At 55.1% G+C, this 57671-nt stretch carries 48 protein-coding genes, 1 tRNA gene and 1 pseudogene (1 of these 50 only partly in view); 28 read left to right on the forward strand and 22 right to left on the reverse strand.

What is annotated here, in order from left to right:
* Positions 1-25: 25 nt before the first annotated feature.
* Both IM273_RS07415 and IM273_RS07420 read left to right on the forward strand, forming a co-directional pair.
* Positions 26-1030 (forward strand): alpha/beta fold hydrolase, encoded by a 1005-nt coding sequence (locus tag IM273_RS07415; protein ID WP_193050905.1) that lies wholly within the window; start codon positions 26-28, stop codon positions 1028-1030.
* A gap of 151 nt (positions 1031-1181) precedes the next feature.
* On the forward strand, positions 1182-1634 hold the full coding sequence (locus IM273_RS07420; protein WP_028014965.1) for a DUF1198 domain-containing protein: 453 nt from the start codon (positions 1182-1184) through the stop codon (positions 1632-1634).
* Here the strand turns inward: IM273_RS07420 and IM273_RS07425 are convergent.
* Entirely contained in the window at positions 1631-2551 is a 921-nt protein-coding gene (locus IM273_RS07425; RefSeq protein ID WP_059357169.1) for a LysR family transcriptional regulator, read from the reverse strand. The genes IM273_RS07420 and IM273_RS07425 overlap by 4 nt on opposite strands.
* 187 nt (positions 2552-2738) lie before the next feature.
* On the opposite strand from IM273_RS07425, the gene IM273_RS07430 reads away from it, so the two are divergent.
* Genes IM273_RS07430 through IM273_RS07465 form a run of 8 tightly spaced genes read left to right on the forward strand, consistent with a single transcriptional unit; the run spans position 2739 to position 8663 of the window.
* Complete coding sequence (locus IM273_RS07430) at positions 2739-3350, forward strand: hypothetical protein (RefSeq protein ID WP_192978536.1); 612 nt, start codon at positions 2739-2741, stop codon at positions 3348-3350.
* A gap of 10 nt (positions 3351-3360) precedes the next feature.
* Positions 3361-4137 (forward strand): AfsA-related hotdog domain-containing protein, encoded by a 777-nt coding sequence (locus tag IM273_RS07435; protein ID WP_028014968.1) that lies wholly within the window; start codon positions 3361-3363, stop codon positions 4135-4137.
* Positions 4130-4963, forward strand: a complete 834-nt coding sequence (locus IM273_RS07440) for a hypothetical protein (protein ID WP_028014969.1) — start codon at positions 4130-4132, stop codon at positions 4961-4963. Before IM273_RS07435 ends, IM273_RS07440 begins: the two co-directional genes overlap by 8 nt.
* Positions 4964-4970: 7 nt before the next feature.
* Positions 4971-5195 carry a tautomerase family protein gene (locus IM273_RS07445; protein ID WP_028014970.1) on the forward strand — a complete coding sequence of 75 codons (225 nt, stop codon included), beginning with the start codon at positions 4971-4973 and terminating at the stop codon, positions 5193-5195.
* A gap of 3 nt (positions 5196-5198) precedes the next feature.
* Positions 5199-5849: an HAD family phosphatase gene (locus tag IM273_RS07450; protein ID WP_028014971.1), complete on the forward strand. Its 651-nt coding sequence runs from the start codon at positions 5199-5201 to the stop codon at positions 5847-5849.
* A gap of 21 nt (positions 5850-5870) precedes the next feature.
* Positions 5871-7091: an MFS transporter gene (locus IM273_RS07455; protein WP_193050903.1), complete on the forward strand. Its 1221-nt coding sequence runs from the start codon at positions 5871-5873 to the stop codon at positions 7089-7091.
* A complete protein-coding gene (locus IM273_RS07460) occupies positions 7078-7491 on the forward strand; it encodes a carboxymuconolactone decarboxylase family protein (protein ID WP_047366713.1) in 414 nt (137 codons plus the stop codon). Before IM273_RS07455 ends, IM273_RS07460 begins: the two co-directional genes overlap by 14 nt.
* Positions 7488-8663, forward strand: a complete 1176-nt coding sequence (locus IM273_RS07465; protein ID WP_045260824.1) for an acetyl-CoA C-acetyltransferase — start codon at positions 7488-7490, stop codon at positions 8661-8663. The genes IM273_RS07460 and IM273_RS07465 overlap by 4 nt, the downstream gene beginning before the upstream one ends.
* Positions 8664-8725: 62 nt before the next feature.
* On the opposite strand, the gene IM273_RS07470 is transcribed toward IM273_RS07465, so the two are convergent.
* Positions 8726-9724 carry an aldo/keto reductase gene (locus tag IM273_RS07470; protein ID WP_047366712.1) on the reverse strand — a complete coding sequence of 333 codons (999 nt, stop codon included), beginning with the start codon at positions 9722-9724 and terminating at the stop codon, positions 8726-8728.
* A 207-nt stretch (positions 9725-9931) separates the two neighbouring features.
* Here IM273_RS07470 and nepI point away from each other — a divergent pair, with 207 nt between their 5' ends.
* Positions 9932-11122, forward strand: a complete 1191-nt coding sequence (nepI, locus tag IM273_RS07475) for a purine ribonucleoside efflux pump NepI (RefSeq protein ID WP_045260822.1) — start codon at positions 9932-9934, stop codon at positions 11120-11122.
* Positions 11123-11170: 48 nt separating this feature from the next.
* Here the strand turns inward: nepI and IM273_RS07480 are convergent, their stop codons facing one another.
* From IM273_RS07480 to IM273_RS07505, 6 genes are all read right to left on the reverse strand, one after another.
* The gene (locus IM273_RS07480; protein ID WP_028014977.1) at positions 11171-12076 is read right to left on the reverse strand and encodes an EamA family transporter; all 906 of its coding nucleotides are present in this window, start codon (positions 12074-12076) and stop codon (positions 11171-11173) included.
* A 147-nt stretch (positions 12077-12223) separates the two neighbouring features.
* Positions 12224-13603, reverse strand: a complete 1380-nt coding sequence (locus IM273_RS07485) for a carbohydrate porin (protein ID WP_041911699.1) — start codon at positions 13601-13603, stop codon at positions 12224-12226.
* Between the two features lie 138 nt (positions 13604-13741).
* Entirely contained in the window at positions 13742-14044 is a 303-nt protein-coding gene (locus tag IM273_RS07490; RefSeq protein ID WP_028014979.1) for a PTS lactose/cellobiose transporter subunit IIA, read from the reverse strand.
* A 5-nt stretch (positions 14045-14049) separates the two neighbouring features.
* Positions 14050-15426: a glycoside hydrolase family 1 protein gene (locus tag IM273_RS07495; protein ID WP_193050902.1), complete on the reverse strand. Its 1377-nt coding sequence runs from the start codon at positions 15424-15426 to the stop codon at positions 14050-14052.
* 17 nt (positions 15427-15443) lie between these two features.
* A complete protein-coding gene (locus IM273_RS07500) occupies positions 15444-16769 on the reverse strand; it encodes a PTS sugar transporter subunit IIC (protein ID WP_028014981.1) in 1326 nt (441 codons plus the stop codon).
* Between the two features lie 11 nt (positions 16770-16780).
* Positions 16781-17095 (reverse strand): PTS sugar transporter subunit IIB, encoded by a 315-nt coding sequence (locus tag IM273_RS07505; RefSeq protein ID WP_014830072.1) that lies wholly within the window; start codon positions 17093-17095, stop codon positions 16781-16783.
* 293 nt (positions 17096-17388) lie between these two features.
* Between IM273_RS07505 and IM273_RS07510 the strand changes: the two genes are divergently transcribed.
* Complete coding sequence (locus tag IM273_RS07510; protein ID WP_028014982.1) at positions 17389-18339, forward strand: LacI family DNA-binding transcriptional regulator; 951 nt, start codon at positions 17389-17391, stop codon at positions 18337-18339.
* A 44-nt stretch (positions 18340-18383) separates the two neighbouring features.
* On the opposite strand, the gene IM273_RS07515 is transcribed toward IM273_RS07510, so the two are convergent.
* From IM273_RS07515 to IM273_RS07535, 5 genes are all read right to left on the reverse strand, one after another.
* Positions 18384-18680: a YicS family protein gene (locus IM273_RS07515; RefSeq protein ID WP_028014983.1), complete on the reverse strand. Its 297-nt coding sequence runs from the start codon at positions 18678-18680 to the stop codon at positions 18384-18386.
* Positions 18681-18801: 121 nt separating this feature from the next.
* Positions 18802-20166, reverse strand: a complete 1365-nt coding sequence (locus tag IM273_RS07520) for an efflux transporter outer membrane subunit (protein ID WP_193050901.1) — start codon at positions 20164-20166, stop codon at positions 18802-18804.
* Positions 20166-23276 (reverse strand): efflux RND transporter permease subunit, encoded by a 3111-nt coding sequence (locus IM273_RS07525; protein WP_063155224.1) that lies wholly within the window; start codon positions 23274-23276, stop codon positions 20166-20168. Before IM273_RS07525 ends, IM273_RS07520 begins: the two co-directional genes overlap by 1 nt.
* Positions 23276-24397, reverse strand: a complete 1122-nt coding sequence (locus tag IM273_RS07530; RefSeq protein WP_193050900.1) for an efflux RND transporter periplasmic adaptor subunit — start codon at positions 24395-24397, stop codon at positions 23276-23278. The genes IM273_RS07525 and IM273_RS07530 overlap by 1 nt, the downstream gene beginning before the upstream one ends.
* 148 nt (positions 24398-24545) lie before the next feature.
* Positions 24546-25115, reverse strand: a complete 570-nt coding sequence (locus tag IM273_RS07535) for a TetR/AcrR family transcriptional regulator (RefSeq protein ID WP_028014987.1) — start codon at positions 25113-25115, stop codon at positions 24546-24548.
* A gap of 186 nt (positions 25116-25301) precedes the next feature.
* On the opposite strand from IM273_RS07535, the gene IM273_RS07540 reads away from it, so the two are divergent.
* From IM273_RS07540 to IM273_RS07570, 8 genes and pseudogenes are all read left to right on the forward strand, one after another.
* A complete protein-coding gene (locus tag IM273_RS07540; protein ID WP_193050899.1) occupies positions 25302-25721 on the forward strand; it encodes a GNAT family N-acetyltransferase in 420 nt (139 codons plus the stop codon).
* A 147-nt stretch (positions 25722-25868) separates the two neighbouring features.
* A complete protein-coding gene (gene nlpA / locus IM273_RS07545) occupies positions 25869-26669 on the forward strand; it encodes a lipoprotein NlpA (RefSeq protein ID WP_193050898.1) in 801 nt (266 codons plus the stop codon).
* A gap of 122 nt (positions 26670-26791) precedes the next feature.
* Positions 26792-27571 (forward strand): MBL fold metallo-hydrolase, encoded by a 780-nt coding sequence (locus IM273_RS07550; RefSeq protein ID WP_193050897.1) that lies wholly within the window; start codon positions 26792-26794, stop codon positions 27569-27571.
* A gap of 26 nt (positions 27572-27597) precedes the next feature.
* Positions 27598-28551: a GlxA family transcriptional regulator gene (locus IM273_RS07555; protein ID WP_193050895.1), complete on the forward strand. Its 954-nt coding sequence runs from the start codon at positions 27598-27600 to the stop codon at positions 28549-28551.
* 182 nt (positions 28552-28733) lie between these two features.
* Entirely contained in the window at positions 28734-30431 is a 1698-nt protein-coding gene (locus tag IM273_RS07560; protein ID WP_126327162.1) for a ShlB/FhaC/HecB family hemolysin secretion/activation protein, read from the forward strand.
* Between the two features lie 95 nt (positions 30432-30526).
* A pseudogene (locus IM273_RS22720) lies at positions 30527-31255 on the forward strand (filamentous hemagglutinin N-terminal domain-containing protein); the annotation flags it as partial.
* Between the two features lie 579 nt (positions 31256-31834).
* The gene (locus IM273_RS07565; RefSeq protein WP_370551839.1) at positions 31835-42322 is read left to right on the forward strand and encodes a hemagglutinin repeat-containing protein; all 10488 of its coding nucleotides are present in this window, start codon (positions 31835-31837) and stop codon (positions 42320-42322) included.
* Positions 42312-42587: a hypothetical protein gene (locus IM273_RS07570; RefSeq protein WP_193050893.1), complete on the forward strand. Its 276-nt coding sequence runs from the start codon at positions 42312-42314 to the stop codon at positions 42585-42587. Before IM273_RS07565 ends, IM273_RS07570 begins: the two co-directional genes overlap by 11 nt.
* A gap of 108 nt (positions 42588-42695) precedes the next feature.
* On the opposite strand, the gene IM273_RS07575 is transcribed toward IM273_RS07570, so the two are convergent.
* The 4 genes from IM273_RS07575 to IM273_RS07590 all read right to left on the reverse strand — a co-directional run bounded on the left by IM273_RS07575 (position 42696) and on the right by IM273_RS07590 (position 46226).
* Positions 42696-43784: an AAA family ATPase gene (locus tag IM273_RS07575; RefSeq protein WP_193050892.1), complete on the reverse strand. Its 1089-nt coding sequence runs from the start codon at positions 43782-43784 to the stop codon at positions 42696-42698.
* Positions 43785-43928: 144 nt separating this feature from the next.
* Positions 43929-44888, reverse strand: a complete 960-nt coding sequence (locus IM273_RS07580; protein WP_193050891.1) for a DUF523 and DUF1722 domain-containing protein — start codon at positions 44886-44888, stop codon at positions 43929-43931.
* Between the two features lie 102 nt (positions 44889-44990).
* The gene (gene uraH / locus IM273_RS07585; RefSeq protein WP_193050890.1) at positions 44991-45401 is read right to left on the reverse strand and encodes a hydroxyisourate hydrolase; all 411 of its coding nucleotides are present in this window, start codon (positions 45399-45401) and stop codon (positions 44991-44993) included.
* Between the two features lie 99 nt (positions 45402-45500).
* Positions 45501-46226, reverse strand: a complete 726-nt coding sequence (locus IM273_RS07590; protein WP_028014996.1) for a MerR family transcriptional regulator — start codon at positions 46224-46226, stop codon at positions 45501-45503.
* 117 nt (positions 46227-46343) lie between these two features.
* Here IM273_RS07590 and IM273_RS07595 point away from each other — a divergent pair, with 117 nt between their 5' ends.
* The 3 genes from IM273_RS07595 to IM273_RS07605 all read left to right on the forward strand — a co-directional run bounded on the left by IM273_RS07595 (position 46344) and on the right by IM273_RS07605 (position 48479).
* Positions 46344-46868, forward strand: a complete 525-nt coding sequence (locus IM273_RS07595) for a lipocalin family protein (protein WP_193050889.1) — start codon at positions 46344-46346, stop codon at positions 46866-46868.
* A gap of 78 nt (positions 46869-46946) precedes the next feature.
* The gene (locus tag IM273_RS07600; protein ID WP_193050887.1) at positions 46947-47945 is read left to right on the forward strand and encodes a class I SAM-dependent methyltransferase; all 999 of its coding nucleotides are present in this window, start codon (positions 46947-46949) and stop codon (positions 47943-47945) included.
* 90 nt (positions 47946-48035) lie between these two features.
* The gene (locus tag IM273_RS07605; protein WP_193050886.1) at positions 48036-48479 is read left to right on the forward strand and encodes an acetyltransferase; all 444 of its coding nucleotides are present in this window, start codon (positions 48036-48038) and stop codon (positions 48477-48479) included.
* Positions 48480-48512: 33 nt separating this feature from the next.
* Here IM273_RS07605 and IM273_RS07610 read toward each other — a convergent pair whose 3' ends face one another.
* The 4 genes from IM273_RS07610 to IM273_RS07625 form a co-directional block, all read right to left on the reverse strand.
* A complete protein-coding gene (locus IM273_RS07610; protein ID WP_226841129.1) occupies positions 48513-49100 on the reverse strand; it encodes a hypothetical protein in 588 nt (195 codons plus the stop codon).
* Positions 49097-49462: a tlde1 domain-containing protein gene (locus IM273_RS07615; protein ID WP_072051083.1), complete on the reverse strand. Its 366-nt coding sequence runs from the start codon at positions 49460-49462 to the stop codon at positions 49097-49099. Before IM273_RS07615 ends, IM273_RS07610 begins: the two co-directional genes overlap by 4 nt.
* Before the next feature lie 9 nt (positions 49463-49471).
* Positions 49472-49957: a type VI secretion system tube protein TssD gene (locus IM273_RS07620; protein ID WP_193050884.1), complete on the reverse strand. Its 486-nt coding sequence runs from the start codon at positions 49955-49957 to the stop codon at positions 49472-49474.
* Positions 49958-50303: 346 nt separating this feature from the next.
* On the reverse strand, positions 50304-50600 hold the full coding sequence (locus IM273_RS07625) for a SymE family type I addiction module toxin (protein WP_069733369.1): 297 nt from the start codon (positions 50598-50600) through the stop codon (positions 50304-50306).
* Between the two features lie 128 nt (positions 50601-50728).
* On the opposite strand from IM273_RS07625, the gene IM273_RS07630 reads away from it, so the two are divergent.
* From IM273_RS07630 to IM273_RS07640, 3 genes are all read left to right on the forward strand, one after another.
* Positions 50729-50890, forward strand: coding sequence for a YlcI/YnfO family protein (locus IM273_RS07630; RefSeq protein WP_065419814.1), 162 nt, complete (start codon positions 50729-50731; stop codon positions 50888-50890).
* 182 nt (positions 50891-51072) lie between these two features.
* A complete protein-coding gene (locus IM273_RS07635) occupies positions 51073-51813 on the forward strand; it encodes a hypothetical protein (RefSeq protein ID WP_069733368.1) in 741 nt (246 codons plus the stop codon).
* Positions 51810-54095, forward strand: a complete 2286-nt coding sequence (locus IM273_RS07640; RefSeq protein WP_193055540.1) for a DEAD/DEAH box helicase — start codon at positions 51810-51812, stop codon at positions 54093-54095. Before IM273_RS07635 ends, IM273_RS07640 begins: the two co-directional genes overlap by 4 nt.
* 63 nt (positions 54096-54158) lie before the next feature.
* Here IM273_RS07640 and IM273_RS07645 read toward each other — a convergent pair.
* A tRNA-Sec gene (locus IM273_RS07645) sits at positions 54159-54253 on the reverse strand.
* 289 nt (positions 54254-54542) lie between these two features.
* Here IM273_RS07645 and IM273_RS07650 point away from each other — a divergent pair.
* Both IM273_RS07650 and yicI read left to right on the forward strand, forming a co-directional pair.
* Entirely contained in the window at positions 54543-55934 is a 1392-nt protein-coding gene (locus IM273_RS07650) for a glycoside-pentoside-hexuronide family transporter (RefSeq protein ID WP_045260802.1), read from the forward strand.
* A gap of 12 nt (positions 55935-55946) precedes the next feature.
* A protein-coding gene (gene yicI / locus IM273_RS07655; protein ID WP_193051567.1) for an alpha-xylosidase crosses the window boundary here: on the forward strand, positions 55947-57671 show its 5' portion. It continues 594 nt past the right edge of the window; only the first 1725 of its 2319 coding nucleotides appear in the window; its start codon is at positions 55947-55949; its stop codon lies off the right edge, out of view.

Genomic DNA, 57671 nt, shown 5'->3' on the forward strand with positions numbered 1-57671 from the left:
CCCCTTTTGCTAACGGAGAGCTTGCATGTTAACCCGACAATTTTCCTGCCTGGCGCTGCTGATGACGCTGGCGTCCCCCGCAATGGCTGCGGATGCCCCCACCTACGGCGAGAAGCTGGAAGGTTTCGACTACGGCTGGCCGGTAAAACACTTTACCTTTACCTCGCAAAACCAGTCTCTGGATATGGCTTACCTGGACGTGAAGCTGGAAAAACCCAACGGACGTACCGTAGTGCTGATGCACGGCAAAAACTTCTGCGCCGGAACCTGGGACGGCACGATCCGCGCGCTGTCGGCTAGCGGGTATCGCGTGATCGCACCCGACCAGATTGGTTTCTGTAAATCCACCAAGCCGGCGCATTATCAGTACACCTTCCAGCAGCTGGCGGACAACACCCACGCGTTGCTCACATCGCTTGGCGTCGATCGCGCGACGGTTATCGGCCACTCGACCGGCGGCATGCTGGCGACCCGCTACGCGCTAATGTGGCCGCAGCAGGTAGAGCAGCTGGTGATGGTGAATCCGATAGGCCTGGAAGACTGGAAAGCCCGCGGCGTGCCGCATATCACGGTTGACCAGTGGTACCAGCGCGAGCTGAAGGTCAGCGCCGATGGCATTCGTCAGTACGAGAAAAACACCTACTACGCCGGGGAGTGGAAGCCGGAGTACGAACGCTGGGTCACGATGCTTGCCGGGCTGAACAACGGGCCGGGTAAGGCGCGCGTGGCGTGGAACTCGGCGCTGCTCTACGACATGATCTACACCCAGCCGGTCATCTATGAATTTAGCGACCTGAAGATGCCGGTATTATTGATGATCGGCACGAAGGACAACACCGCCATCGGGAAAGACCTCGCCCCGCCGGAGGTCCGCAAGACGCTCGGCAACTATGCGGTGCTGGGCAAAGAGACGGCGAAGCGCATCCCGCACGCGACGCTGGTGGAATTTAACGACATGGGCCACGCGCCGCAGATGCAGGATCCCGCCCGCTTTCACGAGGCGCTGTTGAAGGGGCTTCAGGCGCGCTGACGGGTCTCCAGCAACAGCCCGCGCAGCCACGCCTGCGCGGGATTGCTTTCATCGCATTTATCCAGCTTTTTTCGGTTCACTATTCTGGCCGTACCCGCTGTCGACACGCTGCGTTTCCCGCTATGATGAGCGGCTAGTCTAAGGAGAACGCATGGTCTGGATAATGCTGGCAACGCTTGCCGTGGTGTTTGTGGTGGGATTTCGCGTCCTGACCTCAGATTCCCGCCGCGCCATCAAACGTTTAAGCGAACGGCTGGGGATTACCCCGATGCCGATCGAGTCGATGATTGACCAGTTCGGTAAAACACCGGGCAATGAATTTATCCGCTACCTTGAGCGGCCTGACGAGGCGCATCTGCAAAACGCCGCGCAGGTGCTGCTCATCTGGCAGGTCTGTATTGTCGACGGTAGCGAAGAGAATCTGCATACCTGGCACCGTATGCTGCGTAAAGCCCGCCTTGCCGCACCCATTACCGATGCGCAAATTCGTCTGGCACTTGGCTTTATGCGCGAAATGGAGCCCGATCCGCAGGAGCTGAACGCCTTCCAGCTGCGCTATAACCAGCTATTTCTGCCGGAAGAAGGTGTGTTTTATCTGCATTAAGCCTTTTTGCCGCACAAGATATTCTGAGCGTTCAGGATCTCCTCTCTGTTTTCATTGAGGCGAGTTGCGGCATAGATATCAATATTTAATCTCTTTGCCTCATCGTCCGTTAGTTCGCGATAGCATAGCCCCTCCTGATTGAAGGTGCATTTTGACTGAGGCAGCAGCGCAAACCCTTTCCCTCTTGCGATACGGCTTAGCATCACGAGGGAATCATCCGGCTCTTTAATACGCTTCAGCGGCGTTTTCAGCGTGTCAAAGTAGCTTTCGCATTTGTCATAGAATGACGGATTAGCGCTTCTCGAAAACCAAAAAAGTGGAAGATCGCTAATGTCTTCCAGCGAGACTTTCTCTTTCAGACTGGCAGGATGTAAAGAAGGCATTGCGATGAGCAACGGTTCCTGGCAGACCCAGCGGTATTGAACAATGTCTTCATGACCCGTTCCTTTTTCCCCGGTCAGCACCAGATCCAGCATATTTTTAGACAAGCTTTGCAGCAGCTGTGCTGACGTCAGGTCGGGCGTTTCAACGTCATCTCCGGCGTTCATTTTTTGAAGCTGGGTATTTACAGGTTCAATATATTCAAAATTAAGCGTGCGCGTGAGACCGATGCGCAGACTCGTTTCTGAAGAGTGAGGATCTTCTTTTAAGCTGCTGATGTCTTTGAGTATTTTTTCTGCCTGAACGACCAGCGCTCGGCCTGCTTCAGTGAGGCTAACGTCATGCGTACTGCGACTGAACAACTGACGTTTCAACACCGCTTCAAGGCATTTTATCTGACGCGTCAGAGGCGGTTGAGTCATGCGCAGACGTTCGGCAGCCTTACGAAAGTTAAGTTCATGTGCAACAGCGAGAAAGCATTGTAATTGTTTGATACTGGGCAGGTTATTGCTGATTAAATGTTCTGCTGTAGCCATACGTGGGTCCTAAATGCGAAAAGGTATTTCGTCTTTTTTCCATTTCGATATTACACGCTAAATGCTGGCAGCAAAACCCGTTTTAACAGTAATACAAAAAATATATTACAAATTTAACAATTCCAATAGTTTCCTGTATTGATAAATTTCTATCCGAATCCTCACTTAATCAATACTCGGAGTAATTATGTCGTCTAAATATGTACTGGTATCACGCTTCCCATTAAAAAACACTTTTTCTGAAAAAGAATTTACTTCCTTAAAAAGCAATGAAAACGTTCGCTACTATACCTGTGAAGAAAACGGCGTTAATGAATTGCTGGAATTACGCGCATTCAACGATATTAAAGAAATTGCATGGGTTGAAAGTGAAATGGAATCCATGTTCCATCGTTTCTCTGAAATTCTTTCTGCCGATATCCGTCGCGAACTGCTTAAGTTTGTTGAATCCCCAATTGATAATAAAAATAGCTTGCCACAATCAAATTATATTCAACTCCGACACGTCGAAGTGCCTGCGCATAACTATCAGCAGTACCGTCAGTGGCGCGATGAAACCATTTTTAATGTTGTAAGAGATAACAAAGATAAGATTGAAAGTTTCGAAGCATTTCATTCACTGATCAGTGGCGTTCCGGGTGTAATGTTTATCTCCTCATTCAACGGCGATAAAGCAGCATATAAAGAAGCATTTACCAATGCGCGTTATCAGGAAATCATTCAACAGGCCGGCGATAACTTTATTACTGGCGGTAATGACGGCCTTTATACACGTATCTATCGTGCTTGCTGTTGTTGAGGGACAATGAATGAACTGTAAAAAGTTGGTAGTTGTTGGCGATAAATTTAATGAATTTGCCAATGGTAAAGATGTACTGACTATATCTCAGCTAGAATTATTGACTCAAATCCCTGCGAATATCATTGATAAAGAACATGAAATTATTGTTGGGCAGGGCGTGCGCAAGGATTTTGCCGGAAAGGTAATTTCAAACCAGGCAAGAAATGCGATTCATGGTAATAAGTTAAAAATGTGCTCTCTGGAAAAACTGGTTAGCGACAAAAAAAATGCTTATTGCCATAAAAGACTGGAACAGAATGTACTTATAGGACCTGCGGAACAAGCTGAGCATAACCACGATCTTTATGCGATGCCGCTGTTAATCGATGAGCGTTGCGAATTGATGGCGGATCATCAGACGGGGCAGCATATTCAGGGAATGCTCCTGGTTGAAGCCAGCCGACAGGCCTTTATCGGCGTCACCGAAGAATTTATTTACCAGCAGGAAAGTGGACGCTATTACGTCATTAATAGCATGGCAATCAATTTCGCCAGTTTCCTGTTCCCTTTACCGGCGCTGGTCCACTTTGAATTTCTTGAAAAAGATATTAACGACCGCCGGGGGCGTTTCAAGGCTCAGGTTCGCGTCACTCAGCACCAAACGCTTTGCGCGACAATGGATGTCTCGTTCACCGTCTATCCTTCCGCCCTGATTACAGAGAAAGAGAAATCTCTGGCTGAGGTTGCCATGCAGGCGACCATTGTTGAGCAGCAAGGGGTGACTCAGGGGGTAACGCATGCCTGAATTACGTAGCCAGAAATACCGTCTGGCTGCGACCACGCAGGGGCCGCTTTACCCCCCTGCGGAGGTCATGGACGGGAAGGGTAATTTTGTCGTGGTGGGCATGGTGCCAGGGGATAACGGACTGCAGTGGCGAAGCGTCATTGTCTCTCCGGACAGCCCGCTTCCGGCATTTGGGGAAGTCGCACCCTATAACATTCTGTGCGATCTGGACAAGATGCCTCAGGACGCGTTGAAGGACATCATTCTTCATACTCTTCCTTTACCCATTCCGATGAACAACTATCGGATGGTTTTCGCACCAGAACAGCGGCCGCAGGCCAATAATGAAATAAGGCCTGGCCTGCCACTTCATGAAGGCTATATCGCGGATTATCGCAGCAGCGATGGAAAGCGAGAGATCGAGCCAGTGACCCTCGCTGCCTGGCTCGAGGCAGAAGGCACCTTTGAGGTCACATTGTCCGAAGATAAGAAACGAGCCCGGTTCACGTTTTCGTTCCGGAGCCTTGTTCCGGATAGCGTTTACACCGTGATGAGTCTCAGGGAAAACGATCTAGCCTCGGAGGATCCGAGCAGGCCAGGTCCGCTGGGAATACCCAACGTATTTATAACCGATAGCGAAGGTAATGCCGAATATTGGGCAGAGTTAACCGATCCTTTCCCGGCTCCGGCGAGGAAAGGAAACAGAATTATTAACGTAGTCGTACTTTATATGAGCTCGCGTCAGAGCTACGGCGGGGCAATTGGCTTTTATGGTCTTGGAGGCGATATCCATGCCCATTTAAAACTCAAAGGCCGTTCCTTCGATGAATTTACAACTATAGAGTGAGAAAAATATGCCATTTATTCATGTTATGACCTGGCCTGCGAAAGATGAAAATCAAATCATCAGACTACAGGAAGATATCACTTTTGCCGTTCACAAAAACACGGGTGCGCCGCTGGATAAAATTTCCGTGGTGGTTTCTGAAATTGCGCCTTCCCGCTGGGCGGATGCAGGCGTGTCTGGTACGGATAGAGATTTTCCGGTTAAGAGTCGAAGAAAAAACTACGAGGAATAAAGTTTGCGTAAACATGCCGCTTTTTTTGATGTTGATGAAACGCTTATAAATATTAAAAGCATGTTTGATTTCTATGATTTCTGGTGCAGGGAAAATAATCAAAACGATCGTCTTCAACGCTATATGTCTCGTTTTCGCACCGACGTGAAAAACGGCGTGCCAAGGGAAGCTCTGAACAGAGATTATTATCGTCAGTTTAAAGGCGTGTCTTGTCGTTATCTGGAAGAAATGGGTGAGAAGTGGTTCAGGCGTAAGCTGGAAAGCGATTTTTTTATTGAGAGTGCTGTTTCAGCCCTTAAAAAACATCAGAACCAGAACATGTATACCGTATTTATATCGGGCTCTATGCTTCCGATTCTTTCACCCATTGCAAAATATCTTGGAGTAACGGAAGTACTCTGTGCGCCGGTGATAATAAATGACGAAGGTGAGTTGACGGGTGAAATCGGCCTGCCTCAAACAATTGGAACAGGTAAAAAAGACGCGCTTATCGCCTTTTGCGATGATAAAGAGATTAACCCCGTGGATTGTTATGCTTACGGCGACGATCTTTCGGATATTCCAATGCTGGAAGCCACTGGCCATCCCGTCTGTGTGGGAGAGCATTCCGCGCTTACCAGATATGCAACTGAAAAAAATTGGCACATTATTTAAATCCTTATTGAGGTAAGTAGTATGACTTCAGAACTCACTCCGCAGAATATGACGTTAAGGTCATGGCTTGCTTTATTCATTCTGGCTATTTCAACCTTTACTATTGTCACCACCGAACTGGCGCCAGTCGGATTATTAACGCCAATCGCAGAGGGGCTACAGTCTTCGGAATCTGCGGTGGGCATGACCGTGTCGCTTTATGCCTGGGTGGGGGCGTTGAGTGCGCTGTTTGCCTCCGTCTTTTTAGGGAATGTGGCCAAGAAGCGGCTTTTACTTGTGCTTACCGTGGTACTTCTGATCTCTAACGTTATGGCTGCGACGGTAAACGTCTATAGCATGCTGCTTAGCGCCCGCGTACTGGGAGCGCTCGCTCACGGCGCATTCTGGGCGATGATCGGCGCAACGGCGGTGGCTATGGTCCCTGCCAGATATATAGGGGCGGCGACGTCAATCGTATTTGGTGGTGTTTCCGCAGCAAGCGTTTTTGGCGTACCGGTATCCAACTATATTGGTATTAACTTCGGCTGGCGGCAGGCATTTTGGCTGATGGCCGCGCTGAGCGTAATTGCCTTTGTGGGTATTAGCGTTCTTGTTCCCAGGATTACCAGCAAAAGCGCGCTCGGGCTGGATGCGCTTAAAGGCGTGCTGAAATCGTCAACATTATGGAAAATTTACTCAGCAACCTTGCTGGCTGTGACGGCTCACTTTGCTGCCTTTACGTACATTGAACCCTGGCTACACACGCAGAGTTTACTGTCCACCACCATTATTCCTGCTGTGCTTTTTGTTTACGGCATCGCGGGTCTGGCAGGTAATTTCCTGACCGGCGTGTTGATTGATAAGTATCTCAAGCTGACGGTCTCTTTGTCTGTACTGCTGATCTGTGCAGTGCTGCTGTTCCTGGGCCTGTCTGGTTCCTCGCTCTCTGCTGCGTTGATATTTACCAGTATGGTTGTCTGGGGTGTCGCCGTATCAGGAATATTTGTCGGTTTCCAGACGTGGGTTTTACGTATGGCAGAGGATAAAGCCTTCCCGGCCTCCGCAATCTACGTTTCATTTTTCAATACCGCCATTGGTATCGGTGCGTCAGTCGGTGCCTGGATGGTTTCATCATTTTCAATGCCGCTCCTGTATATCGTCGCCGGTACGGCCATCGGTCTGTCCGTTCTGCTTGTCGCGGTTATTCCGGCAACGTTGACCGCAAAACAATCCCGTATGGAGAAATCTTATGAGTCAAATTAATGACCGCACGCGCTATGGCAGAGAGATTATGGACCGTCTTGAAGCGGGGCTCGCGGAGAAAGTCACCCGCCGCCTGAGCGAGCTGGACCCGGGGCTGCCCGCCCTGATTACCGACTATGCGTTCGGGGATGTGGTGGGTCGTCCGGGACTGGATCTCAAAACGCGCGAAATGTTGACCGTCGCCTCGCTTGTGACGCTGGGTAATGCCATGCCGCAGCTAGAACTGCATATGCGAGGCGCGCTCAATACCGGCGTGACGCCGGAAGAGCTGCTTGAAATTGTAATACAGATGGCGGTATATGCTGGCGTTCCCGCCTGCATGAATGGTCTTACTGCATACCGCGCGGCAATGGCCGCGACGGGCCATACTTTGCCAGGACTGAAGGGAAGTGACGCATGAGTGAGATTGTTATTATTGCAGCCCGCCGCACGGCGACGGGCGCATTTCAGGGCGCGCTTGCGGAGCATTCAGCCTCTGATCTGGGAAGCCGCGTTATTCAGGCGCTCCTGAAAGAATCTGGCGTAGAAGCCAGTGATATCTCTCAGGTCATTATGGGACAGGTTCTTACTGCGGGGTGCGGCCAGAACCCGGCCCGACAGTCGGCACTGAATGCTGGATTGCCCGTAGATACGCAATGTCTGACGGTAAACAAAGTGTGCGGGTCCGGGCTTAAGGCGGTCCATCTTGGCATGCAGGCGCTGCAGACGGGGGAGGCTGAGTTTGTTATCGCCGGTGGTCAGGAGAGTATGTCCAACGCGCCGCATATCGCCACGACGTCGCGTAGCGGAACGCGGCTGGGTGATATTACTCTCAAAGATAGCCTGGTTTCTGACGGGCTTTGGGATGCCTTCAACGATTATCACATGGGTATCACTGCAGAGAATGTTGCGACGGAGTTTGGTATCAGCCGCGAAATGCAGGATGAATATGCCCTTGTCTCTCACCACAATGCGCTTGAAGCGCAGGCGCGTGGCATTTTTGAGCGTGAAATTGTCCCGGTTGAGTGGCAAACGCGAAAAGGTGAAACGATCAGCGTGGAGAGGGATGAAGGACCCCGTGCAACCAGTATCGAAAAATTGACGAAACTGAAGCCTGTCTTCCGAAAAGAGGGCACGGTGACGGCGGGAAATGCTTCATCGTTGAATGACGGTGCCGCGGCGGTCCTGCTTTGTACGCGTGAGACTGCCGAAGCACGTGGTTTGCCGGTTCTGGCATCGCTGGGCGTATTTTCCAATTCCGGTATCCAGCCGGCATTAATGGGTGCAGCCCCGATTCAGGCCATTGCCGACTGTCTTTCCCGCTCGGGATGGAAGCCTGAGGATGTCGATCATCTCGAATCCAACGAAGCGTTTGCCGCCCAGGCGCTGGCTGTGATTCAGCAGGCCGGGATTTCCCCGGATCGTATCAATCCATACGGCGGGGCAATCGCGCTTGGGCATGCGATAGGTGCATCCGGCTGCCGAATTTTGGTGACGCTGGTTCACTCCCTGATCCGTAATGATGCCAGGCGTGGCGTTGCCGCACTGTGCGTTGGCGGCGGGGAAGGCGTCGCGTTGAGCGTTTATCGCTAACGGCGTATCTGTGGATATAAAAAAACCGGGGAAACCCGGTTTTTTATTTTCAAGATGCTGTATCAGGCATTCACGCCCTTCATACCCTCGGCAGAATAACGATCGCCTTTAATCGCTACCCGGCGATGAAGGTTGTTCAACGATTCGATATCGCTCTTCTCAAGCACAATATCGGCAGCGCGCGCGTTCTCGGCCAGATAGCTGACGTGCTTAGTACCCGGAATGGGAACCAGCCGATCGTATTGTGCTAACAGCCAGGCAAGCGCAATCTGACCTGCGGTACAGCCGTATTTTGTCGCCAGCGGGGTAATGATATCGAGCAACTGGCGATTATGATCGAGGCTGGACTGAACAAATCGTTCGTTATTCTTGCGGAAATCACCTTCTGCAAAATCGTTGTTGTTCAGGTATTTTCCCGTCAGGAAGCCTCTGCCAAGAGGTGAGTAGGGCACCAGGCCGATACCTAGCGCTTTCACGACCGGCAAAATGTTTTCCTCGATGTCTCGTGTCCACAGAGAATATTCTGTTTGCAATGCGGTGACCGGATGCACCGCATGAGCCCGTTGCAGCGTTGAAGCCGACACTTCGCAAAGGCCGATGTGGTTGATCTTGCCCTCTTTAACAAGGGTGCGCAGACAATCCATACTCTCTTCGATCGGGGTTGCGTTACTCACCCTGTGAAGATAAAAGAGATCGATTCGCTCCACGCCAAGCCGCTTAAGGGATTCGTTACAGCAGCGGATGATATAGTCCGGCGTATTGTTGATGGTGCGGGCGTAGGACTCGTCAGGAGAGCGATCGATGCCGCACTTCGTGGCGATTTTGAACTGGTCGCGAGTGTTTTTATCCAGCCCGGCAAGAAAGTGACCGATTAGCCTTTCATTATGGCCACGGCCATATAAATTTGCGGTATCAATAAACGTCACGTTCAGATCGATGAGGTTATGCAATACCTGCAGTGAGCCTTTGTCATCAGTCTGGCCATAAAATTCACTCAGACCCATGGCACCGTAGCCGACGGCACTGACGGTAAGATTTTGAGATAAAGTACGTGTTTTCATAGTTTCTCCTTTTCAGACGCTATGATTGTTTCACCTCAATTGTGGTTACTGAATTTTCATTTTCGTTATGCTGAAAAGGTATCAGTCACCGCCGCTCTGCCTTCCGAATCATTAAAAACGACAAAAGTTGTCTAAACGTTAAATTCGTCACACTTTTGATGATAAACTGCGCGACTTTTCCGCACGTTTTTATCTTCAGGTGACGCCATGACAGAACATATCCAGCCCTCGACCAGACCGCAGACCAAAGAGGTGTCGCGCCCCAACTGGTCGGCGGTTTTCTCCGTGGCGTTCTGCGTCGCCTGCCTGATTACCGTTGAGTTTCTGCCGGTGAGCCTGCTGACGCCGATGGCGCAGGATCTGGGCATTTCCGAAGGCGTGGCGGGGCAGTCCGTTACCGTCACCGCCTTTGTGGCGATGTTCGCCAGCCTGTTTATCACTCAGGTGATTGGCGCGATTGATCGCCGCAAAGTGGTCATTCTGTTCAGCGTGCTGCTGACGCTCTCCTGCCTGCTGGTCTCTTTCGCGGAAAGCTTCACCCTGCTGCTGCTCGGTCGCGCCTGTTTGGGGCTGGGATTAGGCGGCTTCTGGGCGATGTCAGCCTCGCTGACCATGCGCCTGGTGCCCGCGCGCACCGTGCCAAAAGCGCTGTCCGTTATCTTCGGCGCGGTCTCTATTGCGCTGGTGATTGCCGCGCCGCTGGGCAGCTTCCTTGGTGGGATTATCGGCTGGCGTAACGTCTTTAACGCGGCGGCAGTGATGGGTGTGCTCTGCATTATCTGGGTGTGGAAGGCGCTGCCGTCCCTGCCGGGCGAAGCGGCGCACCACAAACAGAACATGTTCGCGCTGCTCAAGCGTCCGGGCGTGCTGGCGGGGATGACCGCCATCTTTATGGCCTTTGCCGGGCAGTTTGCCTTTTTCACCTACATCCGCCCGGTGTTTATGACCATGGCGGGCTTTGACGTGGACGGCCTGACGCTGGTGCTGCTGAGCTTCGGTATCGCCAGCTTTATCGGCACGTCGCTGTCGTCCCAGTTCCTGAAGCGCTCCCTGAAGGTGGCGCTGGCGGGTGCGCCGTTGCTGCTGGCGGTGAGTGCCACGGTGCTGATTCTGTGGGGTAGCGACAAGTGGGTTGCCTCGGCGATTGCGATTATCTGGGGCTTTGCCTTTGCGCTGGTACCGGTGGGCTGGTCGACGTGGATCACCCGAACGCTTGCCGATCAGGCGGAAAAAGCCGGGTCGATTCAGGTGGCGGTGATCCAGCTGGCGAACACCTGCGGTGCGGCCATTGGCGGCGTGGCGCTCGACCATCTGGGGCTGACGTCGCCGCTGGTGATCTCCGGCACGCTGATGCTGCTGACCGCGCTGCTGGTGGCGGGGAAGGTTAAGGCGAAGTAGTGTTTTTCTCCCTCTCCCGTGGGAGAGGGTTGGGGTGAGGGCATCAGGCTACGCCGATGCCTTAACCCTTCTACGCGAATCCATCGAAATCAGCACCACCGACGACACGATCAGCAGCGTCCCCAGCCAGTCCGGCAGCGTAAACGCCACGCCCAGCAACACCACTGACAGCAACGCGCTGCTCAGCGGCTCGGCGCAGCTCAGAATGCTCGCCTTCGGCCCGCCGATCATCTGCGCGCCCTTCAGGTACAGGCTGAACGTCAGCGCCGTGCCGATCACCACCAGGTAGAAAAACGCCAGCAGCAGGCCGCCGTCAATCACGAAAGTGGTGCCGCGCCCGGCGTAGAACGGCGTCAGCATTAATCCGGCAATCAACATGCTCCAGCCGACAATCGGCAGCGTGCCGTAGCGGGCAATCAGCGCTGACGGATAGGTGGTATAAAACGCGGCGGCAAACGCCGAGGCGATGCCGAAGAACAGCGCGGCAGGGGAGATGGAGAGCGAGGTTGGGTCACCGTGGGTCACCAGCAGGAAGGTACCGATCAACGACGTAAAAATCGCTGACAGGACAAACACGCCGGGACGCGTTTTCCGCGCCAGGGCGAACCACGCCACAATGATGGTCGGCGACAGGAACTGGAGCACGGTCGCCGTAGCGGCGTTGGATTTTTCAATCGTCAGCAGGAAGGTGAGCTGCACGGTGAGCGCGCCGACCAGCGAGAAAAACAGCAGACTGAGGGCGTCTTTACGATGCTTGATGATCGAGAAAATCTTGTCGCCGTGAACGAAGGAGAGCGTCAGCAGGATCACGCCGGTAAACAGCAGGCGAACCATGGTCAGGTAAGGCGAAGAAATGTGGCTTTTCTCCATGATGTACTGCGCGCAAACTCCGGAACTGCCCCATAAAACGGCGGCGATCAGGACGTTCAGCATCCCTTTACGTGTGGAACCCATTTTCTCCCCTGCTATGTTGTCGTTAATTGGCCAACAGCATAGCATGGTTATGTGCGGCCTGATGCCCTCACCCCGGCCCTCTCCCACGGGGAGAGGGGGAAAACCGTAGGCCGGGTAAGCGTAGCGCCACCCGGCATGTTGTTGACCTTAGAACCACGCCTCCCACATCGCGCCGACGTTGAAGTCGTCGAGCGTCTCGTCTTTGGTATTGTTCACGCGCGCGGTGCGTTCATTATCCACTTTGCCGCCGGTGACGTAGAAGCGCAGCATCGGACGGAACTCAGGCCCCATGGCGATAGACATGTTCTGCGACAGGGTCAGCTTCCAGCCCTTGTTGTCGCCGCCGTTGTCGTAGTCAACGTGCTGCCAGCCTGCTTCCAGCCAGGTGGAGTGAACGTCGTTCCACCAGTGCATTGGGCGCACGATGGCGTTGTAGTTCTTGCGGTTGTCGGTCTTATCGCGGCTGTTGTCGTAGTCGTGGAAGGCGAGGATGTACTCCACCTGCGTGGCCTGGGTGAATTTATACAGCCCTTCGAAGCTGGCGTAGACCGTGGTCAGATCTTCGGTTTTGTTGAACACGCTGTTATCCGCGTTATCGGAGTAGCGGGCTATCACCTTGTTCACGCCGCTGTCGTTGGTGTGGCTCAGCACCACTCCGCCCTGCCAGGCGTTCAGGCGTTCGTCGCTTTCAACCGCTTTCGAATCAAAGCCGTAGTTGGCGTACAGCTCCATGTCGATCGGGCCGAGCTTCATGCCGTGGATTTTGGAGGTCGCGGCGTAGTTGCCCTTGTCGCCCGTGCCGGAACCGCCGGTACAGGTGATGCGCGACGGGTTCGCTTCATCTTCCATCACTTCCGGGCTACAGGATTCCACCGCCGCCACGGCAGCCACGTCAAACTGCACGCCGCCGATGTCAAAGTTCTTCACCCCGGCGCCCTGGCCGTCGTGGTTCATCCAGAAGTAATCGTTGATGCCCTGCTGCGGACGCTGGTGGAAGTCACGACCGGCCCAGAAGTAGGCATTTGGGTTGGAGGCCATAATGTTGGTCACCCCCGCGTAGGCTTTTTTCAGGTTAACCTCATCGCCCCAGTGGTCGATCATCACGTTGATGTCCCAGATGGCGCCGTTGTCCCCTTTGAAGGCCTTGGAGAGCTGGAATTCCCCGCCGTTACCTTCGTTACCCAGACGACCAATCGCGGACGCGCCGTTGTAGGAGCCGTCCACCGCCACGTATTTCTGATCGGCGGCCTGGAAGTGCGCGCCGTAGCGGGCGTAGCCGGTAAATTTAATGCCGAACGGGATCGCCATATCCGGGGATTGCGCCGCGCTTTGCGGCTCGGTCACCACGTCCGCTTTTTTCGCAACCGCCGCATCCATTTTGGCCTGACGCTCGGCCAGAGCTTTATCTACCGCTTTCGCCACAATGGCGTCGATTTGCTCCTGGGTAAATTCTTGTGCGAGTACGGAAATTGGGCAAAGCGCGGCGATAACCGCCATGGTTAATGGAAGTTTTTTAATCGTATTCATGGTTATCTCAATATAGTTTAATTTTATTCAGACAATAACCATCCCGCTCCGATCTGACAGAGTATGTCGCTATCATCAGAACAAGTGGATCTCTATTTAGGGTACAGAGGTATTACATTAACTTTATTTCGCCATAGACTATCTCTGATATAAATGAATTATTTCTTCAGACAATTCACGCGCTAATAAGGAATTCATTAAATGATCCTGCGCGTGCACCATGATTAACGTCATCGGCTGGCGGCCTTCGCCCGCATCCTGCTCGATCAGTTTGGTCTGCATCTTGTGCGCCTGGCGCGCGTAGCCGTCGGCTTCGTGCAGCAGGCTTTTGGCCTCGTCAAAGTTGCCCTGACGTGCCGCGTGCAGCGCTTCAAAGCACAGGCTGCGGGACTGTCCGGCGTTGACGATAATTTCCATTACGGCTTCTTCTAGTGCGATCATCATTATTACTCTTTTTCAAAACTATTATTTAAGGCGGTGGCGGCAAACCACTCTCCGCTTTTCTTAATGGTGCGCTGCTGCGTCTCTAAATCGAGCTGAATAAATCCGTAGCGATTTTTATAGGCATTGCACCACGACCAGTTATCAATAAATGTCCACATATGGTAGCCAAGACAATTGCACCCTTCGCTAATCCCTTTATGCAGCCACGTTAAATGCTCAGAAATAAACTCGATGCGATATTGATCGTTAATCTGGCCATTTTCAATAAAGCGCTGTTCATTTTCGACGCCCATGCCGTTTTCAGAAATAAAGCAGCGAGGGTTGCCGTAATTGTCGCGCAGGTTAACCAGAATATCGTAAATACCCGGCGCGTAGATTTCCCAGCCGCGGTACGGATTCATCTTGCGGCCCGGCATTTCGTAGTTATCAAAGAACCACTCCGGCATAAACGGCGCCTGCGGGTTCACCGCGCTGTCGCGACACTTCACGCGACGCGGCTGATAGTAGTTCACGCCGAGCAGGTCGATTTTTCCTTCCGCAATCAACGCGCTGTCTTCCGGCTTGCAGGCGGGCAACTGATCGTAGGATTTCAGCAACGCCACCAGGTCGGCCGGATACTCCCCGCGCAGTACCGGGTCAAGGAAGCTGCGGTTAAACATCAGGTCCGCGATGTGCGCCGCCTTCACGTCCGCCGGGTTCTGCGAGCGCGGGTAGGACGGCGTCAGGTTCAGCACGATGCCGATCTCCCCCGCGTAATGTCCGGCGCGGTAAGCCTGAACGGCCTTCGCGTGGGCCAGCACGGTGTGATACGCCACGGTGGCGGCCCGGCGGAAATCCACTATGTTGGGATAGTGGAAGTCGTACAGATAACCGCCCTCCACCGGGACGATGGGCTCGTTGAAGGTAAACCAGTGCAGCACGCGGTCGCCAAACAGCTCGAAGCAGATCTGCGCATAGCGGGCGTAAGCGTCCACCACGTCACGGTTTTCCCAGCCGCCGATCTCCTGCATCGCCATCGGCATGTCGAAGTGGAACAGGGTGATAAACGGCGTGATGCCCTGTTCATTCAGCTCATCAATGACCTGATTGTAAAAATCGACCGCTTCCGGGTTCACTTCACCGATACCGTCGGGGATCAGGCGCGCCCAGCTAATCGAGGTACGAAAGCTGTTGTGGTTCAGCTGCTTTAACAGCTGAATATCCGTTTTCCAGTTTTGATAAAACGTGGAGGTCTGCTGCGGCCCCACGCCGTTGTGAAAACGGTTCGGCTCGCGGGCAAACCAGTAATCCCAAGTGGTTTCCCCCTCTCTTGCCCCTTCGGTCTGGAGAGCGGAGCTTGCGCTGCCCCACCAGAAGTTATCGGGAAATGCGTATTTCATGTCCTTTCCTCTTTGACTTAATTGCTTGCGGCTTCAGCGGTACCGACGGTTGCCTGGGCCTTCTGCTCTTCGTTTTTCATCAGCGTACGCTCATAGGCGCGCAGGAACGGAAGGTACATCAGCGCGGACATCACCATACAGACCAGGCACATTATCACCGGACTGAGCGCCCAGTTTGCCGCCCATGAGGCACCAATCGGCGCGGGGGTGGTCCACGGGGTTAATGACACCACCTGAGCCAGCCAGCCGAGCTTCGTTGCGCCGTACGCCAGGCAGGCATTGACCAGCGGAACAAATACGAACGGGATAAACAGCATCGGGTTCATGATGATCGGCGCGCCGAACAGAATCGGCTCATTGATGTTAAAGAAGCTCGGCACAATGCCCATTTTACCGATGGTGCGCAGGTGCGTGGCGCGGCTGCGCAGCAGCAGGAACGCCAGCGGCAGCGTGGAGCCTACGCCGCCAATCAGCAGGTAGTGATCCCAGAAGCCCTGCAGGTAAACGTGCGGCAGCGCCGCGCCTGCGGCGAGCGCCGCCTGGTTTGCGGAGAGGTTCGCCATCCAGAACGGGTTCATGATGCCGGTGACAATCAGCGAGCCGTGAATACCGGCAAACCAGAAGATCTGGCACAGCAGCACGGAGAGCAGTATCGCGGGCAGGGAGTCAGATGCGGATACCAGCGGCTCCAGCAGGTGCATGATCGCCTGCGGGATGATCATTCCGGTCTGCGCTTCAATGAACAGGTTCAGCGGGTGCAGCGTACCGATCACCACCATCACCGGGATCAGGATCTCAAACGAACGCGCCACGCCGGTGGGCACTTCCTTCGGCAGGCGGATGGTCACATTGTTCTGCTTCAGCCACGCATAGACGCGGGTGGCGTAAATCGCGGTGATAAGCGCGGTAAAGATGCCCTGACCGGAGAGATACTGGGTCGAGATTTTACCGTCGGCATACGGCGCGGCGACCAGCAGGAAGGCCATAAAGGCCAGCAGGCCGGACATCACCGGGTCGAGGTTAAACTGACGCCCCAGGCTCGCCCCAATCCCCACCGAAATGAAGAAGGTCATCACGCCCATGCTGAGGTTAAACGGCAGCATCAGCTGTTCGCGGTAGGTCTGGGAGAAATCCAGCCAGCCGCGGGCGAAGCTGTTGGTGGTATCCGCCGAGAACGGCGGGAAGATGAACACCAGCATAAACGAGCCGATGATCATAAACGGTAGCGCGGCGGTAAAGCCGTCGCGGATGGCAATCACATACTTTTGCTGACCCAGCTTTGCGGCCAGCGGGGTAATTGACTGCTCAATCACCGCGACCATGGATTGATATAACGAACTCATGTGAACACCTTTTAGTGTGCCGCTTCGATGAGCGACAGAGCATAGTCCAGTACTTTATCGCCACGCTGCATGCCGTAGTCCATCATGTCGATGGGCTGCACCGGAATGCCTTTCGTAGCCGCCTTGTCTGAGAGTGTCTGTAACATGTATTTCACTTGCGGTCCGAGAAGTACCACCTGGTATTGCGGAAACTGCGTATCAAATTCGGAAACACCGTACGCATCAATCTTCACCGGCAAACCACGTTCTTTCGCGACATCGACCATTTTGCTAACCAGCAGGCTGGTGGACATCCCGGCAGAACAACACAGCATAATCTTGAACATCGACAACCATCCTCTAAATGTAAATAGTTATTGCGAGAATGATTGGACATGATACGGAAACCGGTTTCCATTTATAAAAAGCAGAACTGTGATAACCATCAAGATCCAATGCTTATGAGGCTAATTAACCGGATGTGGGTCACATAATTTGGCTGTTTTGACATCATTTTGAGTGGAAAGGGAAAATCGGTTTCCATGAAAAACGGAAACGGATATACTCCGTTCTGGCTATAATGTGAGCCGTAGCGGTTATGGAATTTGCAGGCGCGAGGTTAGCCTGCCAGGGGAAAGAGATGTCGACAATCAATGATGTATCACGTCTGGCCGGGGTGTCTAAAGCCACGGTATCGCGAGTGTTGAGTGGGTCACGTGGCGTTAAGGAAGCCAGCCGTCAGGCCGTGCTGAAGGCGGTGGATGAGCTGAACTACCGGCCTAACGTGATTGCCCAGTCGCTGCTGAGCCAGTCGACGGGCTGCATTGGGGTGATTTGCGCGCAGGAAAACATTAACCAGACCACCGGTTATCTTTACGCGCTGGAAAAACAGCTCAGCCAGCATCAAAAACACCTGCTGCTGCGCTTCGCCCATAGCAAAGCGGAAGTGATGAATGCTCTTGAAGAACTCTCCTGCGGCCTGTGTGACGACATTCTGGTGATTGGCGCCCGTTTCCCGCTGGACGTGGATATGGAAAACGTCATTCTGGTGGACTGCATGGAGGCTGATAACTCCAACAGCATTCAGTTCGATCACGCCTTTGCCGCCGAAACCGCCTGTAACTATCTGACCAGCCAGGGGCGTCGCCAGATTGCGCTGATCCACCCGCACGGCAGCGGGTTTGCCGACCAGGTGCTGCTTGGCTATAAGCACGCGCTGGAGAAAAATTTCCTGCCCTTTAATCGCAACCTCGTCTTTATGGACGCGACCTCCTCGTCCGTTGCGCTTCAGGAATTACTCAACAACGCGTCCACGCTGAACTTCAACGCGCTGCTGGTGGCGGACGAGCAGGAAGCCCAGCGGGTGATCCCGCAGCTGCAGGCGTTTAATAAATCCGTACCGGACGACATTATGGTCTTTAGCCTGGCCGGATCGCTGCACCTGCCGGGTATTCCGGTGATCCCGGCGATTGAATATTCAATGGATGCCATGGCGGCGCGTATCGTAAGCTGGCTGACGGAGAAAACGCAGATGCTCGGGTCCTATGTTCTGCGCGGGGATCTCATCATTCCGGACGTGCGGAAGCGTTAAAACATTTTCCAGGCCGGGTAAGCGCAGCGCCACCCGGCGAGAACTCAATAATCTTCCAGACAATCCACCTGACCAACCGCAGCCCAGTAGGCGTCCAGGTTGTCGCGCTTCACGGCGGTGATGGCGTTTTTGATCAGCAGCTGATTGGCCTCGGACGACAAAATCATCTCCTGCCAGGCCTTATCGCTCTGCTTTTTCTGTGGCGTACAGGTTTTCTTAATATCTTTAAGGACCTGCTGCTTTATTTGCGCCTCTTTCGCCGGATCGTCCTTTTCCTGAGCATGGACAAACGCGGCGAAGAGCAGACAAACCAGCAGGCAGACCAGGTGCGCAGCTTTCATCAACAACCCCCTTTAGACGTCACAGGCTTCCCATGAAATATATCGTTACATTCAGTGTAGCGATTCCAGTCGAAAGTATGATTTTCTCTTTTCTGCGCATGAGAATCGCCCACCGATAAGGTTACTGGATCCCCCCGCCCAGCGACTGCCACAGCGTGATGCGGTTCTCCAGGTCGGTTTGCTGCAGCGCAATCAGCGATTCCTGCGCCGACCACAGCGACCGCTGCGCGGTCAGTACCGTCAGATAATCCCCCGCGCCCGCCTTATAGCTGCGCGTTGCCACATCCAGCGTTTTTTGCTCGGCCGCCACGTATTCTCGCTGGGCATCAAGCTGCTCGCTGAGCGTTTCACGGCGCGCCAGCGCGTCGGCCACGTCTTTAAACGCGCTCTGGATGGCTTTTTCATAGGTCGCAATTAACCCTTTTTTCTCGGCTTCTGCATAACGCAGCTGCGCCAGATTGTTGCCGCCGCTGAACAGCGGCAGGGTGATGGACGGCGCGAATGACCAGACCTTCATCCCGTGGCTGAACAGGGAGGAGAGCGAGTCGCTGCCGACGCCCGCGCTGGCGGTCAGTGAAATGGTCGGGAAGAAGTTGGCGCGCGCCGCGCCGATATTGGCGTTGGCGCTCAGCAGGTTATGTTCCGCTTCCTGAATGTCCGGGCGGCGCAGCAGCGCGCTGGAGCTGACGCCCGCCGGGATCAGCGTGATGGCGTTGTTGCTCAGGCTCTCCAGCGTACCGGGCAGCAGGTTGTCCGGCACCGTGTCGCCCGCCAGCAGATTGAGGGCATTTTTATCCTGCATTACCTGCGTCCGGTAGCTCGCCACGCTGGCGCGCGCCTGCTGGTAAACCGCCATCGCTTCACTGACGTCCGTAGCCGCCGCGACGCCCACTTCCTGCTGGCGCTTCACAATCTTTAGCGAGTTTGCCGCGCTCTCCATTGTGGATTTCGCCAGCGCCAGGTTGCTGTTATCCGCCGCCAGCGTCACCCAGGCCGTGGTCAGCTCGCTAACCATCGTCAGGCGCGTGTTCTGCGCGGTGAACTCGCTGGCAAGCCAGGTTTCACGCGCGGCGCGGGAGAGGCTCTGGTTGCGACCAAACAGATCCAGCTCGAAGCTGGAGACCGCGCCGTTGGCTTCGTCGCTTGTCGCAACACCGCTTGCCAGCGTGCGGCTGCGGGTGTGGCTCAGCTCGGCGTCCACCGTCGGAAACAGGGACGAGCGCGTTTCACCGTACTGTGCGCGGGCGGCGTCGATATCCGCGATCGCTTTTTGCACGTCGCGGTTGCTGTTCAGCGCCATCGTCACCACGCTTTTCAGCCTCGCGTCGTTCATCACCTGCTGCCACTGGCTCACCACGGCGGTGGCTTCGCCGTGCGCGCCGGGCAAGGTCGCCGGGACGGGAGCGTCCGGGCGTTGATAGGTAGGGTCTAACGACACACACCCTGCGCTCAGCAGGGCTAACGCTAAAACAGTGACACGAAACATTATGACCTCCGGTTCGCGTGTTTACCGGAGAACAGACGTTTCACCAGTACAAAGAATAAAGGGACGAAGAAGATCGCCAGCAGCGTCGCGGCCAGCGTTCCGCCGATAATGCCGGTACCAATTGCCACGCGGCTGTTGGCACCGGCACCGGTTGCAACGGCCAGCGGCGTCACCCCTGCGATAAACGCCAGCGACGTCATGATGATGGGACGCAGACGCGTCTGGGCGGCACGCAGGGCGGCGCGCGTCAGGGAGTAACCTTCTGCGACTTTGGCTTCGGCAAACTCGACAATCAGGATGGCGTTCTTCGACGACAGGCCGATGGTGGTGAGTAGCGCCACCTGGAAGTAGACGTCATTACTCAAGCCGCGCAGGGAGGCCGCAAGCGCCGCACCCAGCACCCCAAGCGGGATCACCAGGATGACCGAAATCGGCACCGACCAGCTCTCATACAGCGCCGCCAGGCACAGGAACACCACGAGAATGGAAAGGGCATAGAGGCTCATCGCCTGACCGCTTGCCAGTTTTTCCTGCAAAGACAAACCGCTCCACGCCCAGGTGCTGCCGGACGGCAGGCTGTTTGCCAGCTGCTCCATTTTGCTCATCGCCGTGCCGGAGCTCGCGCCGCTGGCGTTTTCGCCCTGTATCTCATACGCCGCCGAGCCGTTGTAGCGCACCAGGCTTTCCGGGCCATACTCCCAGCGGGTGGTGGCGAAGGCGGAGAACGGGGTCATGGTGCTGTCGCTGCCGCGCACATACCATTTGTTGAGATCGGACGGCACGGCGCGATAGTCGCTGTCGCCCTGGATGTAGACCTTTTTCACGCGGCCGCGATCGATAAAGTCGTTCACGTAGGTCCCGCCCCAGGCGCTGGAGAGGGTGTTGGTGACGTCGCTCAGGGACAGCCCCAGCGACACGGCCTTGTTGTTGTCGATATCCACCTGAAGCTGCGGCATCTGCGGCAGATCGTTGGCGCGCACGGCGTGCAGCGAGCTGTCCTGGTTGGCTTCGCCAATCAGCTGGTTACGCAGTTTCAGCAGCGCATCGCGGTCGGTGCCGCCGCTGGCCATCAGCTCAAAGGTAAAACCGTTGCTCTGGCCCAGGCCGTCCACCGCAGGCGGCGTCATCGCAAAGATGGTCGCATCGCGGATGGTGCTCAGTTCCTGCGTGGCACGCAGGGCGATGGCCTGAGCCGTGTTTGCATCGCCTTTACGCTCTGACCAGTTCTTCAGGGAGACAAACGCCATCCCGGCGTTCTGGCCGCTGCCGCTGAAGCTGAAGCCTTCAATGGTGAAGATCACGTTGGTGTTGGCTTTCTCTTTGGTGAGGAACCACTCGCGCACCTGGCGGCTGACTTCGGCGGTACGTACCGTCGTCGCGCCGGCTGGCAGGGTGTACTGCACCATGATTTCGCCCTGGTCTTCCGTCGGCAGGAAGCTGCCCGGCAGCTTAAGCATGGCGAAGCCCATCGCGCCGCAGAGCAGGGCGTAGATGACCAGCATGCCGCCGGAACGGCGCAGAGCGCGCAGCACCTTGTTCTGATAACCGCGCTCGGTCCTGCTATAGAAGCGGTTAAACGCGCCGAAGAAGCCCTTTTTGTGCGGCGTCGTGTGGCTCAGAATCGAGCCGCAGAGCGCGGGCGTCAGGGTCAGCGCCACCACCACGGAGAGGAACATCGCCGAAATAATGGTGACCGAGAACTGACGGTAAATCACCCCGGTGGAGCCGCCGAAGAAGGCCATCGGCAGGAATACCGCAGAGAGCACCAGCGCAATGGCGACCAGCGCGCCGGAGATTTCGCCCATCGATTTCTCGGTGGCTTCCCGGGCGGGCAGCCCCTCGTCGCGCATAATACGCTCGACGTTTTCCACCACCACGATGGCGTCATCCACCAAAAGCCCTATCGCCAGCACCATGGCAAACAGCGTCAGGGTATTGATGGAGTAGCCGAACAGCGCCAGCACGCCGAAGGTACCCAGCAGAACGACAGGTACCGCCAACGCGGGGATCAGCGTCGCGCGGATGTTTTGCAGGAACAGGTACATCACCACCACCACGAGGACAATGGCTTCGAACAGGGTCTGAATCACGTCCTCAACGGAGATCTTGATGAACTCGGTGCTGTCCTTCGGGTAGGCCACGTCGTAGCCTTCCGGCATCGACTTTTTGAACTCGGCAATCTTGTCTTTCACCGCCGTCGCAGTGTTGAGCGCGTTCGCACCCGGTGAGAGCATGACTGCCATACCCGCCGCCGGGTGGCCGTTGAGCTTCGCGGTGGCGGTATAATCTTCGCTACCCATCTCCACGCGGGCGACATCGCTGATGCGCACCACCGCGCCGTTGGATTGGCTCTTCACAATGATGTTTTTAAACTGATCCACCGTCTGCAGGCGCGACTGGGCGCGGACGGTGGCGGTCAGCTGCTGGGCGTTCGACGAGGGTAGCGCGCCGATTTTACCGGCGGAGACCTGCACGTTCTGCGCTTCAATCGCGCTCTGCACGTCGGACGGCATCAGCGAGTAGGATGCCAGCTTCGCCGGGTCGAGCCAGATGCGCATCGCGTATTCCGCCCCGAACACCTGCAGGCTCCCGACGCCTTCCACGCGCGCCAGCGGATCCTGCATATTACTCACCAGCCAGTCGGCAATATCCGAGCTGCTGGCGGTGTCGGTTTTATCGTACACGCCCATGATCAGCAGGAAGTTGCTCTGGGATTTTTCGACGGTGATCCCGGACTGCTGCACCTCGGTGGGCAGGCGCGATTCCGCCTGCTGGACTTTGTTCTGCACCTGCACCTGAGCGGTGTCCGGGTCAGTGCCCTGCTCGAAGGTGACGGTAATGCTCACCGATCCGTCCGAGCTGCTGGTGGAGGTGAAGTAGAGCAGGTTATCCAGCCCGGTCAGCTGCTGCTCGATCACCTGCGTTACGCTGTTTTCCAGCGTCTGCGCGGAGGCACCGGTATAGGTGGCGGAGATTTTGATCGACGGCGGCGCAACGTCCGGGTACTGCGCGACCGGCAGCGTGCGGATGGCCAGCATCCCGGCGAGCATGATAAGAATAGCGATAACCCAGGCAAAGACCGGGCGACGCACGAAGAAACGGGAAAACATCAGGCGTTTCCTCCGTTGGCTTTCATCTCTTCGGCCTTCACTTCCTGCCCGGCGGTGACTTTGTCAGTACCTTCCACAATCAGCCTGTCGCCTGCCTTCAGCCCGCTCAGCACCAGCCATTTGTCGCCGTAGGTGTCACCCGTTTCCAGTTGACGCTGCTCGACCTTGTTGCTGGCATTGACCACCAGAGCGGTAGCGGAGCCTTTGGCGTCACGGGTGATGCCCTGCTGCGGCGCGAGGATCGCGTCGCTCATGACGCCTTCATCCACCCTGGCGCGGACAAACATGCCCGGCAGGAGCTGATGCTGCGGGTTCGGGAAGACGGCGCGCAGCGTGACCGAGCCGGTTGATTCATCCACCGCCACTTCGGTTAACGCCAGGCGGCCTTTCTCGCTGTAGGTGCTGCCGTCTTCGAGGATTAACGACACGCTTAGCGTATCGCTATTGGTGGCAAGGGTTTGCTTGCGTAAACGCAGCAGATCGGCGCTGGAACGGGTTAAGTCGACGTACATGCTGTCCAGCCCGCGAATGGTGGCGAGCGCGGTATCCTGCTGGGCGGTGACCAGCGCGCCGGGGGTGACGGAGGAGATGCCGATGCGTCCGGCAATCGGCGCGGTGACGGTGGTCCAGTTGAGGTTAATGCGCGCGCTCTCCTGTGCGGCCTTCTTTGATTCAACGCTGGCCTTGTCCTGCGCGCAGGTGGACTTCGCGTCTTCTGCGTCCTGACGCGACACGCCGTCGTCTTTCACCAGATACGCATAGCGCTGGGCTTTCTGGCAGTCGGCCTGCACCAGCGCCTGGGCCTGTTTCAGCGCCGCGGCGGCTTCATCAAACGCCGCGCGGTAGCTGGAAGGGTCAATTTGATACAGCGCCTGTCCGGCCTTCACGGTATCGCCTTCCGTGAACAACCTCTTCTGAATAATGCCGCCCACCTGCGGGCGCACTTCGGCGCTCATGGCGGCGGTGGTGCGGCCCGTGAGCTCGCTGACGACGGAGACCGGCTGGCTCATGAGGGTGACAATCCCCACATCCGGAAGAGGATGCTGGGGAGCAGATGTTTGCGCATTATCGCACCCGGTCAGGAGGAGTAATGCCGCGATGGAGGTTGTTATGGTTTTCATAATCTTTTTCCAGGGTGAACGATGCCTGCCCTGTTAAAGGATCAACAGGGAGGGGGGCTATTTAAAGGCACAGCGATACCGCATCTCCGGCATGGCCGGAAATGTTAATTTGGGAAATTACTTATTCCCGCTAATTATTCACATGCGATTACTTCGCAGAGAAAAGCATATTTAAAATATTCTGATAGATAGGCTCTAATTGTTCTGACGGTACTTTTAAAGGCGCGAGTCGACGGTAAATCGTGCCTTCGATCATCACCGCGGTAATTTCCACGCAGCAGCGAATATGTTCATCGCTCAGATGGGGAAATTGTTTTTTCAGGTGCGCACAGGCGTTGGTAAACATCCGGGCATCGGCTGCGATCAGCATGGCCGCCACCTGCGGGTTACGGGTCGCCTCGGCAGACATTTCGAGCATCAACGCATCATCGTCTTCGTTGAGCGTCTGACGCCAGGCGAGCGCCTGTGGCATCCCTTCCACCACCGTTTTGTCCTGCATCCCTTCGATGCGTGAGTCGATAATGCGGCGGATCATCTCTTCAATAATCGCGTCTTTGTTACTGAAATAACGGTAAATTTGCCCGACGCTAAGCTTCGCCTCACTGGCAATTTGCGACATGCTGGCGGCGTGAAATCCGCTGGCGCGAAAGCAGCGACGCGCGGCGGTGATGATTTCGTCCTGACGTTGTTTTTGTCGTTCTTCCAGCTTTGTGCTCATCGCCGTCTACCGTGTAAAAGTGAGAATGATCGTTCTCAGTATACGTTTTGGGTGCGTATTGGAAAGGCTTTTTTTATTTAGTTATTGAGTGAATGTTTCTGTATTAAAAAAAAGGAGGAAATTAGGAGTTTTTATGAAGGTTAAGCTGTGAGATATTCAAATTGCGCGGAAAATAAGGAGAGGAATATGCACCTGAGCATAACAGATAATGTAACACCCGCAGAAAAAGAAGAGCTATTTGTGGGGTTAAGAGCCTATAACGGACAGTTTATCGATCTGACAAACTTTAGCGGCGACATTGGCGTTTATGTACGAGACGATAAAGGCGTCATGCTCGGCGGGCTCATTGGAGTGCGTAAAGGCGACTGGCTGAATATCGACTTTCTCTGGGTCAGCGACACCGTGCGGGGTACCGGCGTGGGCAGCCAGCTTATCAAAACGGCGGAAGATGAAGCTAGACGCAAAGGCTGCAAGCATGCGCTGGTGGATACCGTCAGCTTCCAGGCGCGTCCGTTCTATGAAAAACAGGGGTACCAGCTGCAGATGTCTTTGCAGGATTATCCGTACCCGGGCATGCAGCGACATTACCTGGCGAAAGCCCTTTAAGCTCTGAATCCGTAGGCCGGGTAAGCGCAGCGTCACCCGGCCATACCCGCATATAACTTATCCTTCTTATTGATTCTTTTTCGTTTTTTATTTCACCGCCTCGTTGTCGATATAGTCACTACAACATTCAGCAAAAGGAACTGTCTCGTGAAACGTCGATTGGGTGCTCTGGTTCTCGCTGGCCTGCTGCTGGCAGGGTGCGATCAAAGTGGCAGCGATGCCAAACACATAAAAGTGGGCGTCATCAACGGCGCTGAACAGGACGTGGCGGAAGTCGCCAAAAAGGTGGCAAAAGAAAAATATGGCCTGGACGTGGAGCTGGTCGGCTTCAGCGGCTCGCTATTGCCCAACGATGCCACTAACCAGGGAGAGCTGGATGCCAACGTCTTCCAGCATCGCCCGTTCCTTGCAGAAGATAACAAGGCGCATGGCTACAAGCTGGTGGCCGTGGCGAACACCTTTGTTTTCCCGATGGCCGGCTATTCCCGCAAAATCAAATCCGTCTCTGACCTGAAGGACGGGGCGACTATCGCCATTCCAAACGATCCGACCAACCTTGGCCGCGCGCTGCTGCTGCTGCAAAAAGAGAAGCTCATCACCCTGAAGCCGGACACCGGGCTGCTGCCGACGGCGCTGGATATTACCGCCAACCCTAAGCAGCTGAAAATCATGGAACTGGAAGGGGCACAGCTGCCGCGCGTGCTGGATGACCCGAAAGTGGATGTCGCCATCATCAGCACTACCTATATTCAGCAAACAGGGCTATCGCCGGTGCATGACAGCGTCTTTATTGAAGACAAAAACTCGCCGTACGTGAACATCGTGGTGACGCGCGAAGACAACAAAGACGCGGAGAACGTGAAGGCGTTTATTCAGTCCTATCAGTCACCGGAAGTGGCGAAAGCGGCAGAGACGATCTTCAACGGCGGGGCGGTGCTAGGCTGGTAAAGGTGCCGGCAGAAAACGCGGTGATGAAAATGGCCCGATACCATCGGTAATCGCCCTTTAGCCCACAGCACCAATTGTGACGGCTGGCTATCCTCCTTATCACACCAACCGGAGGATAGCCCATGAACATTACCCAAATTCGCAATGCCACCCTGCTAATTACCTACGCCGGAAAACGCCTTTTAATCGACCCGATGCTGGCCCCGAAAGGCGCTTATCCGGGCTTTCCCGGTACGGCGCATGCCGAACGCCGTAACCCGACGGTCGAACTCCCCGTCGATGTCAATACGCTGCTGGACGCTGACGCGGTGATCGTTACCCATACCCATGACGATCACTGGGATCGCACCGCGGCAGAGCTGATCGCCAAAGACAAACCGATCTACGTGCAAAACGATCGTGACGCCGCGCTGCTGCGCAGCCAGGGGTTTAGCAACCTGACGGTCATGACCGACGCGACCTTCTTCGGCGATATTCAGATTACGAAAACCCACGGCGGCCAGCACGGGACCGACCGCGCATACGCCGTGCCGGAGCTGGCGGAGCGGCTGGGCGAGGCCTGTGGCGTGGTGCTGCGTCATCCTGATGAGAAGACGCTCTATCTTGCCGGGGATACCATCTGGCGCGAAGAGGTGGCGGCCGATCTGCAAAAACACCAGCCAGATGTGGTGGAACTGAACGCCGGTTATGCCCACGTCATCGGCTTTGGGCCCATTATTATGGGACAGGAAGATGTACTTAACGTCCATTTCCTGCTGCCGCAGGCTAAAATCGTCGCGAGCCACATGGAGGCGATTAACCACTGCCTGTTGACCCGCAGCGCGCTGCGTGAGTACGTCGAAGCCAACCAGGTGAGCGATGTGGTGAGCATTCCCCAGGATGGCGAAACCGTTATATTCTGAGTGCGTTAACGGGAAAGGAGAGACAGATGTCGCTAATCAACGTCGCGATTGTCGCGGTAGACGGGTTCAGCCCGTTCCACTACTCCGTTCCCTGCATTCTGTTTGGTGATTCGGTCTCCGGCGAAAAGCGCTTTAACGTGACGATCTGCGCCGAAACGCCGGGGTTTCTTACCTCAAAAGACGGGTTTGCCCTCAACGCCACGCAGGATTACACCGCCATCGGGCAGGCCGACATTGTTGTCGTTCCTTACTGGCAGCACGTCCTTGAACGGCCGCCTCAGGCGCTGCTCGACAGCCTGGTGTTGGCGAGAGACAACGGCGCGGAAATTGTCGGCCTGTGTCTGGGGTCGTTTGTGCTGGCCTGGGCGGGGATCCTCGACGGTAAACGGGCCGCCACCCACTGGGAGTTTGAACATCACTTCCAGTCGCTCTTTCCGAACGTCCAGCTGGATATCAATGCCCTCTACGTGGATGACGGCAATATCATCACCTCTGCCGGTACCGCGGCTGCGCTGGACTGCTGCCTGTACATCATTCGCCAGCGTTTTGGCAGCGTCGTCGCCAACCAGATTGCCCGTCGAATGATTGTCCCGCCCCATCGCGAGGGCGGGCAGGCGCAGTTCATCGCACAGCCGGTTCCGAAAGACACCCGTGACGCACGTATTAACTGCCTGATCGACTACCTGCAGCAGCACATCACCGAACCGCATAGTCTGGACTCTCTGGCGGAGGTGGTTTCGATGAGCCGCCGCACGCTGACCCGCCATTTTATTAAAGCCACGGGGATGAGCGTCGCCGACTGGCTTACCGCCGAACGCCTGCGACGCAGCCAGATTTTGCTTGAAGCCGGAAATATGCCCGTTGAGAGCGTGGCGGAGCTGGTGGGATTTAATTCCGCTGTCACCTGGCGACAGCAGTTTAAGGCGCGCTTTGGGGTGAGCCCTGCTGAATGGCGAAAAACGTTTCGCCTGCATATTTAATTTATTACGGCTAACTCTTCATTGAAGGGTAAGTTAAATATTTCTCTTATTTTCTTAATCGAGCTCGCAATTTTCTGAAATAATATTCTTTTTAATGTGCCATAACGCAAATCACATATACTCGCATTAAGAATGCTCTTATATTGCGACTATTATAATTGCGAAATAACCTTGTGGCATGGATGAATAGCTCAGAAATAAAAATTAGAATAATTTCATTTGTAAATTATGCCGTTGCTATCTTATTGGCTGCGCTTTTTTCAGCGAGCGCTCACGCTGCGCCGCTGTCGCCAGCCGATCGCGATGCCATTCAACAGCAACAGCAGCAGCTTTTACTCCAGAACCAGCAGCAGCGTGAAGAGCTGGAGCGCAGTATTCCCCTTCCCGAATCCGCCAGACCACGGCCTGTTACCGGCTCCGGGCCTTGTTTCACCATTAACAATATTACGCTTTCCGGCGCGACCTTAATCTCCCCAAAAAACCAGCATAGACTTGTTGCGCCGTGGCAGGGCCAGTGTCTGAATATGGCGAAAATAACGGAGCTTCTGGCCCATATTTCCGACTGGTATATCAGCCGGGGATATATCACCAGCCGCGCCTTTCTTACCGAGCAGGATCTGTCCGGCGGTCAGCTGAATATTGTTGTGCTGGAAGGCCGGCTGGAAGCGATTCGCCTGGAAGGTGAAACGCCGCGGATGCTGAAAATGGCGTTTCCGGGACGGGTGGGGCGCATCCTTAATTTACGCGACATCGAACAGGGCATGGAGCAAATAAACCGTTTGCGCGCCGAGCCGGTTCAGATTGAAATTCTGCCGGGGACGCAGGCTGGATATTCGATTGTTAATCTCACGGCAAAACCGGAATTTCCCTTAAGCGCATCCGTAAGCCTGGATAATAGCGGGCAGAAGAGCACCGGTGAAAACCAGCTTAACGGTGTGCTCACCGCCAACAATATGCTGGGGCTGGCGGATAAATGGTTTGTCAGCGGCGGGCGCAGCAGTGATTTTGCCAGCGCGTACGATGCGCAGAATTTCCAGGCGGGCGTCAGCGTGCCGTTTGGCTATGGCTTGCTGGACTACAGCTACGCCTGGAGCAACTACCGAACCACCATCAATAACCAGGGGTTCAACTGGCTCTCCACGGGCGATACCAAAACCCACCGCGTCAACGCGTCGTGGGTGGTTTTCCGCAACGGGGATGTGAAAACCGGTATCGCGGCAGGCGTGGTTCAGCGTTCAAGCCGTAACTGGCTTAACGACGCGCCGCTTCAGAGCAGCACGCGCAATCTCTCCAGCCTGATCCTCGGGGTTACCCACACGCAAAAAATGCTGGGCGGTGTGGCGACCTTCAACCCGACCTGGAGCCACGGCATGCCGTGGTTCAATGCCGAAACCGACGAAGGTAAATCCGGCGATATGCCGCGGGCAGAATTCCGCAAATGGAGCCTGAACGCCAGCTTCCAGCGTCCCGTCGCCCGTAACGCCTGGTGGCTGACCAGCGCCTACGGCCAGTGGTCGCCCGACCGGCTCTACGGCTCCGAGCGCCTGACGCTCGGCGGGGAAAGCTCCGTGCGCGGTTTTAAAGAGCAGTATCTGTCCGGGGATAACGGCGGCTACTGGCGTAACGAGCTGGGGTATTCCCTCTTCACCCTCCCGGTGATTGGCGCGGTGAACGCAACGATCGCCGTTGACGGCGGCTGGCTGGAAAAAGACCGTCAGGACCGCTTTGCCTCCGGCACGTTATGGGGGGCCTCTGTGGGGCTGAGCAGCGCAGGGCGCTGGTACAGCAGCCAGGTTTCAGTCGGCACGCCGCTGCACTACCCCGACTGGCTTGGCCCGGATCATGTGAGCGTTAACTGGCGCATTGCCTTCATGCTTTAAGAGACTCTACGACTATGGATACCCGTCACCCACCCGTTCGTTTCTCACAGTGTCTGATCAGCTGGATTGTCTGCGGCTTAATGGTCTGGCAACCGATGGCACCTGCCGTCGCGGCGGCGCTTACGCCGACCGGGCAGACCACGGTGGATCGGGCGGGGAACGGGGTTCCGGTCATCAATATCGCCACGCCGAACGGGGCGGGCATTTCGCATAACCAGTTCCAGGATTACAACGTCGGCAAAGAGGGGCTTATCCTCAACAACGGTACCGACCGTTTAACCCAGACCCAGTTGGGCGGGCTTATCCAGAACAACCCCAACCTGCAGGCCGGGCGGGAAGCGAAAGGCATCATCAACGAAGTCACGGGAGCCAGCCGCTCCCAGCTGCAGGGCTACACGGAAGTTGCCGGTAAGGCGGCAAACGTCATGGTGGCTAACCCGTACGGGATCACCTGTAACGGATGCGGGTTTATCAACACCCCCAACGCCACGCTGACCACGGGTAAACCGCAGTTTGACGCTAACGGTAACCTGCTGGCGCTGGATGTAACGAAAGGGGCCATCACGGTTGAAGGCCAGGGGCTGGACGCCAGCAAGAGCGACGCGCTGTCGATTATTGCGCGCGCAACGGAGGTGAACGCCGCGATTCACGCGAACGACCTGAAGGTGACGGCAGGTGCGAACCGCGTTGGCGCAGATGGAAGCGTTAAGCCGATTGCCGGTGAGGGGGCTGCACCCGTAGTGGCCGTGGATACCGGCGCGCTCGGCGGGATGTATGCCAACCGTATCCGCCTGGTCTCCAGCGAGAAGGGTGTTGGGGTAAATCTCGGCAACCTCACTGCGCGCCAGGGGGACATTCAGCTTGATGCGGGCGGGAAACTGACGGTCACGAACAGCGTGGCCAGCGGATCGATCGCCGCGAATGGCGTGGGGGTGACCCTCAACGGCAGCCATCAGGCCGCGGGGGCGCTGAATGTAACCAGCTCGCAGGATGTGGAACTCAATAACAGCACCCTCGCCAGCCAGGGGGATATGCGCCTTTCCGGTGAGGGGAAAGTGCAGATAACGGGCGGCAGCGTCAGCAGCAAAGGCGCGCTCAGCGTGGCGGCCGGAAAGGATATCGTACTCACCAATACCCGCAGCGGAAGCGATACCCTTACCACGCTGACCAGCGGCGGCACGCTGTCAGCCACGGGCAGTGCGATCTCGGCAGGAGAGAACCTGGCGTTGAGCGGCGAACAGCTGGTGCTGGACAACCAGAGCCGGGCCGATGCCACGGGCGATATCCGCCTGACGGGCGGCACCGTCAGTAATCTGGGACAGGTGAACGCGGGGCGTGATGCTGCGCTCTCCGGCGACAGGGTGTCAAACGGCGGCCAGCTGGCGGCGAAAGGCCATCTGGATGTGAACGCCCGAGACCTGACGAACGGCGGCACGGTTCAGGGTAACGACATTACTTTACTGGGGCAGACGGTCACCAATAACGGTACTTTGCAGAGCGCGGGAACGCTGGCGTTAAACGCCGATACCCTGGAGCAGCAGGGCACGCTGAGCGCGAAAGGCGATGCGAACGTCACGGCGCAGCAAACCCTGCGTAACGGCGGCAGCCTGCTGGCTGACGGCGCGATGAACGTGACCGCAGGCTCTCTTGAACAAAATGGCATCGTGTCCGGCGCGACGGCGCTGACGGCGCAGGCCGATACCCTGACCAGCGGTCAGGCATCCCGTACCACCAGCCAGGGCAACGTCCAGCTTACCGCGACCCGCAGCGCCAGCCTGAACGGGCAGACGGACGCGGCGGGGGCATTAACCGTTTCCACCAGCGATCTGATCACCGATCGGGATGCCCGCCTGCAGAGCGGGCAGGCGCTTACCCTTCAGGCGCAGAATGCGACGCTGAACGGCACCCTGGCGGCGAAAGGGGCACTGTCGGTGACCGCGGGCACGCTGGTGCACGTCGGGAAATCCACCGGTAACACCCTGAATTTTAATGCGACCAACGACCTGACCAGCAGCGGGGAACTTGCCGCCGGTACGATCGGCCTCAGCGGACAGAACATCCTCCACTCCGGCGTCGCAAAAGCGGACCGCATGACCCTGACGGCAGCCGACCGCATCACCACCCGCGGTTCGCTGGTGGCCGATAGCCTGTCGCTGGACGGTGCGTCGGTGGAGAACGGCGGCCTGCTGCAGGGAACCACCCTGCTCAATCTGAAGACTGGATCGCTCGCGAACCTGACCGGAGGCTCGCTCTACAGTTCGCAGGATTTAACGCTGAATATCCCGATGCTGAATAACAGCGGGCTTATCACCACCGACGGCACGCTGCACATTAAAGGCGACACGCTGACAAACCACGGTGAAATCAACGGCGTCAGTCTGAGCAGCGATTATCTCAACCTGAGCAACAGCGGACGCCTGCTGGCGGACGAGCGGATCACGCTGAACGGCACCACGCTGGTCAACGCGGGCAATATTGCGGCCAGCGACCTGCACATGACGGCGAACAGCCTGCAAAACCAGGGCACCGTTCAGGGGGAAGATACCCTGACGCTTGGCGTGGCAGGCATTACTAACCGTGGTGCGCTGCGCAGCAGCGGAACGCTGACGCTTAACGGCGACACGCTTGCCAACAGCGGCGAACTCAGCGCCACCGCGCTGCTGCTGAACCTGACCCGCCAGGCCGCCAACGATGCCGACGGCCGGGTGATTGCCCGTGACGGCCTGACCCTGAATGCCGCCAGCCTGACGAACAGCGGGTTGATGGCGGGCACTGACGCCCGGTTCAACAGCGCGGCAATCACCAACGGCGGCACGCTGCAGGGAACCCATTCTCTGACGGCGACGGGGGCGCAGCTCAGCAACCAGCAGTCGGGCATGCTGCTCTCCGGTGGCGCGCTCGAACTGCACCACACCACGTTAAACAACGCCGGGCTTCTGCAGGGTAATACTCTGAACCTGGCTACCGGCGAGTGGATCAATACCGGTAATGCGCTGGGGGAAACGGGCGTGACGGCGGCAGTGACCGGCGCGCTGACTAACAGCGGCAAGGTGCTCAGCCAGCAGGCGGTGGATGTGCAGGCCGGCAGCACCGATAACCGGGGCCAGCTGCTGGCGAAAGTGCTGACCCTGCGTGGCGACCTGCAGAACAGCGGCCTGCTTCAGGGCAGCAGCACGCTGGCCTGGTCCGGCGATACCTTCGCGAACCAGACTCAGGGGCAGGTGACGGGCGGCGAGACCCTGACCCTGAGCGGAAAAACTCTCAGCAATGCGGGCAGCCTGCAAGGGCGCAGCGCGACGCTTGGCGCAGAAAACCTGAGCAACCAGGGCAACGTTCAGACGCTGGATGCCCTGATGCTTGCCGCGACCGGCAGGCTGGACAACAAAGGGGCTCTGCTCAGCCAGAACCTGTTTACGCTGACGGCGGCGCAGCTGTTTAACGACGGCCAGCTGGCCGGGAAAGCGCTGGCGGTGAACGCCGCGCAGCTGACCAACTCCGGCATTCTGCAGGGTAACGACGCGCTGTCGCTGACCACCCGCGCGCTGAGTAACAGGAATACCGGACAGCTGGTGAGCGGCAGCGACCTGGATTTAAACCTCGCCACGCTTGATAACGCCGGTCTGCTGCTGGTGGACGGCGGGTTCACCCTTCGGGGAAGTGACCTGACGAACCAGGGTGATATTCAGGCGCAGAGCCTGGATCTTGGCCTGAGCAACACCCTGAAAAATATGGGAAACCTCGTTGCCACTGACGATGTCACCCTTAACGCAACGACGCTGACCAACAGCGGTACGGCGGCGGGCAAAACGCTGACCGCAGGCGCAGCGGAGCTGCGCAACAGCGGCCTGATGCAGGGCAGCAACGCCGTTAACGCCACCGCCGAAAGCTTTATCAACGAGCTGAACGGCAAATGGCTCTCCGGCGGCGGCTTCACGCTGAAGGGCGGACAGCTGATGAACGCCGGTACGCTACAGGGCGGTACGCTGGGCATGACGGGTAGCACCCTGAGCAACAGCGGCACGGTGAACGGGCTGATGGGGCTCAGCGGCACGCTCAGCGGGACGTTAACGAATACCGGGCTGCTGCAGAGCGGCGGCGCAACGACCTTCAACGCGGATACCCTGGCGAACCCGGGGCGCATCATGGGCGGCACGCTGTCCCTCAACGCTCGCGATCTCAATAACGGCGGGCTGATGCAGGGAACGAACGGCCTGGCGCTCACCGGCACCACGCTGACCACCGGGGCAAATTCGCGCACGCTTTCCGGCGGCATGCTGACGCTGGACGCAGGCCAACTGACCACCCAGGGCACGCTGCAGGGGAACGGCGCAGACATCCGCGCCACCGACTGGTCGCACGGCGGGTCGCTGCTCAGCCAGGGGACGCTGACGGCAAACGCAGGCGGTACGCTGACATCAACCGGCTCGCTGATGAGCCAGGGCGGGGTGGATATCACCGCCCGGACGCTGGATAACCGCGGGCAGCTTCTCAGCGAGGATAACGTCACGCTCGGCGGCAGCACGCTCAAAAACAGCGGCACCGTGCAGGGGAATAGCCTCACGCTGGGTCAGAGCAGCATTAACAACCAGGGCACTTTAACCGGCCTGCAGAGCCTGACCCTGCAGGGGCAGCAGCGGCTGATGGCGCGCATGGCGATGGCCGCGCCCCAGCAGGAACTTATTAACGGCGCAGGCGGCAAGCTGCTCACCCAGGGCACCCTGACGATAACGTCCGGTGCGGTAACCAACGCCGGAAGCTGGCAGGCACAAAACATTCTGCTTAACGGCCAGTCGCTCACCAACAGCGGCGCGGTGCAGAGCGCCGACGCGCTGCAGATGACGCTGGCCGACACGCTCACCGGGACCGCAGGCAGCAAGATTACCGCGCTGGGCAGCGCGACGCTGCAGGCTGCCACGCTGGTGAACCAGGGGCAGTGGGCGGCGAAAAACCTGACGCTGAAAAGCGGCACGCTCAGCAACAGCGGCGCCATCAGCGGCGTGAATGGTCTGACCCTCAGCCAGACCGGGGCGGTGAGCCAACAGTCATCCGGAACCCTGCTCTCCGGTGGGGCGCTGAACGTCACGGCGGCGTCCGTTACCAGCGACGGCAAAATTCAGGGTAGCACGCTCGGCATCACCACCGGGGCGCTCACCAACGGCGGACGTCTGCAGGGCGATAACGGCGCGACGCTGGCCCTCAGCGGGACGCTGACCAACAACGGCGGAGGCGAAATCGTCAGCCGCGATGGCCTGACGCTGACCACACCCACATTATTTAACTACGGCCTGATCCAGGGCGGCGGCGAGACGCGCGTGACCGCCTCCTCGCAGGCGCGTAATGATGGCAGGCTGCTTTCCGGCGCGCGCCTGACGCTCGGCACGCCGCAGCTCACCGGCACCGGCTGGCTGCAGGCCACCGATCTTATTCTTAATGCTGCAAGCGCCACTAACGGCGGTACGTGGGTGGCCGATCGCGCCACGCTGACCGGCACCACGCTTGCCAGCCAGGGCACCACCCAGGCGGGAGAGCTGACGGTTAACTACGGCCAGCTGAACAACAGCGGCACGCTGCTCGGCAACGCGCAGCTAAACATTAATGCCGACCAGGTGACCCAGAGCGCGGGCGGCAAGCTGCTGAGCGGCGGCAACCTGTGGCTGCAGAGCAAGGGGCTGGACGTCGTTGGTCAGCTGGTCTCTCTGGGTGATTTAACGCTGCAGCTGACGAACGCGTTTACCAGCAAAACCGCCGTGGCGGCGGGCAGAACCCTGACCATCAACAGCGGTGGCGACATCGATAACCGCAGCGTGCTGCAGGGGCAGGCTGTCAACCTCAATGCGGGCGGGCAGCTTAGCAATAACGGACAAATTACGACCGGCGCTGGTGCCAGCACCCTCTCCGGCAGCAGCGTGGCGCTGAACGCTGCGGGCTCGGTGCAGGGCGGGGGCGACATTACCGTTGCCAGCCGGAGCAATATTACCGTCGACGGCTTCACCGGCACGCGCGGCTCGCTGACCCTCAGCGCGCCGGGCTCCATCGTCAATACCGCGCTGCTGTACGCGGCGAATAACCTGGCGCTGTTTGCCGACAGCATCACCAACCAGCGTGGTGATATTATGGCGGGGAACAACCTGTGGATGCAGCGGGATGCGGCGGGGAATGCCAACAGCCAGGTGGTGAACACGTCGGGGAATATTGAGACGCAGGGTGGTGATATTACTGTTAAAACCGCTAATTTGCGCAATCAACGTGCCGGATTAGCAACATCCACAACCACCAGTTCGTCGCCTGCTTATGACTGGGTAGGTCAGGCAACTGTAGACATACCCGCGTCGGTTCTCGGAATCGATACGCTTGTTCAGGATAGCTACAGCACTTATACCCATGATGGTTCAGGTACATGCGGGGGAGTTCCCTGTTTCATGTATGAGGACACGCATTACTACTACAGACCGATTACAGGTTATGAAACGCGTAAATATGCATTGAATCAGACAGCACAGGTTGTAAATGCTGAAGGTGGAAGCGCTCGTATTTCTTCAGGGCGTAACCTGACTATCACTGCCGCAGAGTTGAACAATCAGGCGAGTGCAATCCTGGCGAATAGCAATATTACGCTTGCAGGAAACACGCTGAATAATCAGAGCTATCAGAGCGGAACTTATACAGAATATGCTGTATATAAATATGTCAGCCCCTCATATGGCGGGGGTTCTCCTGGCTCCTACTCTCCAACCCATCGCAATACTTACTACGATAATGACGTAACCTATGTATTAGATGGGCATGTCACAGAAAGTGAAAATGGTGAAACATTCCGCGCCGTCATCCAGGCGGGCGGCAACGTCACCGCAAACTTCTCCAGTAACATCAGCAACACCAATACTACCGCTAACGCGGGCGGCGTCAGCAACGTTATCTCCACGCCGTCGCTGAACACCCTCAGTAACCAGACTATCGGCAGCGGAGTGCAAAAACAGGGGCTAAGCAATACCGGCACCGTGGCGGTGAATTCGCCGCAGTGGAACGATCAGCTCCAGGGTGCGCTACAGCAGCTTAACGGCGGCGGGGCGCTGGAAAACAGCGGCGCGTCCGGCACGTCTCTCAGCAACATTGCCACCACGCAGAAAGGCAACGCCAACCTCGGCCAACTGGGTGCACTGGCGAACGCCGGGGCCACCACCGCCGATCTCAAAACCGCTCAGGGCGGGGCTGTCGGGCATTATCAGGGCCAGCGCGTCGATACCAGCGCTTACCCGCTGCCGTCGGGTAACAACGGCTATTTTGTCTTCTCTGACAACCCAAAAAGCCCGTACCTGATCAACATCAACCCGAAACTAAACGGCCTGGGGCAGCTCGATCCCGCCCTGTTTGCCGACCTGAACGCGATGCTCGGGATCAAACCGTCGTCCAGTGCGCCGCAGGAGACGCGGCTGGCATTTACCGACGAGAAGCAGTTCCTCGGCTCGTCTTACATGCTCGGCCGCCTCAACCTGAACCCGGACTACGATTACCGCTTCCTGGGCGATGCGGCGTTCGATACCCGCTATGTTTCCAACGTGGTGCTCAACCAGACCGGCAACCGCTACCTGAACGGCATCGGCTCCGATCTGGATCAGATGCGCTATCTGATGGACAACGCCGCGGCGGCGCAGCAGTCGCTGGGCCTGCAGTTTGGCGTCTCGCTGACCGCCGATCAGATTGCCGCGCTAGACCACAGCCTGCTGTGGTGGGAGAAAGCCACCGTCAACGGCGAAACGGTGATGGTGCCGAAACTCTACCTGTCGCCGAAGGACGTCACCGTCAATAACGGCAGCGTGATCGCGGGCAACAACGTCACCCTGAAGGGCGGCAGCATCACCAATAGCGGCAGCTCGCTGCTGGCGAATAACAGCCTGACGCTCGACAGCCAGAACAGCATCAGCAACCTCAACAGCGGCCTGATGAAAGCGGGCGGCGACCTGAACCTGAGCGCCATCGGCGATATCAATAACATCAGCTCCACCATCAGCGGTAAAACGGTCGCGCTGGAGAGCCTGGACGGCAGCATCAACAACCTGACCCAGGTTGAACAGATTGATATCAACGCCAAAGGGAAATACAGCAACATTGGCCTGAAAGACACGCTTCTGGGCAACACGGCGTCCATTACCGCGCAGGATGGCCTGTCGCTTGAGGCGGGGAAAAACATCACCGTGACCGGGGCGAACCTCGCCTCCGGCGGCGACATGCTGCTGAACGCGTGGGGCGATATTGCCGTCAACGCGAATCAGATCAACGACGCGTACAGTTCCAGCCGGGAGAAAACCAGCCGCTCATCCGTCACGTATCAGGGCAGTAACGTCACCGCAGGCGGCAACCTGCTGGTGAATGCCGGACACAACCTTGACGTGACCGCCAGCGACCTGAAGGCGGGCGGCAGCGCGGGGCTGAGCGCGGGCAACGATCTCAACCTGAACGCGGCACAGACCAGCGAAAGCAGCCGTAAAGGGAAAAGTGAGTCCCACAGCACCGGGCTTGACCGTACCACGATTTCCGCAGGCGATAACCTGGTACTGAAGGCCGGGCAGGATATCAACGCGCAGGCCGCCGCGCTGGCGGCGGAGAAAAACGTCGGGCTGCAGGCGGGTCGCGACGTGAATCTGGCTGCGGAAGAGACCACGCAGGGCGACAGTTATAGATCTGGGAAGAAAACCGTTATTAACGAGTCGGTACGTCAGCAGGGAACCGAGATCGCCAGCGGGGCGAATACGCAGATCCTCGCCGGGCGCGATGTCACCACCGAAGCCGCGCAAGTGACGGCGAAGGGCGATATCGGCGTGGTGGCAGGCCGCGACTTCAGTCTCGATACCGCAACCGAAAGCGATTATCACTACAAAGAGGAGACCAAAACCAAGAAAGGTTTCCTGAGCAAGAAAACCACTCACACCATCGAGGAGAACAGCGCGACGCGTGAATCCGGCTCATTGCTGAGCGGCGACAACGTGCAGGTGGTGGCGGGCAATAACCTGCGGGTGTCAGGTTCCGCCGTGGCGGGCGATGGCGATGTGCAGCTTAAGGCGGGCAACAACGTCGATATCGTGGCGGCCACGAACAGCGACACCTCCTGGCGCTTTAAGGAAGAGAAAAAATCCGGCCTGATGGGCTCAGGCGGGATTGGCTTCACCATCGGCAGCAGCAAAAGCACGCACGATCTCCGTGAGAAGGGCACCACCCAGAGCCAGAGCTTCAGTACGGTGGGTTCGACGGGGGGTAACGTCGCGATTTCTGCCGGAAACCAGGCCCACATTGGCGGCGCGGATCTTATCGCCGGGAAGAATTTAAGCCTCAGCGGCGACAGCGTCATCATCGAGCCGGGGCATGACAAGCGCACCCGGGATGAAACCTTTGAGCAGAAGAAAAGCGGGCTAACCGTGGCGCTCTCTGGCACCGTCGGTAGCGCTATAAACAATGCCGTGAGCGCGGTGCAGGAGACCAAAGAGCAGAGTGACGGCCGTCTGAAAGCCCTTCAGGCCACCAAAACGGTGCTGTCCGGCGTGCAGGCCGTGCAGGCAGCGGATATGGCGGCAACCACGGGCGACCCGAACGCAATGGGTGTGAGCCTCTCGCTGACGACCCAGAAGTCGAAATCACAGCAGCACGCTGAGAGTGATGCGGTGGCAGGCAGCACGCTGAACGCAGGCAACAATCTCTCCATCACCGCGAACGGTAAAAACAACGGCGCGAACAGCGGCGACATAGTGATTGCGGGCAGCCAGCTGAAAGCCGGGGGCGACACCACGCTGGATGCACAGAACGACATTCTGCTGTCCGGCGCAGCGAATACCCAAAAAACCAGCGGCAAGAACAGCAGCAGCGGTGGCGGTATCGGCGTGAGCATCGGTGCCGGAGGTAGCGGCGCGGGTATCAGCGTATTTGCCAACGTCAACGCCGCGCACGGCAAGGATAAAGGCAACGGGACCGACTGGACCGAAACCTCCATCGACAGCGGCAAAACCGTCACCCTTAAAAGCGGGCACGACACCGTGCTCAATGGGGCCCAGGTTAACGGCGATAAAATCGTGGCAGATGTCGGTCACGACCTGCTGATGCGCAGCCAGCAGAACAACAGCGACTACGACAGCAAGCAGACCAGCGTTGCGGCGGGGGGCAGTTTCACCTTCGGCACCATGTCCGGTTCAGGCTATATCAACGCCAGCCAGGACAAGATGAAGAGCCGCTTTGATTCGGTGGCCGAACAGACCGGGCTGTATGCCGGGGACGGCGGATTCGACATCACCGTGGGACATCACACCCAGCTTGATGGCGCGGTTATCGCCTCTACCGCCACGCCTGACAAAAACAGCCTCGACACCGGGACGCTGGGCTTCAGCGATATCCACAACGAGGCGGACTTTAAAACCTCGCACTCCGGTATCAGCCTGAGCGGCGGCGGCAGCTTCGGGGATAAATTCCAGGGCAACCTGCCGGGCGGCATGATCTCCGCTGCGGGTAATAAAGGCCATAAGGAAGGCACCACGCAGGCCGCTGTGGCGGAGGGCTCCCTCACCATCCGCGACAAGGCAAACCAGAAGCAGGACGTGGCCGATCTGAGCCGCGACACCGAGCATGCCAACGACAGCATCAGCCCGATCTTCGACAAGGAGAAAGAGCAGAACCGCCTGAGCACAATCGGGATGATCGGCGATATTGGCAGCCAGGTGGCGGATATTGCCAAAACCCAGGGTGATCTTAACGGGCTGAAGGCGGCACAGAAAGCATCCGGTGAGACACTGCCCGCAAATGCGACAGAGGAACAGCGCCAGAACTATCTTGCGAAGCTGCGTGATACCCAGGCATACAAAGATGTGATGGTGACCTACGGAACCGGCAGCGATCTGCAGCGCGGCATCCAGGCGGCCACGGCAGCGCTTCAGGGACTGGCGGGCGGCAATATTGCCGGTGCGCTGGCGGGGGCATCGGCACCGGAGCTGGCGCATATGCTCAAATCTACCGAAGGCGATCCGACCGTCAATACCGTTGCGCACGCTATTCTGGGCGGCGCTGTGGCGGCTCTCCAGGGGAACAGCGCTGCAGCGGGAGTTGCGGGGGCCGCGTCAGGGGAGCTGGCTGCGCATGCGATAGCCAGCCTGCTCTATCCGGATGTGAAAGACCTGTCGAAACTGAGTGAAGATCAAAAGCAGACGATCGTTACGCTGGCTTCAGTATCGGCGGGGATGGCGGGTGGATTGGCGGGAGGTAGTACGGCTTCGGCAGCTGCTGGGGCGCAAGGTGGGAAGAACGCGGCAGAGAATAATGCAACCTCCATCCCGCTTCCCTCCGGCCTTGATAATTACATGAACGCCGTGGGGTCATGGAATCAATATGCTGAAAGCCAGGGCTTATCTGTAGAAGAAAAACAGGCCGGTCTGGATAAACTGGCGAAAGGCGACTTACCTGAGGGCGCTAATATCACAAAAGTGATTGTCGAAGGTTACCAGGATGGGGTAATGATCGGAGCTGCCTGGTATTTAGGGCCTGCGGCGTCCGTGGGTAAAGTTGTTGGCGGGGGAGTGATTGCGGAAATCGCCAACGGAGGGTACCAGTGGTTTAGTTTGAGTCAGCCTGGCAATGAAAATAAATCATGGGATTATAAAAGCAGCATTAGTGCTGGCGTAGGAGGAATGCTTGCTCCGGGCAGGAATACCTGGCAAAACGTCGGCATAGCTATGGGAGGGGCATTCTTTACTGATGGTCCAGATACGGGATCGCTTATTGGTTCAGCATTAGGTTCATGGGCTGGGGGTAAATTCGGTGAGCTGGCACCTTTCCCTGGGGAAGTTAATGATCTGATTGGTGGTTTGGGAGGGGAGTTAATCGGCGATAAAGTTAAGGATAAAGTTAATGGCAAATAAAAAGACGTTTCATCGGGCTACGTTTTTGGTTTTTCTGCTTAGTACCCTTTATTACGGCGTATGTTTTTTTGCACTTATTTTTATTGTAAACAATGTGCTGATCGAGTTTATAAGCTCTGGAAAGATTGATTTTTCATCAAAATCATTAAGTTATTTGTCTGTGGTGAGCGCTATTGTTGGCGTCGCCGCAGGTGCCAGAGTATGGCTCTTTGCAAAGATAGATGAACGCAAAGCGCAAAGATCATCCTCAACACATCGCCACTAATTGACAGGCCCATCCGGGTTGTATGGACATTTGATATGCCTGGGAAATATTCTTTCCAGGCATAACTTCGCTACAAACGAGACCTTCCTGACGATTTTTTCTTACAGGCTACCCCAGCCTCTCCACCCTCGTCTCCCCCTCCGCCATCGACAGCTGATACAGCGAAAACGATCTGTGCTTCTCAATCAGCTTCGCCAGCTCCGGCGAGTGGCTGGTGAGCCAGATCTGCGAGTAGCGGCTGGCCTCGGCGATTAAGCTCGCCAGGGCGGGCAGCATCTGCGGGTGCAGGCTGTTTTCCGGTTCGTTTAACGCGATAAACGCCGGCGGGCGCGGGCTTAACAGCGCCACCGCCAGGCACAGAAAGCGCAGGGTGCCGTCGGAGAACTCCGCCGGTTCCAGCGGCCTGCTCAGCCCCTCGCGCTGCATCATCATGCGAAAATGTCCGCCGCTGTTGTCGCTGTAAAACACGCAGCCGGGGAAGGCCTGGTCAAGGATGCGCATCAGCAGCAGCTCGTCGCCAATCTCCACGATGGTCTGAAACGCCGCCGCCAGGTTGGCGCCGTCGCTGGCCAGCACCGGGGAGCGGAAACCGACCTGCGGAGCGCGCATCGCCGAGCCGATTGATACAGAAAACTCATGATAAAAGCGCCAGTTACGCAGGGACTCGCGCATCTGCGACACTTCCGGGTAAAGGTGCGGTTCGCCAAGCTGCCCGAATACCGATTCGTTCTCGTACAGCGTGCCGCTGTGGGTCACTTTTTCATGATGCACGTTGTTCAGAAACACGGCCTGATTCCTGCGCTTCATCAGCTGTGACGACGGTCGACGGTGCTGGCCGCTCAGCCAGATGGACTCCTCTTTGATCACCGGGTCGAGCTGAAACTGTGAGGGATACGGCAGCTTCTCCACAAACCCGACCTGCAGTTCGTATTCGTAGGTCTCAGTTTCTACCGCCAGATTCATCCGCCGCAGCTGGTCGCTGCGGGTTTTGCCTGCCCAGAACACCTTCAGAATGCCGCCCTCGTTCGCCAGCGCCTGGGAAAACTGCCCTTGCGCGGCGCTGTGCATCAGGTGTATCGCCTTGTAAATATTGGATTTCCCGGTACCGTTCGGCCCGAAGACGATGTTGAGCTGCTCCAGCTCCAGCGACATCTCGCGGATGGAGCGGTAGTTTTGAATGTGCAGGGTGTTGATCACAGGCAGGCCCCTTTTGCAGAATAAGCCTGTATATAATCACAGTCTTTAGATGAAATGCAAAAAAGAGACGACAGTGAGGATGTCGTCTAAACGGGGTACTGCTTTGGGCCTCTATGGGTCAATGGGGCCTTCGCATTTTTTTCATCACTTGACTGCCAGACGCAGACCCAAATCATCAGGATAGGGATCAAAGTAGTTTTGCGTCATCAGATACCGGTCGGGGTATTCGGCCAGGTAGTGCTTCAGCAGCGTGATCGGGGCGAGGATAGGCAACTGTCCGTTGCGATAATCCAGGATCACGTCGCGCAGCTCGCCGCGCTGGCGGGTGTTGAGCTGGTTACGAAAATAGCCCTGAATATGCATCAGCACGTTGGTGTGATTCTTCCGCGAGGCGGGTTTTTTCAGGATGGTCATCAGCTTTTCCCGGTACGCCACGAAGAAAGCGTCCAGGTCTTCCCACTCGTGCAGCGAGGCAACGAACGGGCCAATCTCACGGTAGCCCGCCTGATGGTGCGCCAGCAGCTGAAGCTTGTAGCGGCTGTGGAAGTCCAGCAGCGCGCGGCGCGTGAGGCCATTTTTACGCAGCGTGTTAAGTTCGTGCAGCGCAAAAACGCGCTCGACAAAGTTTTCCCGCAGCACCGGGTCGTGCAGGCGTCCGTCTTCTTCCACGGGCAGCCACGGCCAGGTTTCAAGGAGAGCGGCGGTGAACAGCCCGACCCCCTCCTTGCGGCCCCGGTTGCCGTTTTCATCGTACAGCCGCACGCGTTCCATGCCGCAGCTTGGGGATTTTGCACAGACAACAAAGCCTGCAAGATCGCCGATTTTCGGCAAATAATCTGCCGCAAAGTCAGCCATTTTCTGCGTAACGTCTTCGTGAGGCGCGTGGCTGAAGCGCATCTGCGTTTCACCGTCTGTCGTGACGATCAGACGCAACGCCGGGCGAGGCGTCGGCAGGCCGATGGCCATCTCCGGGCAGACGGGCCTGAAATTCACCCACTGGGCCAGCTCATCCATGATGAAGCCCATGCGCTTATGTCCGCCGTCAAAGCGAACGGCGGATCCGGTCAAACATCCGCTAATACCGAGCACAGGTTTCGTTGTCATGGTGTAGTCCTCCCGTTCATATAACTAAAACTTACACAACATGACTAATTTGTCCAAGTATTCGCGGAACTATTTTTTATAATCCTTTAAAATCAATGCCTCTTAACTGCCCTTGTAGGTCGAGTAGCCGTACTGGCTAAGCAGAAGTGGAATGTGCAGCTTCTCGTTGGTGCGGGTCACGGTAAACAGCACCGGGATCTCCGGGAAGAAGGTATCCAGCTTTCTGCCGTGGAAATACTCTGCGGTTTTGAAGGTCACTTTGTAGACGCCAGGCTGCATGTCCTGATCCTGCGGATAGAGCGATTTGATACGGCCATCGTGGTCGGTTTTGCCGCTGGCAATCGGGGTCCATTTGTCCTGCTGCTGCTTCTCCAGCGTAACGGTAACGTCTGATGGCGGCATTCCGGTTTGCTGGTCAAGAATGTGGACGCTTAGCGTTCCAGCAGGGGCGCTAAAGGCGGCAGGGGCAAAGGCCATCGAGGCCAGGATCAGCAGAGGGGCTGTTTTTTTCATGGTGTTTTCCTGTTGAGTTATTCGTCACAGGAAAACGTTAGCATCTGCGGCGCGGGAAAATATTCAACTTTTCGTGAAGATTCCCGCAGGAGAAAATTATCAGAGGATAATCACTTCAAGCGATACCTGCTGCTGCCACTGCTCCACCTGCTTTTTCCGCCCGGCGGTGAGCTTGCCGCTGGTGACCAGCAGCCATTTCCGCTCCGGGAAAATCTCCGGTGCCAGCGCGTCTGGCGGAACTGGCAGAATGTCGATGCGGTGGCCCTGCCCGGTGCGCGTTAGGGCTTCGAGCCAGATCTCGCATGGGTCGTTCAGGTGCCAGCCGCTGAGCAGAATATTGTCGCCCGGCGCTTTTTTATCGCCTTCGAGGCAAAACGAGGTGTAGGCGATGATGATGCCGTCGAGGATCGCGCGCAGGGTCATGGCAGCGGCGACGTTAGCCGAGACCTGGCTGCGCAGCGGACGCAGTACGTTCGCGACCAGTTCCGGCCTTGGGTACTCGCGTCCGGCGTCGTAAATCATCTGGCGCAGGGACTCGACTTTGCCGTCCTGCAGGCGTTGCAGCATGCTCTGCTGCAGCGTTTGCCAGTTGTTGGTCCGCCCCGGCGTCGGGCGCTCCAGCAGCGGTTTGACCTGGCCAATCGGGACGCCTTTTTTTACCCAGTCGAGGATTTTGAGCGCCTGCTGGACGTCCTCATCGCTGTACTGGCGGTGGCCGCCTTCCGTGCGCTGTGGCTTGAGTAAACCGTAGCGACGCTGCCACGCCCGCAGGGTGGTGGCGGTGATGCCGCTGAGTCTGGCGAATTCGCCGATGGAGTAAGCCATGTCCGTGTCCAGGGTGGAGGAATACTCTCAATATACTACGAATTTTCCCGAACGGGATGAAGCGCCGAAACGGTGCACTACACTTAACTTCCTACCGTGCAAATGAAAGGAATTCTCATGAAGCTATGGCCTGTTGTGACCGGTGTTGCGATTGCCCTGACGCTGGTCGCCTGTAAATCCCCCACGCCGCCGAAAGGCGTGCAGCCTATTACCCACTTTGACGCCAGCCGCTATCTCGGCAAATGGTACGAAGTTGCCCGTCTGGAAAACCGCTTTGAACGCGGTCTGGAACAGGTGACGGCGACCTACGGCGAGCGCAGCGACGGCGGCATCAGCGTGCTTAACCGGGGTTTTGATCCGGTGAAGAACAAGTGGAGCGAGAGCGAGGGGAAAGCGTACTTCACCGGCGAGCCGACCACCGCCGCGCTGAAAGTCTCCTTCTTCGGCCCGTTCTACGGCGGCTATAACGTCATTAAGCTGGACGATAAGTACCAGTACGCGCTAGTGAGCGGCCCGAACCGCGACTATCTGTGGATCCTGTCGCGCACGCCGACCATACCGGATGCGGTGAAGCAGGATTACCTGAACACCGCGCGCAGTCTGGGCTTCCGGGTTGATCAGCTGGTATGGGTGAAGCAGTAAAAATCGTGCTTTCTTCCTGGGGCATTACTGGCTCGCCTGGATAGACTTCCGTTAAAAGCCTAACGGAGGGAAGATGACATGAACTGGCAGCCTTTTCGCGGCGATGCGCCGGAAAATATGACGATTTACAGCGCGTCATTTCCCGACGTCAGCGACCAGTGGCCGATGAAAGACGATGCTGCCCGTGAGATCGCCTCCCTTGACCGCGCGCTGAAAGCCGAGCCAGCGCTCCAACCGCCGCGTGTGGAATACGACGAGAGCGGGCAGGCCGTGCTTGTCCCGCAGAATCGCTATTCCGAACAGGCCTTCCGTAACCGTCCGGCGCTCACCGCGTGGCGCACCCGGCTGGTCCCCTCCGCGCTGGCGCTGTTTGTGGTGCAAAACCCGCTGGAAGAGCGCCTGCCTGACGGAACAAAAATGGACAGCGACAGCCGCCAGTGGTTTATCCACGCGAACGATGCGGTTGGCGTGCGTTCCCGCGCCCGGGTGCTGGCCGCGCTGGTGGATAAATATATTCACAATGAGAGCGAGAACAACTGGGTCAGCCTCGCGAGCGGTGCCGCCATCCCGGTGCTGGAGGCGTTGCGCGAAGCAAAGCTTGACGGCCAGCAGGTCTATCTCACGCTGGTGGACAAAGACCCCGTAGCGCTGAGCTGGGCGGAAACCATGGCGGCGCAGGAAGGCATTGTGGTGGGCGAACAGCTGACGCTGCTCAGGCGCAACCTGCTCCATACGCTGGTGCGTAACGAGGACCTGCTGCTGGAGCTGGGCGAGCATCAGGCCGAACTGGTCGACGCGCTGGGGATTTTCGAATATTTCAGCGATACCGATGCGGTGACTCTCCTCCAGCGCGCGCTGCGGCTGGTCAAGCCCGGCGGCGCGGTGATTGTGTCGAACATGCTCACCAGTAGCCCACACATAGACTTTGTGCTGCGGGGGATCGGCTGGGAGGATATTCACCCAAGGACGCTGCAGCAGCTGCAGGATATTCACCTCGCGGCGGGCGTGCCGGTGGAGAACGTCACCGTGGTCGTGCCGAAGGAGGGGGTGTATGCGGTGATGGAGATTAGGGTTTAGCGCTGTCGGTTCCCTCTCCCTTGAGGGAGAGGGGGAACAGAGCGCAAGGAGTGGCTTGAATTAACGTCCTAAACCGCACATTATCCTCTCATGAAAATAGAAACCGCACTCCCCATACATTTCGAACGTCTGGTCGCTATCTGGGAATCCTCCGTCCGCGCCACCCACCACTTTTTACAGGAAAGCGATATCGCGACGCTGCGCCCGTTATTGCTTAACGCTTATCTGCCTAACCTCAAGGTCGTAATTGCTTGTGATGACTCAGGCGTTATTCATGGCTTTTTAGGTGTGGATGAAAACCGCATTGAAATGCTATTTGTTGACGACGCGAGCCGCGGGAAGGGCGTTGGAAAATTGCTGCTGCAACACGCCATCGCAGCGTTCGGCGTAAACGAAGTGGACGTGAATGAGCAGAATCCGCAGGGCGTTGCGTTTTATCGCCATATGGGATTTGAGCAGGTCGGACGCTCGGAACTGGACGGGCAGGGGAATCCGTTTCCGTTGTTGCATATGCGGTTGGGTGGGCAGGCTTAACTCCCCATTCCTGTGGAAGAGGGAGTCGGCAAGCTAGTTACTGGTAATTTGCCCGATGATTACGCCACGTACTTTTTCGCCATCGAAGGAATACGAGACCGTATTACTCTGGATGAATCCATTCTGAACTGGCGTCTCCTGATAAAAAAGCATCGCTTTCTTTTTGGCGATCTCTTTCTTGCCGAACAATTCGACTAAATTCCCATGCGTCGCATTTAATAATGGAACATTAGCGACTGAGACTCTGACAGGTTCCGTTGTTTTAGCACACTCGTTATGGATGCCATCTTTGGCTATAACTAGCGCAGTTAACAATCCTGCACCCATTTCGTTATCCGAGATGAACCAGTAATTTGTGCCATCGTTGTCATGAAGGCAGACCCAACGAGCGGAACTGTCTTTGTTGACTGGTGTGCTGGTGATATCTGACAGGTGAGTAACCTCCATTTGCACGGTTTTCTTACCGATGGTGATGATTGGAGTAAGGGGCATCGTTGTTGAAATTTCCGTCAGCGAGCCGTCTTCATCGTAATATCGGGTCGCGAAGCCGGTCATTTCCGTTGCTGAGACGTGCGAACTGACTGCAACGAGTAATGGCAATAAACAAAATAAATGCTTCATTTGACAATCAATACCGTATCGTTGCTTTTCCAGATACTTCTTCTGGCACTCAGGGGAGCAATGATGCAGCCCTCTGAAGAGTCGTCGGGGTGCAAACTGCTTTTACCATGTATTTTAAATGAGTCTCTACCACACATATCATTTGTCGAGTAGGGCGTGAGGCTGAGAGTATATTTCCCAGTATGGGCTGAATTATGAGGGGACCCAATAGTGTAGGTACCTCGTGGCAGCGGTCCGCTGTTTTTTACACATTCTTGTGACGGATCGTTTTTGTAACCACTTGCTCCTGCGTAATCTGCATCAAATTGGTAGACACCATCCAGATAAAATTTATGCTCTTTTACATCATATTCCCAGGACATACTTTCTCCTTAAGCGCGCACTTTCCAGGTATCAGAGTGAATGATGTTTCCATCAATGTAGTGCCATGTGATTTTTTCATATGTCAGATCTACATATTCATGGTGTGTATAGTGTTCGTTTTGCGAGTGTTTAATGTCAAACATGATAGGTTCAATTTGAACAACTCTTGCGTTTTCTAAAGTTGTCTTAAAGTAAGCCTCTTCAAGTCCGTTATAGTTGATCCTGTAAAATATAAACTCTGCTTTTTTTAGTGTTTGTCCAGTGCACAAGGCTTTGAATAGATAAGAGGATGATGAATCAATCTCTTTCATGAATGCATAGGTACTACAAATGCGTTTTGCTGTGATTTTTCCGGAGGATTTATCTACAGGTTGTTCTATTGAATGCATAAATTCAATCACTTCTATTGAGCCTTCGCGATCTTTTATATCGACAGATCCATTAATCCTCCGGCCTGAATCATCCTCAAGCCATAAGTAAACAGGTATAGCCATCTCAATCTCCTTTTATAGACTGAGGGAAGCTACTCTTCATTATGGATTTAAATTGTGACTTTCATTTCAAAATAGAAAATAAAATATGGAAGTGGGACTTAAAATTGCTCTTTGCGACGTATAAGTTTCTCAGATGGGTTTTTAAAGATTATAACGTTGAATTATGATTTCGTTGCCATCGTAAGATAAATGCTAACTTAAAATAGCATCAGGTATTGAACTTGTAAGTTAGCATTACATGTTGGGTTCGATTGCTTTTTGGAGGTTATGGAAGAAATCTGGCATTCCATATTGTTTTTTATGTTGGCTGCATACTCAGCAGCCAACTGGATAACAGCAGGAACGATTATGATAATTGCAGGCTCGCCAGTGTGCTCTCGATCTGGCATAACTTTGCTTTAGTGCGTTTGTAATCGTCCAGAATCCTTTGCTCCTGTTCGTTATACGCCACCAGAACGATGCACCCTTTCATCACCTTTACCGTGACCTGCTGTCCGGTGTCAAAACCTGCTGCGCGCAGCCACTTGCCGGAAAGAATGATTTTCGGCGTGGATTTGTCGAAAACATTCGGGCGGTATCCCACAATTAACGAACGCTCGGTTCCGGATTGGTCGGTGTCTGGGGTAGAATGCGAATCAGCCATAATCAACTCCTTGATAGTTGGTGAGGTTAGACGCCCACTAGTGCTCCAACACTTCTGGGCGTTGTCAGAATTCAAAATCCATGTGGTAGGTACCACGTGTAGATAAATTAACTGAAGTGGTACCTACCATGCAAGAGAAAAAGAAACCAAATTTTGACCGTACCAAAAGCACTATGAAGAACATCCGGTTCGAGGATGAGCTTTTGGAACAGATTGAGAAGGCGGCAGGGAAAGGGAATTTTAGTAAGTGGGTGAAGGAGGCTTGTAAATTAAGGCTCAACAAGCAATAGAGCATACATCTATAACTGGTATGAATAAGTCTTTCAGTGAAGTGCTGTTTATATAAACAGCATTGTTACTCATCTCTAATCGTTGTAGATTAATCAATTAAAAATTAATTCTTTGTTTCAGATTTATATTTATTTTCAGTTAAGCAGTTATTCAATCTTCCTAAGAATAAGGGCTGAGTTATATGAATAATAAAAACATTGTTAGAACACGGGATGATGTTGATTGGGGATGTTTCCATGATGAATTAAATAGCGCTGAAGCAATGGTGAAGATATGTGTAATAAGAATAAAAACTATAAATAAAATTGCAGAAGAATTAACGAAGATAGTTTTGGATAAATCATGGATGATGGATTTAGATAATCGTACGCAAAGATGTTATAGATATACTGTAGAGGAAACTTCGAAATTATTAGTTGATATATTTAACCAAATAAAAGCTCAATCTTCATCTGAAAAGGATATAGGTGTTGAATTTGGTGAGATAATGGTTTCAATGGGGGCTTCGAGGGCATTAAATAAGCTTTTTGATCATGTTTCTCTTCCAATTGCAGAGCTTTGGAAACCACAAAAGAAACAGAATGAAGGATTTGATTTTCATACGGTATGTCCTGAAAAAATGGTCAATTTTGGTGAGGCAAAATATTCAGGTGTTTCCAATCCTCATGGTGATGCATTAACACAAATTATTGATTTTCTAAATGTTGAAAAGCATCTAAGAGATGCAGTTCATTTGACAAATTTGGCTGGGGAAGAAGCTTGTGACAACCTTGACAACGAGTCTTTCGGTGTAGTTGCTGCATTTTCTATAAACTCTGAGAACTATGAACTTATTATTAAAAATGCTTTAGAAAGTGTTAAGCAAAAAAATCTCTTGAATAAGTGTAGTATAGTTTATCTTGTGGGGGTGATTTGTAAATGAAAGCAGCAATTCTGAAGATAAAAGAAGATGTAAATCCCAGCGAGAGTATTGAATCTTTGCTTATGCAGCTACATACAAAAGGTCCAGTAGACAACAAATTATTAGAAAAGTTGACCTATTATAAATTATTTCATCACAAAGACTTTTCTTTTTATGAAGAGAGGATAGTTTTGGAGTTAGGCTTATTTTATAAAAACACTAAGCCAGATGATTTATTTTCATTTATTTTGTCAGGGATTGGAAGAACAAATCATAGACTTTTTAAGGAATACTTAACGCCTGTCCAGGCTAGTATAAGGTTAGCAATTCAAGAAGAAAAATATGTTTCTATTTCCGCGCCAACAAGCGCAGGAAAATCATTCTCTATAAAAGACTACATTGAAAAATTAAAAGGGGATGTCGTTATAATTGTTCCTTCGAGGGCTTTGATTGCTGAATATATCAATAATCTCCGTGATAAATTTGGAAAATCAAAGAATATTATGATATCCTCTTTCGCTGACATGATATTCAACAGCAGAGAAGGCCTGCGTCACATTTTTATTTTAACCCCTGAAAGAGCCAGGGATTTATTCCCAATTCGAAATAAGTTGAAAATAGATCTATTTTTCTTTGATGAAGCACAAGTGTGTGAAGAAAAGGAAAGAGGAGTTACATTTGATGCTCTGGTAAGAAGAATAAAGTTAAATTTTGAAAACGCGAAATTGGTTTTTGCCCATCCATTTGTTGAAAATCCTAATGCACAAATGCAAAAACATGGATTGGATCTAAGTAAGTCTTATTCACACGCTTATCCGCATAATACTGTTGGGAAAGTTTTTGTTTTTAAACATTCTAATAAAAAAGACTTTTACTTCTCGCCGTATATAAAAAAAGGACATTTGCTTAATAAAGTTGTTCCTTTCGATGGTTCATTTGAGGACTTTGCTTTTGATGGTTCAAAATCTGTACTCGTATATGTTTCAAAAGCTTCATTATACAATGGTCATTTCAAAAAAGATTTTGAAAAATTTATAAATCGCTTTAATGCTATATCTAATAAAACAGCTTTACGTATTATATCTAAAGTTGAAGTGTTATTGGGCGCTAATAACCACGGTCATAAATCAACTTTAGTAGATTTGCTTAAGATTGGCGTCGTGATTCATCATGGTTCAGTTCCATTGGAAGTACGATTTCTTATTGAAGATTTTATCAGGAGCGGATATGCAAAAATCTGCTTTGCTACAAGCACATTAGCTCAGGGCATAAATATGCCGTTTGATATTATTTGGCTAGTGAACATGCGAATCCAAGCTGATAATGATGAAGAGCGAGGGTTAGCATTTAAAAATCTAATAGGAAGAAGCGGGAGATTAACAAAAGAAAATGTCTTTGATTATGGTTATGTTTATACAAAAAACCCAGAATTGCTTGCTCAGAGAATAAATTCAACATTTAAAATGAGTGAGAATTCAATTTTGGAAAATGTTTTAGATGATCCCAGTCATGACATGAATGAGTTTGTTTCTTCAATTTTTGATGGTTCATTTGATGAGAATTATAATCTTCCAGTTTCTAGAATAAATAGAATATCTGGAATGAACGTTATTGTTTGCATTAAAGATGCATTAGATATCATATTTGAAAATGCCGATGGTGGTTCTCTCAAAGGTGAACGCAATAAAATAAAAAGAGATATAGTTCGTTCAAATCTAAAATTTGTTTTTGAGTCTTATATCGGCAGGGATTTATTGAAAGGAGAAAGTAACGTCTTTGATAATGCAATAACGATACTTTTTTACCTTATCCAAGGTAAATCTTTTAAGGAAATAGTTGGGATGCGATATAGCTACGCTTCTAATCGTGATGAAAATAGAAATGGTTATGCTCCATTTATACAGCCAGCGAGTAAAATACCCGATATTACTTTAGAAAATGCATTTTCAATGTTCAACAATATCAAAGCTAAGAATGTAAGTTATGATCGAATTGTATTCGACACGTATGACTATTTAGATACTGTAATATCTTTTTCACTCACGGATGCGTTTATGGGAGCTTTCCGCGTTTATTATGAAAAGACTAAAGATAATAATGCCATGAAAATGATGGGATTGCTTAAATATGGAACATTAAATCCTATTCACACCTTATTGCTTAGATATGGGTTTTCTCCTGAAGATATTGATTTGGTTGAAGAACATATTAAATATATTAGTGAGGATGATATTGTTTTTAATAAATTAGAAACTATACCTATTGACATACAAGATAAGATTTCGTGGTATCTACCTGAATAACAGGGCGAAGTTTATGATATAAAGTTTATGAATAAAGGATAAAATTATCTGAGTAGAAATTTTTGGCGGAAGATCACAGGAGTCGAACCTGCCCGGGAACGCTGGCGCCCCCAACTGGATTTGAAGTCCAGCCACCTCACCGGAGATGACGATCTTCCGCGCCTGCATTGCTACATGGAGGCGGGGCGCATTATAGCTACTTTCAGGCATTTACCACATACCCCACACCACTTTTTTCACCTCTCTTTTGACCTGTACCCCCCTGTTTCAGCTAATTCCTAAGAAAATCCTCAGGTTAGCCTTTTGTGCTCTCCAACATTTATCGCGATCACAAAAAACAAGAAACGTAATCTGCTAACCAGAAAACGCAATACCCGCCGTTGAAACAATGGTTTAAAACCAATGCAACCGGTCTCAGCGCCCCCTACAGCGTGAAGGATAAAAAATATGAGCGAAGTATTGTCAGTAAAAGAGAAGATTGGCTATGGGATGGGTGACGCCGCCAGCCACATCATTTTTGATAACGTCATGTTGTACATGATGTTTTTCTACACCGATATTTTCGGCATTCCCGCCGGGTTTGTCGGCACCATGTTCCTGCTGGCCCGCGCGCTGGATGCGATCTCCGACCCGTGCATGGGGCTGATTGCCGACCGCACCCGCAGCCGCTGGGGCAAGTTCCGCCCGTGGATTTTGTTCGGTGCCATCCCGTTCGGCATCGTCTGCGTGCTGGCCTACACCACGCCGGACCTCAGTCTCAACGGAAAAATGGTTTATGCCGCCGTGACTTACACCCTGCTGACCCTGCTCTATACCGTGGTCAACATCCCGTACTGCGCGTTGGGCGGGGTAATCACCAGTGACCCGACGCAGCGTATATCCCTTCAGTCCTGGCGCTTCGTGCTGGCGACCGCGGGCGGCATGCTCTCCACGGTGCTGATGATGCCGCTGGTGAACCTGATTGGTGGCGACGATAAGGCGTTCGGCTTCCAGGGCGGGATCGCCGTGCTGTCGGTGGTCGCGTTCCTGATGCTGGCGTTCTGCTTCTTCACCACCAAAGAGCGCATCCAGGTGCCGCCGAGCACCACCTCCATGCGGGAAGACCTGCGCGATATCTGGCAAAACGACCAGTGGCGCATTGTCGGCGTGCTGACCATCCTCAATATCCTCGCCGTCTGCGTACGCGGCGGGGCGATGATGTACTACTGCACCTGGATCATGGGCTCGCCGGAAGTGTTCGTCGCGTTCCTCACCACCTACTGCGTCGGCAACCTGATCGGCTCCGCGCTGGCGAAACCGCTCACTGACTGGAAGTGCAAGGTCAGCATCTTCTGGTGGACCAACGCCGCGCTGGCGGTGGTCAGCGTGGCGATGTTCTTCGTGCCGATGCACGCCACGGTGCTGATGTTCGCCTTTATCTTCGTCATCGGCGTGCTGCACCAGCTGGTGACGCCAATCCAGTGGGTGATGATGTCCGATACCGTCGACTACGGCGAATGGACCAACGGCAAACGCCTGACCGGCATCAGCTTTGCGGGCACGCTGTTCGTGCTGAAGCTCGGCCTGGCGCTGGGCGGGGCGATGATCGGCTGGATGCTGGCAGGCGGCGGCTACGACGCGGCGGCCAAAACCCAGAACAGCGCGACCATCAGCATCATTATCGGCCTGTTTACGCTGGCACCGGCGATCTGCTACGTGCTGAGCGCCATTATCGCCAAACGCTACTACACGCTGAAAACCCCCTTCCTGACCAAAATCCTGGGTGAGCTGGCGCAGGGCGCGCGCCGCAATCAGCAGGATTTTGAAAACCTGCCGGTCAGTAAAGAATTGCAGAACTAAGAGGACGAAAGCATGAAAATCAGTGATGGAAACTGGCTTATTCAACCGGGCCTGAACGTGACCTGTCCGGTTCAGGTGTTCGACGTGGAGCAGCAGGGCAATGACCTGGTGGTGTATGTTGCGCCGCGCGACGTGCGTGAGCGCACCTGGCAGCTCGACACGTTGATGTTCACGGTGCGTCTGTTTTCCCCGCAGGAAGGGATTGTCGGGGTGCGCATCGAGCACTTCCAGGGTGCGCAGAACAACGGCCCGCACTATCCGCTGAACGTTCTGAAAGACGTGAAGGTCGAGATTGAAAACAACGCCGAATTTGCCGAGCTGAAAAGCGGCAGCGTCAGCGTGCGCGTCACCAAAGGCGAGTTCTGGGCGCTGGATTTCCTGCGCAACGGCCAGCGCATTACCGGCAGCCAGCTGAAAAACAACGGCTACGTGCAGGACAGTAACACCGACCGTAATTACGTGTTCGAGCGTCTGGATCTGGGCGTGGGGGAAACAGTCTACGGCCTGGGCGAGCGCTTTACCGCGCTGGTGCGCAACGGCCAGACGGTCGAAACCTGGAACCGCGACGGCGGCACCAGCACCGAGCAGTCCTACAAAAATATCCCATTCTACCTGACCAACCGCGGCTACGGCGTGCTGGTGAATCACCCGGAAAACGTCTCGTTTGAAGTCGGCTCCGAGAAGGTCTCTAAAGTGCAGTTCAGCGTGGAAGGGGAATATCTGGAGTATTTCGTGATCGACGGCCCGACGCCAAAAGAGGTGCTGAACCGCTATACGCAGTTCACCGGGCGTCCGGCGCTGCCGCCGGCGTGGTCATTCGGCCTGTGGCTGACCACGTCGTTCACCACCAACTACGACGAAGCCACGGTGAACAGCTTTATCGACGGCATGGCCGAGCGCGACCTGCCGCTGCACGTGTTCCACTTCGACTGCTTCTGGATGAAGGCCTTCCAGTGGTGCGATTTCGAGTGGGACCCGGTGACCTTCCCGGACCCGGAAGGGATGATCCGCCGCCTGAAAGAGAAAGGGCTGAAGGTCTGCGTGTGGATCAACCCGTACATCGGCCAGAAATCCCCGATCTTCGAGGAGCTGAAAGAGAAGGGCTATCTGCTCAAGCGTCCGGACGGCTCCCTGTGGCAGTGGGACAAATGGCAGCCGGGGCTGGCGATTTACGACTTCACCAATCCGGATGCATGCCGGTGGTATGCCGACAAGCTGAAAGGCCTGGTGGATATCGGCCTTGACTGCTTCAAGACCGACTTCGGCGAGCGTATCCCGACCGACGTGCAGTGGTTCGACGGGTCCGATCCGCAGAAGATGCACAACCACTACGCCTACATTTATAACGAACTGGTGTGGAACGTGCTGAAAGAGACCGTCGGCGAAGAGGAGGCGGTGCTGTTTGCCCGCTCGGCGTCCGTCGGGGCGCAACAGTTCCCGGTACACTGGGGCGGCGACTGCTACGCCAACTACGAATCGATGGCGGAAAGCCTGCGCGGTGGGCTGTCGATTGGCCTGTCCGGCTTCGGGTTCTGGAGCCACGATATCGGCGGGTTCGAAAACACCGCTCCGGCGCACGTCTATAAACGCTGGTGCGCGTTCGGGCTGTTCTCCAGCCACAGCCGTCTGCACGGCAGCAAATCCTACCGCGTGCCGTGGGCGTACGATGACGAGTCCTGCGACGTGGTTCGCCACTTCACGCAGCTGAAGTGTCAGCTGATGCCGTACTTGTACCGT

Source organism: Enterobacter cloacae complex sp. P13B (genome assembly GCF_014895915.1).
Classification (GTDB): domain Bacteria; phylum Pseudomonadota; class Gammaproteobacteria; order Enterobacterales; family Enterobacteriaceae; genus Enterobacter; species Enterobacter bugandensis.

Bases quoted from the DNA above. Each gene is read 5' to 3' on its own strand.
- IM273_RS07465 (WP_045260824.1), top strand. From the start codon at position 7,488: ATGAGTGAGATTGTTATTATTGCAGCCCGCCGCACGGCGACGGGCGCA.
- IM273_RS07615 (WP_072051083.1), bottom strand. From the start codon at position 49,462: ATGTCCTGGGAATATGATGTAAAAGAGCATAAATTTTATCTGGATGGT.
- IM273_RS07555 (WP_193050895.1), top strand. From the start codon at position 27,598: ATGTCGCTAATCAACGTCGCGATTGTCGCGGTAGACGGGTTCAGCCCG.
- IM273_RS07425 (WP_059357169.1), bottom strand. From the start codon at position 2,551: ATGGCTACAGCAGAACATTTAATCAGCAATAACCTGCCCAGTATCAAA.
- IM273_RS07620 (WP_193050884.1), bottom strand. From the start codon at position 49,957: ATGGCTATACCTGTTTACTTATGGCTTGAGGATGATTCAGGCCGGAGG.
- IM273_RS07610 (WP_226841129.1), bottom strand. From the start codon at position 49,100: ATGAAGCATTTATTTTGTTTATTGCCATTACTCGTTGCAGTCAGTTCG.
- IM273_RS07460 (WP_047366713.1), top strand. From the start codon at position 7,078: ATGAGTCAAATTAATGACCGCACGCGCTATGGCAGAGAGATTATGGAC.
- IM273_RS07490 (WP_028014979.1), bottom strand. From the start codon at position 14,044: ATGATCGCACTAGAAGAAGCCGTAATGGAAATTATCGTCAACGCCGGA.
- IM273_RS07495 (WP_193050902.1), bottom strand. From the start codon at position 15,426: ATGAAATACGCATTTCCCGATAACTTCTGGTGGGGCAGCGCAAGCTCC.
- uraH (WP_193050890.1), bottom strand. From the start codon at position 45,401: ATGAAAAAAACAGCCCCTCTGCTGATCCTGGCCTCGATGGCCTTTGCC.
- IM273_RS07640 (WP_193055540.1), top strand. From the start codon at position 51,810: ATGAAAGCAGCAATTCTGAAGATAAAAGAAGATGTAAATCCCAGCGAG.
- IM273_RS07580 (WP_193050891.1), bottom strand. From the start codon at position 44,888: ATGACAACGAAACCTGTGCTCGGTATTAGCGGATGTTTGACCGGATCC.
- IM273_RS07440 (WP_028014969.1), top strand. From the start codon at position 4,130: ATGCCTGAATTACGTAGCCAGAAATACCGTCTGGCTGCGACCACGCAG.
- IM273_RS07635 (WP_069733368.1), top strand. From the start codon at position 51,073: ATGAATAATAAAAACATTGTTAGAACACGGGATGATGTTGATTGGGGA.
- IM273_RS07595 (WP_193050889.1), top strand. From the start codon at position 46,344: ATGAAGCTATGGCCTGTTGTGACCGGTGTTGCGATTGCCCTGACGCTG.
- IM273_RS07650 (WP_045260802.1), top strand. From the start codon at position 54,543: ATGAGCGAAGTATTGTCAGTAAAAGAGAAGATTGGCTATGGGATGGGT.
- IM273_RS07535 (WP_028014987.1), bottom strand. From the start codon at position 25,115: ATGAGCACAAAGCTGGAAGAACGACAAAAACAACGTCAGGACGAAATC.
- IM273_RS07430 (WP_192978536.1), top strand. From the start codon at position 2,739: ATGTCGTCTAAATATGTACTGGTATCACGCTTCCCATTAAAAAACACT.
- IM273_RS07485 (WP_041911699.1), bottom strand. From the start codon at position 13,603: ATGAATACGATTAAAAAACTTCCATTAACCATGGCGGTTATCGCCGCG.
- IM273_RS07415 (WP_193050905.1), top strand. From the start codon at position 26: ATGTTAACCCGACAATTTTCCTGCCTGGCGCTGCTGATGACGCTGGCG.
- IM273_RS07600 (WP_193050887.1), top strand. From the start codon at position 46,947: ATGAACTGGCAGCCTTTTCGCGGCGATGCGCCGGAAAATATGACGATT.
- IM273_RS07520 (WP_193050901.1), bottom strand. From the start codon at position 20,166: ATGTTTCGTGTCACTGTTTTAGCGTTAGCCCTGCTGAGCGCAGGGTGT.
- IM273_RS07570 (WP_193050893.1), top strand. From the start codon at position 42,312: ATGGCAAATAAAAAGACGTTTCATCGGGCTACGTTTTTGGTTTTTCTG.
- IM273_RS07630 (WP_065419814.1), top strand. From the start codon at position 50,729: ATGCAAGAGAAAAAGAAACCAAATTTTGACCGTACCAAAAGCACTATG.
- IM273_RS07510 (WP_028014982.1), top strand. From the start codon at position 17,389: ATGTCGACAATCAATGATGTATCACGTCTGGCCGGGGTGTCTAAAGCC.
- IM273_RS07525 (WP_063155224.1), bottom strand. From the start codon at position 23,276: ATGTTTTCCCGTTTCTTCGTGCGTCGCCCGGTCTTTGCCTGGGTTATC.
- IM273_RS07605 (WP_193050886.1), top strand. From the start codon at position 48,036: ATGAAAATAGAAACCGCACTCCCCATACATTTCGAACGTCTGGTCGCT.
- IM273_RS07500 (WP_028014981.1), bottom strand. From the start codon at position 16,769: ATGAGTTCGTTATATCAATCCATGGTCGCGGTGATTGAGCAGTCAATT.
- IM273_RS07560 (WP_126327162.1), top strand. From the start codon at position 28,734: ATGAATAGCTCAGAAATAAAAATTAGAATAATTTCATTTGTAAATTAT.
- IM273_RS07420 (WP_028014965.1), top strand. From the start codon at position 1,182: ATGGTCTGGATAATGCTGGCAACGCTTGCCGTGGTGTTTGTGGTGGGA.
- IM273_RS07590 (WP_028014996.1), bottom strand. From the start codon at position 46,226: ATGGCTTACTCCATCGGCGAATTCGCCAGACTCAGCGGCATCACCGCC.
- IM273_RS07480 (WP_028014977.1), bottom strand. From the start codon at position 12,076: ATGGGTTCCACACGTAAAGGGATGCTGAACGTCCTGATCGCCGCCGTT.
- IM273_RS07445 (WP_028014970.1), top strand. From the start codon at position 4,971: ATGCCATTTATTCATGTTATGACCTGGCCTGCGAAAGATGAAAATCAA.
- IM273_RS07455 (WP_193050903.1), top strand. From the start codon at position 5,871: ATGACTTCAGAACTCACTCCGCAGAATATGACGTTAAGGTCATGGCTT.
- nepI (WP_045260822.1), top strand. From the start codon at position 9,932: ATGACAGAACATATCCAGCCCTCGACCAGACCGCAGACCAAAGAGGTG.
- IM273_RS07625 (WP_069733369.1), bottom strand. From the start codon at position 50,600: ATGGCTGATTCGCATTCTACCCCAGACACCGACCAATCCGGAACCGAG.
- IM273_RS07515 (WP_028014983.1), bottom strand. From the start codon at position 18,680: ATGAAAGCTGCGCACCTGGTCTGCCTGCTGGTTTGTCTGCTCTTCGCC.
- IM273_RS07435 (WP_028014968.1), top strand. From the start codon at position 3,361: ATGAACTGTAAAAAGTTGGTAGTTGTTGGCGATAAATTTAATGAATTT.
- IM273_RS07530 (WP_193050900.1), bottom strand. From the start codon at position 24,397: ATGAAAACCATAACAACCTCCATCGCGGCATTACTCCTCCTGACCGGG.
- IM273_RS07540 (WP_193050899.1), top strand. From the start codon at position 25,302: ATGCACCTGAGCATAACAGATAATGTAACACCCGCAGAAAAAGAAGAG.
- IM273_RS07470 (WP_047366712.1), bottom strand. From the start codon at position 9,724: ATGAAAACACGTACTTTATCTCAAAATCTTACCGTCAGTGCCGTCGGC.
- IM273_RS07505 (WP_014830072.1), bottom strand. From the start codon at position 17,095: ATGTTCAAGATTATGCTGTGTTGTTCTGCCGGGATGTCCACCAGCCTG.
- IM273_RS07550 (WP_193050897.1), top strand. From the start codon at position 26,792: ATGAACATTACCCAAATTCGCAATGCCACCCTGCTAATTACCTACGCC.